Source organism: Streptomyces sp. NPDC031132 (assembly GCF_055570595.1).
In genome coordinates, this window is record NZ_JBVIGX010000001.1 from 594,877 (window position 1) to 640,471 (window position 45,595).

Genomic DNA, 45,595 nt, shown 5'->3' on the forward strand with positions numbered 1-45,595 from the left:
CTTTGTGGTTGGTGTTGTGGAGGCGTGAGAGGCGGAGGGGGGTGGTGTGTGGGGCGGCCAAAAAAACACGGCAGGAAGAACGACAACCCCCCCCCCCCCCCCCCCCCCCCCCCCCCCCCCCCCCCCCCCCCCCCCCCCCCCCTGTGCCGTCCGGCCGCCGGTCCTCCGTCGGCCGCCCGTACCGGGCGCCTACGCCACCCACGGCCAGTCGGCGTCCCGGCCGCCCTCGATCAGCGACACCATGCGGAAGGCCGCATCGGTGAGCCCGCCGAAGGTGTGCCGGTTCCCGGATCCGGAGGGCGCGTGGCCCGCCCGGTACCCGGCCAAGTTCCAGGTGTACACCGGGACCTCGTCCGGGACGAGGGCCGTCGGGTCACCGCCGTACTGGTACGTCGCCTGCTCGTCCGTGACGATGAGGACCCGGTCGTGCCCCTTGTAGTAACGCCGCACCGCCTCGGCGGTGTAGGTGCCGCCGAGGTCCTCGAACCGCTCCAGCACCTTCAGCACGGACTCGCCCCGGTCGTACGGGACCTGCTTGCTGTCCGTCCCGAACTGCACCAGGTCCGCGTCCTCGGCGCGCAGCGCCAGCGCCGTGCCGAAGACGGCCGCCGCGTCCGCCCGGTTGAGCTGCGAACGGTCCGACAGCGGCGCCCACATCGACCCCGATCGGTCGACGAGGACCAGCGTCCGGCCGGGCAGGGCCGGTACGTTGGCCAGCGAGTGGCCGAGCGCCTGCTCGAGCGGGTACGCCCAGCGCAGCGAGGGCGCGTGCTGGTAGGCGGCCAGGTAGCGGAACGGGAACTGCCGGGACCGGGCGACGACCTCCGGGTCGGAGACGTTCGCCGCGACCTGCGCGGCCACCGCGTCCGAGACGCCGGCCTGGTCGAAGTTGCGCAGGTTCCGCAGCAGCGCCATCGCGCCCATGGACGGGATGACCGCCTCCCAGGCGGCCGCGTCCATCGGCCCCTGGAGCCAGCCGGCCAGCGCCTCCCAGGTCATGCCCGCGGCGGCGAGCCGCTCGGCCCCGTCCGGCGCGGTGACGACGGCCCGGCGCTCCTCCACCGGCAGCTCCATGAGCTCCCGGTGGGCGAGCAGGGTGCGGTTGCCGGCCGGGACCTGCGCCGTCTCCGGGTGGTGCCGCCGGTCGAGGGCGTGGCGGAACAGCTCGCCCTGCCAGGCCTTGGCGGGATCGGGGGAGGCGTGGACGAGGTTCAGCACGTCGCCGAAGCGGAAGCCCTTGGACGCGGTGTCGTACTTCAGCAGCGAGCTGCCGGAGTAGAGCCTGCGTACGGCATCCGCGACACCGCGCTTGACCGGCTTGGGCACGTTCCGCCCGTACGTCGCCGTCCAGTAGGCCAGCAGCTCACCGGGCTCGTCCGCGCGCCGCAGTACGGAGTCCACGACCTGGCGGTTCGAAGGCCCTTGCGTGGCTCCGGCGTCGAGCCGCGCCTTGACGTACTTGGCCGCTCCGACCAGCGATGCGGTCCGCATGTTCGCGTCGGTGCGCAGCCAGCCGAGCAGGCCGGCGGTCCACGCGGGGTCCTCGACGGCGAGGCGGCGCACGAGTGCGGAGAACCGGTCGTCGCGGGCCTCGCCGCTCTCGTAGAACGTCCGCTGCGTCACGAAGTTGGCGACGGCGAGCAGGAACAGCTCGGAGCGCGGATCGCGTTCGAAACCGCGGCTGCCGTGGTGGTTGGCGGTGCGGCCGACGGAGCGCACGGGCGAGGTGGGCGCGGTGGCCGCGGGTGCGGCCTTGGACGTGCGGCGCAGGTTGAAGCGAGCCATGGTGAATCCCCCCGAATTCAGTGGAACGTGGGGGAGGCGTGACGTGCGGGATGCCCGAGATCAGGATCGGCGACGGACTTATTACCAGGCGAGCTGCCAAGCTGCTCCACCGGCCGGAGCCGGGCGGGATTCGAACCCGCGACCTCCTGGTCCCCGAAGTAACCGTCGCCTGCGCACCCGGCATCCCGCACGCGTGCCTCCCGAGATCAAGGTGGCGGCGGCGTGGGATTCTCTGCAAAAGAAGGAGCCGCAGCCCGCGCACCGGGAGGTGCGTGACGTAGGTGTCCAGAGATCGAGGTCGGCGAAACCAACGTGCTGCTCTCACCAACTGAGCTACACCGGCCCGAAAGCCGGTGGCGGGACTCGAACCCGCGACCTGCCCATTAAGAGTGGAAGTAGGTCTCGCCTGCGCACCTGGACGAGTCCTACGTTAGGCGGCCCGCTCGCCCGGCCGCCACGCATTTAGGATCGCGCCCGGCCGAGGTCAGACGGCGTTCGTGCGCAGCCGGTCGCGGGCCTCCATCAGCGCGAAGCCCAACAGGTTCAGGCCGCGCCAGCGGGACGGGTCCAGGGCGCGCTCGTCGTCCGCCGCCAGTCCGATGCCCCAGATGCGGTCCATCGGGCTCGCCTCCACCAGCACCCGGTTCCCCGTGGACAGCAGGTACGCGCGCAGCTGGGGGGTGGAGGCGAACTTGTGCACGCTGCCCTCCACCACGAGCGCGAACCGCTCCCGTTCCCATATCTCCGCGTCGAAGCCGCGCACCAGCCGGCCGATCTTCTTGGCCTGCGCCGGGGTCTTCGCCTCCAGCGCCGCGCGCTCCGCCTCGGCGTCTGCGAACAGCCGGGCCTTGCCGGCCATCATCCAGTGCTCGGCCGTGGCATACCGGACATCACCCACGGTGAACTCCGAGGGCCACCACTGGCTCATGCAGCTGGGCCCGAGGGTCCCGTCCGGACGCGGCCGGTGCCCCCAGAACGGCAGGTACTTCACCCGCTCACCGCGGCTGACCTGCTCGATCAACTTGTCGATCATCTCCATGCACGCGAGTGTGGCAGTCGCCACTGACACTTCGTACGGGATTTGGGACGCGCCTCGACACATGGTCGACCGATTCCGTCGCGTAATCAAAAGGCAACAACGGAATCACTTGGCGGTGGGGAACACCTCTGCCAGGATCGGCACTCAATTCGAGCTGAAGCTACGGAGAGCGTGAGAGCGTCATGGGTAATCGCTTCCAGGTCAAGGACCGCTTCGCAGACGGCGCGCAGTACATCGACGGGCAGCTCAGGTCCGGTACCTCCGGCCGGTCGCACACCATCGTGAACCCTGCGACGGGCGAGGACGTGCTCACGTACGAGCTCGCCTCCACCGCCGACGTCGACGCGGCCGTGGCCGCCGCCAAGCGGGCCTTCCCGGCCTGGGCCGCGGCCACTCCGGGTGAGCGTTCGGACGCCCTGCACCGGCTGGCCGCCGTGCTGGCCGAGCAGGCGGAGGACTTCGCGTACGCCGAGTCCCTGCAGTGCGGCAAGCCGATCAAGCTGTCCACCGAGTTCGACGTACCGGGGACCATCGACAACACCGCCTTCTTCGCGGGCGCCGCCCGGCATCTTCAGGGACAGGCGGCAGCTGAGTACTCAGGGGACCACACCTCCTACGTGCGCCGCGAGGCCATCGGGGTGGTCGGTTCCATCGCACCCTGGAACTATCCGCTCCAGATGGCCGCCTGGAAGATCCTCCCGGCGATCGCCGCGGGCAACACGATCGTCCTGAAGCCCGCCGAGCTGACCCCGCTCACCTCCCTGATGTTCGCCCAGGCGGCCAGGGACGCGGGCCTGCCCGACGGCGTGGTCAACATCGTCACCGGCGCCGGCCGCGACGCGGGCGAGCACCTGGTCGGCCACCCGGACGTGGTCATGACCTCCTTCACCGGCTCCACCGCCGTCGGCAAGCGGGTCGCCGAGATCGCCACCGCCACCGTCAAGCGGCTCCACCTGGAGCTCGGCGGCAAGGCGCCCTTCCTGGTCTTCGACGACGCCGACCTGGAGGCCGCCGCGCACGGCGCCGTCGCCGCGTCCCTGATCAACACCGGCCAGGACTGCACCGCCGCCACCCGCGCGTACGTCCAGCGCCCCCTGGACGACGCCTTCGTCGCCCGCGTGGCCGAGCTGATGGAGACCGTCCGCCTCGGCGACCCGTTCGACCCGGCCACCGACCTCGGCCCGCTGGTCTCGCACGCCCAGCGCGACCGGGTCGCCGGCTTCGTGGAGCGCGCCCGCGGCTACGCCTCCGTCGTCACCGGCGGCGAGATCCCGGGCGGCGAGCTCGCCGAGGGCGCGTACTACCGGCCCACCCTCGTCTCCGGCGCCGCCCAGGACAGCGAGGTCGTCCAGTCCGAGATCTTCGGGCCGGTCCTCGTCGTCCTGCCCTTCGACACCGACGACGAGGGCATCGAGCTGGCCAACGACACCCCGTACGGCCTCGCCGCCTCCGCCTGGAGCCGCGACGTCTACCGGGCCGGCCGGGCCACCCGCGAGATCAAGGCGGGCTGCGTCTGGATCAACGACCACATCCCGATCATCAGCGAGATGCCGCACGGCGGCTACAAGGCGAGTGGCTTCGGAAAGGACATGAGCGCCTACTCCTTCGAGGAGTACACGCAGGTCAAGCACGTGATGTACGACAACACGGCGGTGGCTGCCAAGGACTGGCACCGCACCGTCTTCGGGGACCGCTAACCGTTCACGGCTTTCGCCGAGTGGCAGCCGGCCGCCTGACCAGCGGCGCCACCCCTTCCGAAAGGGCAGCTCATGGAGCAGTACGAGCCCGACCGCCTCTCGGCGGCGCAACTCGCCGCGATGCGGCGCAGCCTCACCAGTGGGCGGGGAGCCCTCACCCGCCGCTCACTGCTGCGCGCCTCCGGGATCGGCGCGCTCACCCTCGGCGGCCTGGCCTCCCTGTCCGCCTGCGGCATCCCGCCCGCGAAACGTGCGGGCGACACGGCCGTGGCCTCCGACGACCACTCGGACCAGGAGAAGGAGATCAACTTCTCCAACTGGACCGAATACATGGACACCAGCGAGGACGAGAAGGCCCACCCCACGCTGGAGGAGTTCACCAAGCGCACCGGGATCAAGGTCAAGTACACCGAGGACATCAACGACAACGTCGAGTTCTTCGGCAAGGTCCGCCCGCAGCTGGCGGCCGGCCAGGACACCGGCCGCGACCTGATCGTCGTCACCGACTGGCTCGCCGCCCGCATCATCCGGCTCGGCTGGGCGCAGAAGCTGGACCCCTCCCACCTCCCGCACGCCTACGCCAACCTGATCCCGCAGTTCCGCACCCCCGACTGGGACCCGGGCCGCTCGTACAGCTACCCCTGGACCGGCATCGACACCGTCATCGCCTACAACGCGAAGGCGACCGGCGGCAAGAAGGTCGACTCCGTCACGCAGCTGCTCGACGACCCCTCCCTCAAGGGCCGCGTCGGCTTCCTCACCGAGATGCGCGACACCGTCGGCATGACCCTGCTCGACCAGGGCAAGGACCCGGCGAACTTCACCACCGCCGACTACGACGCGGCCATCGGTCGGCTCCAGAAGGGCGTGGACACCAAGCAGATCCGCCGCTTCACCGGCAACGACTACACGTCGGACCTCGACAAGGGCGACCTCGCCGCCTGCCTGGCCTGGGCCGGCGACATCATCCAGCTCCAGGCCGGCAACCCGGACATCAAGTACGCGATCCCGGCGCCCGGTTACATCACCTCCAGCGACAACCTTCTGGTCCCCGCGCACGCCCGGCACAAGGCCAACGCCGAGAAGCTCATCGACTTCTACTACGAGCCGCCGATCGCCGCCCAACTGGCGGCGTTCATCAGCTACGTCTGCCCGGTCGAAGGCGTCAGGGAAGACCTTGCGAAGATCGACCCCGAGCTCGCGGACAACCCCTTGATCATTCCGGACAAGGCGATGGCGGCCAAGGCCCACGCCTTCCGCTCCCTCAGCAGTGAGGAAGAAACCGCGTACGAAGAGAAGTTCGCCAAGCTCATCGGAGCCTGACGAACCCCCTCCCGTGCCGGCACCCGCGCCCCGCACCCTTCCGACGACACCACCACCGAAGGCCGCGACCCATGACTGACAAGACCGCGGGCGGCGACGTCCGCCTCGCCGGGATCAGCAAGCACTACGGCTCGTTCACCGCCGTGCACCCGCTGGATCTCACCATCCCCCAGGGCTCCTTCTTCGCCCTGCTCGGCGCATCGGGCTGCGGGAAGACCACCACCCTGCGCATGATCGCCGGTCTGGAGGAGCCCTCCACCGGTACGGTCCACCTCGGGGACCGGGAGGTCACCCAGCTGCCGCCGTACAAGCGCCCCGTCAACACGGTGTTCCAGAGCTATGCGCTGTTCCCGCACCTGAACATCTACGAGAACGTGGCCTTCGGGCTGCGCCGCCGCGGCATCAAGTCCGTCAAGAAGCAGGTCGAGGACATGCTCGAGCTGGTCGAGCTGGGCCAGTTCGCCCAGCGCAAGCCGCACCAGCTCTCCGGCGGCCAGCAGCAGCGCGTGGCCGTCGCCCGCGCGCTCATCAACCACCCGCAGGTGCTGCTCCTCGACGAGCCCCTCGGCGCCCTCGACCTCAAGCTGCGCCGCCAGATGCAGCTGGAGCTGAAGAGGATCCAGACCGAGGTCGGCATCACCTTCGTGCACGTCACGCACGACCAGGAGGAGGCCATGACCATGGCCGACACGGTCGCCGTGATGAACGGCGGCCGCGTCGAGCAGCTGGGCGCCCCCGCCGAGCTCTACGAGAACCCGAAGACCACCTTCGTCGCCAACTTCCTCGGCACCTCGAACCTCATCGAGGCCAAGGTGCTGGAAGCCGGCGGCTCCGATGTCGTGGTCAGCTCGGCGGGCACCACGCTGCGGCTGCCCGCGGCCCGGTGTTCGACGACCCCCAAGGCCGGCGGAAAGCTGCTGGTCGGGGTACGTCCCGAGAAGATCTCCCTGGTCCACGCGGACGAGGAGGACACCGTCGCGGCCGGCCGCAACACGGTCCGCGGCACGATAGCCGCCTCCTCCTTCATCGGCGTCTCCACCCAGTACGTCATCGACAGCCAGGTCTGCCCCGAGCTGGAGGTGTACGTCCAGAACATCGAGCGGGACGCCCGCCTCGCCCCCGGCGCCGAGGTCGTCCTGCACTGGAACCCGGAGCACTCCTTCGGCCTCGACGCGGCGCAAGACATCGACGCGGGCATCGAGACGGTCGAGGAGAGCGCATGACCGCCACCGCCGCGCCGCCACAGGCCCAGGCCCCCGCCGAACCCCCGGTCCACAAGCCGTCCCTGCGCAAGCGGCTGGTCCCGTACTGGCTGCTGCTCCCCGGCATCCTGTGGCTGCTGGTCTTCTTCGTCCTGCCGATGATCTACCAGGCCTCCACCTCGGTGCAGACCGGCTCCCTCGAGGAGGGCTTCCAGGTCACCTGGCACTTCCAGACCTACTGGGACGCCCTCACCGAGTACTACCCGCAGTTCCTGCGCTCCCTGCTGTACGCCGGCACCGCGACCGTGCTGTGCCTGCTGCTCGGGTACCCGCTGGCCTACCTGATCGCCTTCAAGGCGGGCCGCTGGCGCAACCTGCTGCTGGTGCTGGTCATCGCGCCGTTCTTCACCAGCTTCCTGATCCGCACGCTGGCCTGGAAGACGATCCTGGCCGACGGCGGCCCGGTGGTGGAGGTCCTCAACACCCTGCACGTCCTGGACGTCACCAGCTGGCTCGGGATGACCGAGGGGGAGCGGGTGCTCGCCACGCCGCTCGCCGTCGTCTGCGGTCTGACGTACAACTTCCTGCCCTTCATGATCCTGCCGCTCTACACCTCCCTGGAGCGGATCGACACCCGCCTCCACGAGGCGGCCGGGGACCTGTACGCCCGCCCCGCCACGACCTTCCGGAAGGTGACCTTCCCGCTGTCCATGCCGGGCGTGGTCTCCGGAACCCTGCTCACCTTCATCCCGGCGAGCGGCGACTACGTGAACGCCGAGCTGCTCGGCTCCACGGACACCCGGATGATCGGCAACGTCATCCAGTCGCAGTACCTGCGCATCCTCGACTACCCGACGGCCGCCGCGCTGTCCTTCATCCTCATGGCCATCGTGCTGATCATGGTCACCATCTACATCCGCCGAGCGGGGACGGAGGACCTGGTCTGATGCGTTGGCTCCGGCGCAATCTCGTCGTCATCTTCGGACTCGGCACGCTCGCGTACCTGATCCTGCCGAACGTCGTCGTGACGGTCTTCTCCTTCAACAACCCCACCGGGCGGTTCAACTACGCCTGGCAGGAGTTCTCGCTCGACGCCTGGAAGGACCCCTGCGGGGTCGCCGACCTGTGCGGCTCCCTGTCCCTGTCGCTCCAGATCGCCGTGTGGGCCACCATCGGCGCCACCGTCCTCGGCACGGCCATCGCCTTCGCGCTCGTCCGCTACCGCTTCCGGGCGCGCGGCGCGGTCAACTCGCTGATCTTCCTGCCGATGGCCATGCCCGAGATCGTGATGGCGGCCTCGCTGCTCGCCCTCTTCCTCAACATGGGCATCCAGCTGGGCTTCTGGACGATCCTGATCGCCCACATCATGTTCTGCCTCAGCTTCGTCGTCGCCGCCGTCAAGGCACGCGTCCTGTCGATGGACCCGCGGCTGGAGGAGGCCGCCCGCGACCTCTACGCGGGCCCGGTGCAGACCTTCGTACGGGTCACCCTGCCGATCGCGGCACCCGGTATCGCCGCGGGCGCGCTGCTGTCGTTCGCGCTCTCGTTCGACGACTTCATCATCACCAACTTCAACTCGGGCAACACCGTCACCTTCCCCATGTTCGTGTGGGGATCGGCCCAGCGCGGTACGCCTGTCCAGATCAACGTCATCGGTACGGCGATGTTCGTCATCGCGGTGCTGGTGGTGCTCGCCGGCCAGATGGTCGGCAACCGCCGCAAGAACGCACAGCCCAAGTAGCTCTGTAGGGAGTTGGAAGCCATGGCCCCAGTCGCCATGCGAAGTGTTGCTCAATCTCTTTCCGAAGCACTGCCGGTCTCGTACTGGCTGGACGACCCCGGCAAGCCCGCCGCACAGCCGGCGCTGACCTCGGACGAGGCCTGCGACCTGCTCGTCATCGGCGGCGGGTACAGCGGACTGTGGACCGCGCTGATCGCCAAGGAGCGCGACCCCGCCCGGGACGTCGTCCTGATCGAGTCCAAGGAGGCGGGCTGGGCCGCCTCCGGACGCAACGGCGGCTTCTGCGCCGCCTCCCTCACGCACGGCCTCGCCAACGGCATGGCCCGCTGGCCGGGCGAGCTCGCCCGGCTGGAGGAGCTGGGCGCCCGCAACCTCGACGAGATCGAGGCGGCCATCGCCCGCTACGGCATCGACTGCGACTTCGAGCGCACCGGCGAGATCGACGTGGCCACCGAGCCCCACCAGGTCGAGGAGCTGCGCGAGCTGTACGAGGAGGCCGAGAAGCTGGGCCTCGCGGGCGGCTCGCGCTGGCTGGACCGCGAGGAGCTGCGCGCCGAGGTCGACTCGCCGACGTTCCTCGCGGGCCTGTGGGACACCGACGGCGTCGCCATGCTCAACCCCGCCAAGCTCGCCTGGGGCCTGAAGGAGGCCTGCCTGTCGCTGGGCGTGCGGATCTACGAGAACACCCGCGGGCTGTCCCTGACCTCCTCGGGCGCCGGGATGGCCGTACGCACCCCGTACGGGCGGATCTTCGCCCGGCGGGTGGCGCTGGGCACGAACATCTTCCCGTCGCTGGTCAAGCGGATCCGCCCGTTCACGGTCCCGGTCTACGACTACGCGCTGATGACCGAGCCGCTGACCGCCGAACAGCTCAAGGCCCTCGGCTGGCAGAACCGCCAGGGCCTGGGCGACAGCGCCAACCAGTTCCACTACTTCCGCATCACCCCGGAGAACCGCATCCTGTGGGGCGGCTACGACGCCATCTACCCCTACCGCGGCAAGCTCGACTCCGAGTACGACCACCGCCCCGAGACGTACCTGAAGCTCGCGCAGCACTTCTTCAGCGCGTTCCCGCAGCTGGAGGGCATCAAGTTCAGCCACGCCTGGGGCGGGGCCATCGACACCTGCTCGCGCTTCTCGGCCTTCTTCGGCACCGCGCACGGCGGGAAGGTCGCCTACGCTGCCGGATACACCGGGCTCGGGGTCGGCGCCACCCGCTTCGGCGCCGACGTGATGCTGGACCTGCTGGACGGGGCCCGCACCGAGCGGACCGAGCTGGAGATGGTGAAGTCCCGGCCGATGCCGTTCCCGCCGGAGCCCTTCGCCTGGACCGGGATCACCCTCACCAAGTGGTCCCTGGCCCGGGCGGACGCCCGCGGCGGGCGCCGCAACCTGTGGCTGAAGGCCCTGGACAAGCTCGGCCTGGGCTTCGACAGCTGACCGGCCCGTGACTGCACGCCTTCCCGTACGCCCCCGGCGCGCGCCGGGCTTCATGGCGTGAGCCGTTTCACCGCCACGGGGTGACGAAACCCGCGTCATCGCAGGGCCCGGACCCGCTCTCTTCCGGTGAGGACACCTCACCCCAGAGAACGGAGGCCGGGCGATGCAGGGCTCGGAGATCAGGACCGCGGTGGAATGGCTCGTGTCGGGGGCGCCGGACCCCGACGCCTGCCGGTGGGAGTGGGAGCGCAACCCCCTCGGGGTCGCCCTGCTGCCGGCCGGCCGGCACTGGGACGTGCTGATCCTGCCCGGGGAGCTGGGGCAGGCCGCCCTCGACGTCCTGACGCAGTTCCTCCACCGGCCCGGCCCCGTGCTCGCCGACTTCGCCGACTCGCGCCTGGGCTTCTTCGTGCCCCCGGGCACGGCGTCCCGCTGGATCGGCACCGGCGTACGGGGAGCCGGGCGCGGGACCTGGATCGTGGTGCCGTACCCCGGCCGGGACACGGGCGGGGTGCGCTGGCTGGTGGTCCCGGACGGCCGCGGGACGCTCACCGATCCGGTGCTGCTGGAGCTCGCGATGCACGAGGCCGCGGCCCTGGCGGTGGGGGAGGAGAGCCGGAAGCCTTGACAAGGGGATTGGTCTGGACCATGTTGGGCGCCGCTGCCGCCTCACCGGCGGCCTGGCTCCATCCCCCCATGTTCCGGAGGCAGTTGTGCGCAGACCTGTGTCCCTCTTCACCGCGACCGCCCTCGCGGTGGCCGGCTTCCTCGCCGCGGGCCGGCCCGCCGCCGCGGCCGATGCGGACCTCGCCCGCAACGGCGGCTTCGAAGCCGGACTCGACGGCTGGAGCTGCTCGGCCGGCAGCGGAGCCGTCGTCACCGCCCCCGTCCACGGCGGCAGTTCCGCCCTCAGGGCCACCCCGGCCGGCCAGGACAACGCCCGCTGCTCCCAGACCGTCGCCGTCAAGCCCGATTCGACGTACACGCTCGGCGCCTGGGTGCAGGGCGCGTACGTCTACCTCGGCGCGGCCGGGACCGGCACCACCGACGTGTCCACCTGGACGCAGACCCCGGGCGCCTGGAAGCAGCTGAGCACGACCTTCCGTACGGGCGCCGCCACCACCTCCGTGACGATCTACACGCACGGCTGGTACGGCCAGCCCGCCCACCTCACGGACGACGTCACGCTCGTCGGCCCCGACCCGGGCGGCTCCGGACCCGGCCAGCCCCAGCCCCCGGCCGCCCCCACCGGCCTGACGGCGTCCGGCGCCACCGCGAGCAGCCTGAACCTCTCCTGGTCGGCCGCCTCCGGCGCCACCTCGTACAAGCTCCACCGGGACGGCGCCGCGCCCGTGAGCGTCACCGGGACCTCGGCGACGGTCACCGGACTCGCCGCGTCCACCTCGTACACCTTCCAGGTCAGCGCGGTGAACGCGGCCGGCGAGTCCGCGAAGAGCGCCCCCGTCTCCGCCTCCACGACGAGCGGCGGCGGCAATCCGGGCAACCCGGGCCTGCCGGCCCACGCCCTGGTCGGCTACCTCCACGCGAGCTTCGCCAACGGCTCCGGCTACGTCCGGATGGCCGACGTACCCGCCTCCTGGGACGTCGTCAACCTCGCGTTCGGCGAACCGACTTCGGTGACCTCGGGGGACATCCGCTTCTCGCTCTGCCCGGTCAGCGAATGCCCGGGCGCGGAGTCCCCGGCCGAGTTCAAGGCCGCCATCAAGGCCAAGCAGGCCGCGGGCAAGAAGGTCCTGATCTCGATCGGCGGCCAGAACGGCCAGGTCCAGCTCGCCACCACGGCCGCCCGCGACACCTTCGTGTCCTCCGTCAGCAAGATCATCGACGAGTACGGGCTCAACGGGCTCGACATCGACTTCGAGGGCCACTCCCTCTCCCTCGCCACCGGTGACACCGACTTCCGCGCCCCCACCACCCCGGTGATCGTCAACCTGATCTCCGCCGTCAAGACGCTGAAGGCCAAGTACGGCCCGGACTTCGTCCTGACCATGGCCCCGGAGACCTTCTTCGTCCAGCTCGGCTACCAGTACTACGGCTCCGGCCCCTGGGGCGGCCAGGACCCGCGCGCCGGCGCCTACCTCCCGGTCATCCACGCCCTGCGCGAGGACCTCACCCTGCTCCACGTCCAGGACTACAACTCGGGCTCGATCATGGGCCTCGACAACCAGTACCACTCCATGGGCGGCGCGGACTTCCACATCGCCATGACGGACATGCTGCTCACCGGCTTCCCGGTCGCGGGCGACACCGCCCGCGTCTTCCCGCCGCTGCGCCCGGACCAGGTGGCGATCGGCCTCCCGGCCACGACCAACGCGGGCAACGGCCACACCTCGCCCGCCGAGGTGAACAAGGCGCTGGACTGCCTGACGAAAAAGACGAACTGCGGGAGCTACGCGACGCACGGCACCTGGCCCGCCCTGCGCGGCCTGATGACCTGGTCGATCAACTGGGACCGCTTCGGCGGCTGGGAGTTCTCGAAGAACTTCGACGCGTACTTCGGCGGCTAGTCGCCGGAGGAGCCGTGGAAGCCGATGTGGGTGGGCTGCCCGTCCGTGTACAGCAGGACGTACAGCCCGCTCCACCGCAGGTCGGCCTCGCCCAGCAGGCTTTCCGTGTACTCCTGGTGGCTCATCGCCCGCTCCGCCCGTGCGAGCGCCTCCTCGTACTGGGCCACGGTCGGCCGGTCCGTCCCGAAGTGGTGGAGCAGCCGGTCGGCCGCGAGGGGCCGGACCGCGCCGTCCTCCTCCTGCGGGCCGGGGGCGACCCGTACGACGTCGAGGACCGTGTGCGTGCCCTGTGTTCCCATGAACTCGTGGTCGGCCCACAGCGCCGCCAGGTCCGGGTAGTCGTCCATCTCGCCGAACTCCTGCGCGAACACCCGCTCCTGAAGGGCGGCCAGCGATGCCTCGACGCTGCCCTCGTACGCCGTCACGTAGTCCCACCCGCTGGCACCCATTGCGCCACCCCTCCCTCGCCGTTACGGAACGGGCTTCAGGCTAGGGGGAGGGTCTGACAGCGCGGCGCACTGCGTGGGCGACGGCCAGCAGCAGGGGCGTGCACAGGAAGCAGCTGGCCAGTACGTCCAGGGGCCAGTGCCAGCCGCGCAGGACCAGACCGGCGGCCGTGGCGGCGGTCAGGACGAGCGCGGCGGCCATCGGGCGTGTGCGGCGCGTGTACGGGCCGATCAGCAGGGCCGCGCCGATGTACGCGACGGCCGAAGTGGCCGTGTGCCCCGAGGGGTAGTAGCCGGCGGCCCAGGGCTCCAGGGGCCCCGGGCGGGCGGTCCACTCCTTCAGCGGCACGATCACGGCCGGGACCAGGGCCATCGCCAGCCCCGCGGTCAGCGCCGGGACCCAGGTGCGGGATCGCCGGACGGAGTACGCCATCGCCAGTACCAGGACGGGCAAGGCGACCGGGACGTTGCCGAGGTCGGACAGGCGCTCGGTGACGGAGTCGGGGACCGTACGGACCAGGGCGCGGCTGATGCTCTCGTCCGGCGTGAGCAGCGGACCCGAGACCAGGACCTGCCAGGTCGTCAGGGCGAGCCCCAGCAGGGAGAGAAGGAGGAGAATGGCCGGCCGTCCCGGAACAGGGGGGATGGTTCCGGGACGGCCGCCCGGATCGGGTTGCCGAGCGCCCCGGGGGGTTTGGGGCGAACGGCCGTCCGATCGGTGAGGAGTGTGCGCGAACGCAGGCCCAGTGCGGCGCTGGGGAAGCCCGGTACTGGTGTCGCCCCCGGTTTCCCGGGAGCGGGGTGTCTCACTCATCTGCAGAAACCGTACGGCAGCGGAAAGGGGACCGACAGCAGGATCGCGCTCCTGCCATCGGCCCCCCACATCTTCTTCACAGCGTCCGCCCGTTACCGGGGGTAGCGGCGGGCTCTCGTGTTCGGAAGGTCGCTCAGACGTCCGTGCCGATGGCCGCGAACGCCGCCTCGATGAGGTCCAGGCCCTCGTTCAGCAGGTCCTCGCCGATGACGATCGGGGGGAGGAAACGGAGCACGTTGCCGTAGGTGCCGCAGGTGAGGACGAGCAGGCCCTCGGCGTGGCAGGCCTTGGCGAGCGCGCCGGCCGCCTCCGGGAACGGGGTCTTGGACACCGGGTCCTTGACCAGCTCGATCGCGATCATGGCGCCGCGGCCGCGGATGTCACCGATGATCTCGTACTTCTCCTGCATGGCCGTCAGGCGGGTCTTCATGACGGACTCGATCTTCTTCGCCGCGGCGTTGAGGTCGAGCTCCTTCATGGTCTCGATGGAGCCCAGCGCACCGGCGCAGGCCACCGGGTTGCCGCCGTACGTGCCGCCCAGGCCGCCCGCGTGCGCGGCGTCCATGATCTCGGCGCGGCCGGTCACGGCGGCGAGCGGCAGACCGCCCGCGATGCCCTTGGCGGTGGTGATCAGGTCCGGGACGATGCCCTCGTCCTCGCACGCGAACCACTGGCCGGTGCGGCAGAAGCCGGACTGGATCTCGTCGGCGACGAAGACGATGCCGTTCTCGTTGGCGAACTTCACGATCGCCGGCAGGAAGCCCTTGGCCGGCTCGATGAAGCCGCCCTCGCCGAGGAGCGGCTCGATGATGATCGCGGCGACGTTGTCGGCGCCGATCTGCTTGGTGATCTGGTCGATCGCCTGGGCGGCGGCCTCGGGGCCGCAGTTCTCGGCGCCGGTGGGCCAGCGGTAGCCGTAGGCGACCGGGACGCGGTAGACCTCGGGGGCGAACGGGCCGAAGCCGTTCTTGTACGGCATGTTCTTCGAGGTCAGCGCCATCGTCAGGTTCGTACGGCCGTGGTAGCCGTGGTCGAAGACGACGACGGCCTGGCGCTTGGTGTACGCACGGGCGATCTTGACGGCGTTCTCGACGGCCTCGGCGCCGGAGTTGAACAGCGCCGACTTCTTCGCGTGGTCACCCGGGGTCAGCTCGGCGAGGGCTTCGCAGACCTCGACGTAGCCCTCGTACGGCGTGACCATGAAACAGGTGTGGGTGAAGTCCGCGAGCTGCGCGGAGGCGCGGCGCACGACGGCCTCGGCGGAGGCGCCGACGGAGGTCACGGCGATGCCGGAACCGAAGTCGATCAGGCGGTTGCCGTCGACGTCCTCGATGATGCCGCCGCCCGCGCGCGCCGTGAAGACGGGGAGCACGGAGCCCACGCCGCCGGCGACCGTCTCGAGACGGCGGGCCTGCAGCTCCTGCGACTTGGGGCCGGGGATCGCGGTGACGATGCGGCGCTCCTGCGGAACAGCGGTCATAGAGGGCTCCTGGGGGTGTTTTCGGACGCACTTGTGTCTTTGTCCGCAGGCTAGGCCCGGGGGAGGGGGTACGGCATGCTCCGTTCGGGAGTGGTGCCCGCGTGTCCTTGTCCGTGACGGCCATAGGAAGCGTCGGCCGCCTGTCTTGTGGACGCTGCGGAGACAGCGGCTCGTACGGGGCCCACGGCCGCCTCCGGGCAACTACATTGAGCGACGCAGCGCAGGCACGGGCAGGGGGCAGGGGTTTCATGGACACCGACGGCACGTACGGCACGGACGAGAAGCGGCCGCCGCGCGCCGGGCACGTCCCGCGCCCCGCCGGCCCGCCGCCCGCCCTCCCCCCGAAGCCCGCCCACGCCCCCACCGACCCCGGCCCGTCCCTCGCCGACTGGCTGCGCACCCCGCGGAGTTCCGACGGGCCCGGCGTGTGGACGTACGGGCACGTGCCGCGCGCCGCCGAGGAGCCCGAGCGGACCCCGACCCGGCAGCTGATCAGCGGTGCGCTGATCGCCCTGCTGGCCGGGCTGCTGCTGTGGTCCCTTCTGTGGAACGGCTACCTGGGCGGCTTCTGGCTCTGGCCGCTCTACATGTTCACGCCCGACTCCTGGGCCGGGAAGCTGCCCTCCGTGGTCGCCTCGTACATCTGGTACGGCATGGTCATCGCCATCCTCGCCGTCGGCTTCGGGCGGCTCGGCCGCTGGCCCGAACTGGCCCGCCGGATGCTCCGCAGCCGTGCCGTGCAGGCCGTGCAGGCCGCCGTCCCCGACCGCCCCGAGGAAGGCGGCCCCGATGATCCCGTTGCGTGGCCGCAGGTGCGGGGGGCCGGGCTGGGGGAGATCGCCGACCGGCTCGGGGCCGAGCTCGGGGCCGGACGGATGAACGACGTCGACTACGCGCGGATCCGGCGGGCCTGGGAGTCCGTACGGGCCGAGCCCGCGCGGGCCACGGCCTTCGCCGACGCCGTCCGCGACAAGGGCGCGGGCGCCTGCGTCCACCCCTCCGGGGCCCGCGACCTGCCCGTCCGGGCCGCGCGGCACGACCTGCTGGCCCGGCAGGTCCTGCTCGGCACGGTCGACGACAGCGGGCGCAACCCGTACGGCAGGCGCGGCACCCGCCTCGCCCTCGACCCCGCCGTGCTCGGCACCTCGCTGCTCGCCGTCGGCCCGTCCGGCGCGGGCAAGACCCGGCAGCTGGTGCGCCCCGTCGTCGAATCGCTCGCCCTCCAGGCGCTCGCCGGACAGGCCGCCGTCATCGCCGTCGCCTCGGCCGGCGCCCAGCTCGGGCCGGACACCGCGTACGACGTCGTCGTCCGCGTCGGCGATCCCGACTCCGTCTACGACCTCGACCTCTACGGCGGCACCACCGACGCCGACGAGGCGGCCACCCTGCTCGCCGAAGCCTTCGTCGGCGACGTCCCCGGCCTGGAGGTACGCCGGGCCGCGACGGCCCTCGCCCAGCTGCTCGGCCCGTTCCGGGCGGCGTACGGCCGCTTCCCCGCCGTGCCCGAGCTCCGCGAACTGCTCGACCGGGTACCCGAGGCCCTCGGCGGACTGCGCACCGCCCTCGAAGCCGCCGGGCAGCAGGTGATGCTCCGCGAACTCGACGCACGCGAACGGCAGTACGCGGCCCACGGCGACCCGGGACCCGCCCTCGCGGACCGGGTGGCCCTCCTCGACCGGCCCGCGTTCGCCGGCTTCTTCGACACCACCGGGCAGGGGCGCCCCTTCTCGCTGCGCGCCCTGGAACACCCGCTGCGCGTCCGCATCGACCTGCCCGAGCGCGGGCACGCCGACGCCTCCCGGATCCTGGCCCGTCTGCTCCTCGCACAGTTCAACGCCTCCGCCGCGGCCCGCGCCGACCGGTCCCTGTTCGCGTTCCTCGCCTTCGACGACGCCTCGCACACCCTGACCCCGCAGACCGTGCGGGGCCTGCAGCGGCTGCGCTCGGCGAACGCGGGCGTCCTGCTGACGCTGCGCACGCTGGACGACGTACCCGAAGCGCTGCGCACCCCGCTGCTCGGGGCGGTCGGCTGCCGGATGGCCTTCTCCGGGGTCACCACCTGGGACGGCAAGCGCTTCGCCGAGGCCTGGGGCACCGAGTGGGTGGAGACGCGCGACGTCACCCACCGGACCGTCTTCGCCGACCAGCCGCTGACCCGTGCCATCCACGCCTTCCGCAAGCTGGTCACCGGCAAGGCGGTGACCACGGACGCGGTGACCGTGCGCCAGGTGGAGCGGGAGCGCTGGTCGGCCTCCGAGCTGGCGCACGCCGTACCGCCCGGGTACGCGGTGCTGTCGCTGACCTCCGTCCGCGGCGAGCGGGCGGCTCCGCTGCTGGTCCGGCTGGCCGCGACGGGCTGAGCCGACCCGTACGAGGTGGCAGAATCGAGGGGAGTCGTTCATACGACAAGGCGAAATTCCGCGCCGCGCCCCTCCTTCCGCTAAGGCCCCTGGTACCCGATGCCGCTCACCCTCGCCTCGCTCGTCCAGCACTCGGCGCTCAAGCTCAGCGTCCGGGCGGGCGAGAGCCGCCTGGACACCCCCGTGCGCTGGGCCCACGTCAGCGAGCTCGCCGACCCCGTCCCCTATATGGAGGGCGGCGAGCTGCTCCTGATCACGGCGATGAAGCTGGACGCGGAGGATCCGCAGGAAATGCGCCGGTACGTACGCCGCCTCGCCGCGGCCGGGGTCGTCGGCATCGGCTTCGCCGTCGGCGTGAACTACGAGGCGGTCCCGGAGGCGCTGGTCGAGGCCGCGCGGGGCGAGGACCTGCCGCTCCTGGAGGTGCCGCGCAGGACCCCGTTCCTCGCGATCAGCAAGGCCGTCTCCGCGGCCCTCGCCGCGGACCAGTACCGCGCGGTGACCGCCGGCTTCGAGGCCCAGCGGGAGCTGACGCGGGCCGCGCTCTCCGCCGACGGCCCCGCCGAGCTGCTGGCGAAGCTGGCGGCGCACGTGCACGGCTGGGCCGCCCTGTACGACACCTCGGGTGCGGTGGTCGCGGCCGCCCCGGAGTGGGCCGCCCGGCGGGCCGCCCGGCTGACCCCCGACGTGGAGCGGCTGCGCGAGCGGCCGGCGCCGGCGAGCGCGGTGGTGGGCGGCTCGGAGGACCGGGTCGAGCTCCAGTCGCTGGGAACGGGCCGGCGGGCCCGCGGCGCGCTCGCCGTCGGCACCGGGGCCCCGCTGGGCACGGCCGAGCGGTACGCCGTGCACTCGGCGGTGGCGCTGCTGACCCTGACCACCGAGCGCTCGCGGTCCCTGCACGACGCGGAGTCCCGGCTCGGGGCGGCGGTGCTCCGGATGCTGCTGGACGGGGAGGCCGAGCACGCCCGGGCGGTGGCCGGGGACCTGTACGGGGCGCTGCTGGAGGCGCCGTTCCGGCTGATCGTGGCGGAGCCGGCGCTGCCGGGGACCGCGCAGCCGGAGGGCCTGGCGCTGCTGGCCGACGCGGTGGAATCGGCGGCGGCCCGGGCCGGGGAGGCACTGCTGGTGGTGCCGGAGCCGGGGCGGCTGGTGGTGCTGGCCACCGACGGGGGCTCGGCGGTGCAGGCCTGTGGGGACCACGCGGAGGCCCTGGAGTCGCGGCGCGGGCGGGAGGCGACGGGTCCGGAGCCGGACGAGCTGGTGATCGGCCTGTCCGCTGCCGCGGTGCCTGCGGGGGTGGCGGCGGCCTTCAAACAGGCCGACCAGGCGCTGGCCGTGGCCCGGCGGCGGGGGCGGCCGATGGTGGAACACGAGGACCTGGCGGCGGGATCCGTGCTCCCGCTGCTGGCGGACGAGGCGGTACGGGCCTTCGCGGACGGCACCCTGCGGGCGCTGCGCGAGCACGACGAGAAGGGGCGGGGGGATCTGGTGGCCTCGCTGCAGGCTTGGCTGTCGCGGCACGGGCAGTGGGATGCGGCCGCCGCCGACCTGGGCGTGCACCGGCACACCCTGCGGTACCGGATGAAGCGGGTCGAGGAGATCCTCGGCCGCTCCCTGGACGACCCGGACGTCCGCATGGAGCTGTGGCTCGCGCTCAAGGCCACCTCGCCTGCGGTGTAGCTGCGGGGCGCCGCTGCGCGGCAAAGTCCGGCCCCGTCGGCGTTCGAGGCGCGGGGTCCGGGGCGGAGCCGGAGCCGGAGCCCCAGGGAAACGGTGGAAGGGCGGGCGGGGAGAAGGCCCCGCGCGGCGGGACCGGGGCGCCGACACTGACAAAGCGGCGCGAGCAGCGCTCGGCATACTCCACCCCGGCTAAACGCCGAAACCCGGACCGAGTCCTACGGTGGAGGGGACAAGGACCCCGCACACACTCGAAGGGCCGGGATTCGCATGACTTCCACCCACGCCTTCTGGCTCGCCGGCCGCCAGGCCACCGGCGAGGACAGCTTCGACGTCCACTCCCCGTGGGACAACAGGCTCGTCGGCACCGTCAGCGTGCCCACCGACGCCCAGGTCGAAGAGGCCGTGGCCGCGGCGTACGCCGTGACGGCCGAGTTCTCCGCGACTCCCGCCCATGTGCGTGCCGCTGCCCTGGACCACGTGTCCAAGCGGCTCACCGAGCGCACCGAGGAGATCGCCCAGCTGATCTCCGCCGAGAACGGCAAGCCCATCAAGTGGGCCCGCGGTGAGGTCGGCCGTGCGGTGTCCGTGTTCCGTTTCGCCGCCGAAGAGGCCCGCCGCTTCAACGGCGGAGAGGCCCAGCGCCTCGACACCGACGCCGGTGGCGTCGGCCGTCTCGCCCTGACCCGCCGCTTCGTCAAGGGCCCGGTCCTCGGCATCGCGCCGTTCAACTTCCCGCTGAACCTGTGCGCCCACAAGGTGGCCCCGGCCATCGCCGTCGGCGCGCCCATCATCCTGAAGCCGGCCCCGGCGACCCCGCTCTCCGGCCTGATCCTGGGTGAGCTGCTCGCCGAGACCGACCTCCCGGCCGGTTCCTGGTCGGTCCTGCCGGTCGCCAACGACAAGATGCCGGCCCTGGTGAAGGACGAGCGCCTGCCCGTCATCTCCTTCACCGGCTCCGACAAGGTCGGCTACGCCATCCAGCAGTCGGTGCCCCACAAGCACTGCACCCTGGAGCTCGGCGGCAACGCCGCCGCCGTGGTCCTGGACGACTGGTCCTCCGAGGCCGACCTCGACTGGGCCGCGACCCGTATCGCGACCTTCTCGAACTACCAGGCCGGCCAGTCCTGCATCTCCGTGCAGCGCGTGATCGCCGACGCCTCCGTCTACGACCGCCTCGTCGAGAAGGTCGTCGCGAAGGTCCAGGCCCAGGTCACCGGCGACCCGTCCGACTCCGCCACCGACGTCGGCCCCCTCGTCTCCGAGGACGCCGCCAAGCGGGTCGAGTCCTGGGTCGACGAGGCGATCTCCGCCGGAGCCAAGCTGCTCACGGGTGGCAAGCGCGAGGGTGCCTCGTACGAGCCGACCGTCGTCGCCGACCTGCCCGCCGACACCACCCTCGCCGTCGAGGAGGTCTTCGGGCCGGTGCTGACGCTGACGAAGGTCGAGAACACCGACGAGGCCTTCGCCGCCGTCAACGACTCGAAGTTCGGCCTGCAGACCGGCGTCTTCACCCGGAACATCCAGACCGCGTTCCGTGCCCACCGCGAGCTCGAGGTCGGCGGTGTGATCGTCGGCGACGCGCCGTCCTACCGCGCCGACCAGATGCCGTACGGCGGCGTCAAGCAGTCGGGTGTGGGCCGCGAGGGCGTCCGCTACGCGATGGACGACTACACGTACGAGCGAGTCCTGGTCCTGACCGGCCTCGACATCTGATTCTCGTACGGTCCACAAGCCGACGGCCGGAGCCCACTGTGCGGGGGCTCCGGCCGTCCCCCTTTTCTTTTGCGTGCTCGGTTCGCCTCCGGGGCGCTGTTGCCGGCTCCAGGAGGGCGTGCGTCCTCGAAACCGCTCCTTCGTCGCGGTTTCTCCGGGCGCTCGCCCTCCTTCGCCGGCGCGCCCCTTCGGCTCACTCGCCCGGGTGGGGGCGGCGCGGCCCTTCGGTCCCCTCGCCACGGCTCGGCCGGCGCGGGCCCGTTCGGCTCACTCGCCAGGCGGTAGCCGGGCGCGCGGGCCGGTTTTCCCTCACTCGGACCGCCCCGGCTTTTCCCGGAGGGCCGGACCGGGTACGACTCACAGGTAGCACCGGCCAGTAGGCCGGTACCACCGACTCCGGCGGCGAGGTGAGTCCCCTCATGTCCGCAACACAGCCCGCACAGCCCAAGGTGACCGAGCGCGAGGCACGGCAGGTCGCGGAAGCGGCCCGGGAACAGGACTGGCGCAAGCCCAGCTTCGCCAAGGAACTCTTCCTGGGGCACTTCCGGCTCGACCTGATCCACCCGCACCCGATGCCGGCGGACGAAGACGTCCGGCGCGGCGAGGCCTTCCTGGCCCGGCTACGGGCGTTCTGCGAGACCGAGATCGACAGCGCGCGCATCGAGCGCGAGGCGAAGATCCCCGACGAGACCCTGCGCGGGCTCAAGGAGCTCGGCGCCCTCGGCATGAAGATCGACCCCAAGTACGGGGGCCTGGGCCTCACCCAGGTGTACTACAACAAGGCGCTGGCCCTCGTCGGCTCCGTCAGCCCCGCCATCGGGGCCCTGCTCTCCGCGCACCAGTCGATCGGCGTTCCCCAGCCGCTGAAGATGTTCGGCACGCAGGAGCAGAAGGAAACCTTCCTGCCGCGCTGCGCGACGACCGCCGTCAGCGCCTTCCTGCTCACCGAGCCGGACGTCGGCTCCGACCCGGCGCGCCTCGCCACCACCGCCGTCCCCGACGGCGAGGACGCGTACGTCCTCGACGGAGTGAAGCTCTGGACCACCAACGGGGTCGTCGCGGACCTGCTGGTGGTGATGGCCCGGGTGCCGAAGTCGGAGAACCACCGGGGCGGGATCACCGCCTTCGTCGTCGAGGCCGATTCCCCCGGGATCACCGTCGAGCACCGCAACGCCTTCATGGGCCTGCGCGGCCTGGAGAACGGCGTCACCCGCTTCCACCGGGTCAGGGTGCCCGCCTCGCAGCGCATCGGCGCCGAGGGCGCCGGGCTCAAGATCGCACTGACCACGCTGAACACCGGCCGGCTGTCCCTGCCCGCCATGTGCGTCGGCGCCGGGAAGTGGTGCCTCAAGATCGCCCGCGAATGGTCCGCCGTCCGCGAGCAGTGGGGCCGCCCGGTCGCCAACCACGAGGCCGTCGGCGCCAAGATCTCCTTCATCGCCGCCACCACCTTCGCCCTCGAAGCCGTCGTCGACCTCGCCTCCCAGATGGCCGACGAGGACCGCAACGACATCCGCATCGAGGCCGCCCTCGCCAAGCTCTACGGCAGCGAGATGGCCTGCCTGATGGCCGACGAGCTCGTCCAGATCCGCGGCGGGCGCGGCTTCGAGACCGCCGAGTCGCTGGCCGCCCGCGGCGAGCGCGCCGTCCCCGCCGAGCAGATGCTGCGCGACCTGCGCATCAACCGGATCTTCGAGGGCTCCACCGAGATCATGCACCTCCTGATCGCCCGCGAGGCCGTCGACGCCCACCTGTCGGTCGCCGGCGACCTCATCGACCCCGAGAAGGCGCTCGGCGACAAGGCCAAGGCCGGAGCCCGCGCCGCCGGGTTCTACGCCCGCTGGCTGCCCAAGCTCGCCACCGGCCCCGGCCAGGTCCCCGGCGCGTACCGCGCCTTCCACCCGGGCGGCCACCCCGACCTCTCCGCCCACCTGCGCTACGTCGAGCGCAGCGCCCGCAAACTCGCCCGGTCCACCTTCTACGCCATGTCCCGCTGGCAGGGCCGCATGGAGACCAAGCAGGGCTTCCTCGGCCGGATCGTCGACATCGGCGCCGAGCTCTTCGCGATGAGCGCCGCCTGCGTGCGCGCCGAGCACCTGCGCGCCTCCGGGGAACACGGCCGCGAGGCCTACCAGCTGGCCGACGCCTTCTGCCGGCAGTCCCGGATCCGCGTCGAGGAGCTCTTCGGCCGGCTCTGGTCCAACACCGACGACCTGGACCGCAAGGTCGTCGCCGGGGTGCTCTCCGGCACCTACACCTGGCTCGAGGAGGGCGTGCTCGACCCCTCCGGCGACGGCCCCTGGATCGCGGACGCCACCCCCGGCCCCTCGACTCAGAAGAACGTCCACCGCCCCATCCGCTGACCTGCGATCATCGCCGGGTGCCCGTCAGGCGTACGACACTGGCGACAGGGAACCCGGGGAAGCGGATGCATGTGAACGTGGACAGGGAGAGCCGACGGCTCGCCTGGTGCGTGGCGCTCCTGCTGCGCCACGCACCGGACGCCGTCGCCTCCGACCTCCTCGGGCGGCTCGACGGGCCCACCCGCCGCTTCTTGTGCCGGGACGAGTACCTGCCGGCTTCCGCCGTCACCCTGCTGCTGCGCGAGGGCACCGACGAGGACCGCCGCACCATCGCCCGCAGCCCGCAGGTGCACGGCCGCCCCCTGCCCGGCCTGCCCGGCCCCGCGCGGTACGCGGCCCGCCCCGGCCCCTCGCCGGAACTGCTCGCCACCCTCGGCGCCGAGCTCGGCCGCCCGCTCGGGCCGCCGAGCGGCGCGGAGCCCGTCGGGCCGCCGCTGACCGGCCCCGAGCTCATCGGGCTGCTGCGCCGGCACGGCAGCCGCCGCCCGCGCATCCCGCTCGACGTGCTGGCCCTCCCGTACGAGCTCGACACCGAGACCCTGCTGCGCGAGCACGCCCGCGCCCCGCTGCCGCCCGGCTCCGTGGAGGCCCTGCTGCTGGTCGCCGATCTGGACCGGCGGGCCCGGCTCGCCCTGCTCGACACCCGCGCGCAGACCTCGTACGGCCCGGGATGGCACCGGCCGCCGGTCCGCGCCGTCCGGACCGGCACCCTGACCTTCGACGAGGTCGCGGCCGCCGTCGCACCGGCCCACCGGGCCCTGCTCCTCGGGCAGGCCCACGCCGTCGGCGGCCTCGGCTGGAACCTGGCCGAATGGGCCGGGATGCGCTCCGCCCTGCTGCGGGTGCTGCGCCCGGCGCTCGGCGACGACCCCCGGCTGTGGGCCGAGCTGCAGCGGCACGCCCCCGGGTTCACGGGCACCCTGCCCGAGCTGGCGGCCGCGGTCGCCGCCGGGGCCGCGCCGCCGCAGCAGCCGCCGCAGGCCGCGATACCCGGCCTCGCCGCGGCCGTGGACGCCCTCGCGCCGGGATCCCCGTGGGAGCCGGACGACAGCGTGAACCGCGAGCTGGCCCTCGCCAGCCTCGGGGTGCCCAACGCCATGGGCGATCTGCGCGAGGACATCCGGTGGGTCCGCGCCTGCCTCGACGCCGGGATCCTGGCGGGCACCGACGTGATCCGGTACAAGGCGCCCGCCGCGTGGGCCCTGGACGAGGGCCACTGGCTGGGGGAGGTGGACCACCCCGACCGCCACGACCACCACCCGGCCGTCCTCGCCGCCCGCGCCGAGGCGGACCGGCTGTTCGAAGCCGCCCTCGGCGACGACGCCGACGCCTGGTGGCGGGCCGCCCGCGCGCTCCCGGACTTCGCCGGGACGCTGCCCGAACTGCTCGCCGGGGCCGTTCACGGGGACTCCGTGTCCAACCGCTCCTGAGTTGCGGCAACAATGGGGGCATGAGCGACCGCCCAGCCCCCCTCGCCGATCCGCACCTCCTCTTCGACCCCGCGGCCGGCCGGCGGGACATCGTCATCCTCGGGTCCACCGGGTCCATCGGGACCCAGGCCATCGACCTCGCCCTGCGCAACCCCGACCGGTTCCGGGTGACCGCGCTGTCCGCCGCCGGCGGGCGCGTCGGGCTGCTGGCCGAGCAGGCCCGGCAGCTGCGCGTAAACACCGTGGCCGTCGCCCGCGAGGACGTCGTACCGGCCCTGAAGGAGGCGCTGAACGCCCAGTACGGCGCCTCCGAGCCGCTGCCCGAGATCCTGGCCGGGCCCGACGCGGCGACCGAGCTCGCCGCTTCCGAGTGCCACACCGTCCTCAACGGCATCACCGGTTCCATCGGCCTCGCGCCGACCCTCGCCGCGCTGCGGGCGGGCCGCACCCTGGCCCTGGCCAACAAGGAGTCGCTGATCGTCGGCGGACCGCTGGTCAAGGCCCTCGCGAAGCCCGGCCAGATCATCCCGGTCGACTCCGAGCACGCGGCCCTCTTCCAGGCCCTCGCCGCCGGCACCCGGGCCGATGTCCGCAAGCTCGTGGTCACCGCCTCCGGCGGGCCCTTCCGCGGCCGCACCCGCGCCGAGCTGGCCGGCGTCACCGTCGAGGACGCCCTCGCGCACCCCACCTGGGCCATGGGCCCGGTGATCACCATCAACTCGGCGACCCTGGTCAACAAGGGGCTGGAGGTCATCGAGGCGCACCTGCTCTACGACATCCCCTTCGACCGCATCGAGGTCGTGGTCCATCCGCAGTCGTACGTCCACTCGATGGTGGAGTTCTCCGACGGCTCCACGCTCGCCCAGGCCACGCCGCCGGACATGCGCGGACCCATCGCGATCGGCCTCGGCTGGCCCGAGCGCGTCCCGGACGCGGCCCCCGCCTTCGACTGGACCAAGGCGTCGACCTGGGAGTTCTTCCCGCTGGACACCGAGGCCTTCCCGTCGGTGGGACTGGCCCGGCACGTGGGCGGCCTTGGCTCCACCGCCCCCGCCGTGTTCAATGCGGCGAACGAGGAGTGCGTCGAGGCGTTCCTGGCCGGTCGGCTGCCGTTCACAGCAATCATGGATACGGTCTCTGCCGTGGTCGATGAGCACGGGACGCCGGACGCGGGAACTTCTCTCACCGTCGCAGACGTCCTCGAAGCGGAGACCTGGGCCAGGGCCCGGGCACAGGAGATGGCGGCCCGGGCCGCCGTGGAGGCGCGCGCATGACAGCACTCATGACGGTGCTCGGAATACTCATCTTCGTATTCGGGCTGCTCGTCTCCATCGCCTGGCACGAGCTCGGCCACCTCTCGACGGCCAAGCTCTTCGGCATCCGCGTGCCCCAGTACATGGTCGGCTTCGGCCCGACCATCTGGTCGCGCCACAAGGGCGAGACCGAGTACGGGATCAAGGCCATCCCGATGGGCGGCTACATCCGCATGATCGGGATGTTCCCGCCCGGCGAGGACGGCAAGGTGACCGCCCGGTCGACCTCGCCGTTCCGTTCGATGATCGAGGACGCGCGCTCGGCGGCGTACGAGGAGCTCCAGCCCGGCGACGAGACGCGGCTGTTCTACACGCGCAGGCCGTGGAAGCGCGTGATCGTGATGTTCGCCGGCCCGTTCATGAACCTGGTGCTGGCGCTGGCGATCTTCTTCGGCGTCTGGATGACCTTCGGGATCAACCAGACGACCACGCAGGTCGCGAACGTCTCGCCGTGCGTCATCCAGCAGAGCGAGAAGCGCGAGATCTGCAAGGCCGGAGACCCGGTCGCCCCGGCCAAGGCCGCCGGCCTGCTGGCCGGGGACCGGATCGTGGCGTTCAACGGCCACAAGGTGGTCGACTGGGCCGCCCTGCAGAAGCAGATCCGCGACACCGTCGGCCCCGCCACGGTCACGGTCGTCCGGGACGGGAAGCAGCAGACCCTCCCGGTCAACCTGATCGAGAACAAGGTCGCCAAGACGGACGGCCACGGCGGGTACGTCAAGGGCCAGTACGTGACGGCCGGCTGGCTCGGCTTCAGCCCGAAGAGCGAGATCGCCCCGCTGTCCTTCGGCCAGTCCGTGGACCACATGGGCGAGGTCGTCGACAACAGCGTCCAGGGGCTGCTCAAGCTGCCCGCCAAGATCCCGGCCCTGTGGGACGCGGCCTTCAGCGGAGCCGAGCGCGAGCCCGACTCCCCGATGGGCATCGTCGGCGCGGCCCGGATCAGCGGCGAGATCGCCACCCTGGACATCCCGGCCGAGCAGCGGCTGGTGTTCTTCCTTCAGCTCGTCGGGTTCTTCAACCTCTCGCTGTTCCTGTTCAACATGCTCCCGCTGCTCCCGCTCGACGGCGGGCACATCGCGGGCGCCCTGTGGGAGTCGGTCCGGCGCACCGTGGCCCGGGTCTTCCGGCGCCCCGACCCCGGCCCGTTCGACGTGGCGAAGCTGATGCCCGCCGCGTACGTGGTGGCAGGAGTGTTCGTCTGCTTCACGCTGCTCGTGCTCGTGGCCGACGTGGTGAACCCGATCAAGATCACCTAGTACGTCCGCATGTGCGTCAGCCTTACGGGGAGCCGGGCACGCTTCGTGCCCGGCTCCCTACGTTCGGGTGTTCCGGGCCCTCGGATGCAGGGGCCGCCCCGTGGTTGGCGTAATCTCGAAGCCTGGAGCCCGCCGATCTCGGGACCTTGATCCACACCTTGGGGTTGCACAGCAGATGACTGCCATCTCTCTCGGAATGCCGGCCGTGCCGACGAAGCTTGCCGACCGCAGGGTCAGCCGCAAGATCCAGGTCGGTTCGGTGGCCGTCGGTGGCGACGCACCCGTTTCGGTGCAGTCGATGACCACCACCCGTACCTCCGACATCGGCGCCACGCTCCAGCAGATCGCCGAGCTGACCGCCTCCGGCTGCGAGATCGTCCGCGTGGCCTGCCCGACCCAGGACGACGCCGACGCCCTCGCCGTCATCGCGAAGAAGTCGCAGATCCCGGTCATCGCCGACATCCACTTCCAGCCCAAGTACGTGTTCGCCGCGATCGACGCCGGCTGCGCCGCCGTCCGCGTGAACCCGGGCAACATCAAGCAGTTCGACGACAAGGTCAAGGAGATCGCGAAGGCCGCCAACGACGCGCGCACTCCGATCCGCATCGGCGTCAACGCCGGTTCCCTCGACGCCCGGCTGCTCAAGAAGTACGGCAAGGCCACCCCCGAGGCGCTCGTCGAGTCCGCGCTGTGGGAAGCCTCCCTCTTCGAGGAGCACGGCTTCAGCGACATCAAGATCTCGGTCAAGCACAACGACCCGGTCGTCATGGTCAACGCCTACCGCCAGCTCGCCGCCCAGTGCACGTACCCGCTGCACCTCGGCGTCACCGAGGCCGGCCCCGCCTTCCAGGGCACCATCAAGTCCGCCGTCGCCTTCGGCGCGCTGCTCTCCGAGGGCATCGGCGACACCATCCGCGTCTCCCTCTCGGCCCCGCCGGTCGAGGAGGTGAAGGTCGGCATCCAGATCCTGGAGTCGCTGAACCTCAAGCCGCGGCGCCTGGAGATCGTCTCCTGCCCGTCCTGCGGCCGCGCCCAGGTGGACGTCTACAAGCTGGCCGAGGAGGTCACGGCGGGCCTGGAGGGCATGGAGGTCCCGCTGCGCGTCGCGGTCATGGGCTGCGTCGTCAACGGCCCGGGCGAGGCCCGCGAGGCCGACCTCGGTGTCGCCTCCGGCAACGGCAAGGGCCAGATCTTCGTGAAGGGCGAGGTCATCAAGACCGTCCCCGAGTCGAAGATCGTGGAGACCCTCATCGAAGAGGCGATGAAGATCGCCGAGCAGATGGAGAAGGACGGCGTGATGTCCGGCGAGCCTACCGTCGCCATCGGCGTCTGAGCACCCCGGGCGCCCCGGCGGCGCCCCGCACGCATCGGCCCCGGCCCCGTTCCCGCAGCTCGCGGGCGGGGCCGGGGCTTTTTCGTGACCCGTGGGACCAGGCATCCTCCGGTGGCGGCGGGTACAGTTCGGAGATCAGCAGACTTGTATGGTGAGGCCCCAGTGTTGACGCAGACCACCACCCGGGTCCTTGAGCCCAGTGATCTCGACGCCGCCCTCGAAGTCCTCGGACGCGAGCCGGTCGAGAACGCCTTCGTCACCTCCCGGGTCCAGGTCGCCGGACTCGACCCCTGGCGGCTGGGCGGCGAAATGTGGGGCTACTACGCCGACGGGGAACTGCGCTCCCTCTGCTACGCGGGCGCCAACCTGGTCCCCGTCTGCGCCGACTCCGACGCCGTACGCGCCTTCGCCGACCGGGCCCGCCGCACCGGCCGCCGCTGCTCCTCCATCGTCGGCCCCGCCGACGCCACCCGGCTGCTGTGGCGGCTCCTGGAGCCCAGCTGGGGACCCGCCCGCGACGTCCGCTCCCACCAGCCGCTCATGGTCACCGAACAGGCGGCCGCGGACGTGCGCCCCGACCCGCTGGTGCGGCGGATCCGCAAGGACGAGATGGACCTGATCATGCCCGCCTGCGTGGCCATGTTCACCGAGGAGGTCGGCGTCTCGCCGATGGCCGGCGACGGCGGGCTGCTCTACCAGGCCCGGGTCGCCGAGCTGGTCGCCACCGGCCGCTCCTTCGCCCGCATCGAGGACGGCAAGGTCGTCTTCAAGGCGGAGATCGGCGCCGCGACCGCCAGGGCCTGCCAGATCCAGGGCGTGTGGGTGGACCCCGAGTTCCGCGGCCGCGGGCATTCCGAGACGGGGATGGCGGCCGTCGTCGAGTACGCGCTGCGCGATGTCGCGCCCGTGGTGAGCCTGTACGTCAACGACTTCAACACCGCGGCCCGTGCCGCGTACCGCCGCGTCGGCTTCCGCGAGGTGGGCGCGTTCATGAGCGTGCTGTTCTGACGCGCCGCTCCGTTCGGTGCACCGTCGTCGTCGGGGGCGCCGCCCCCGAACCCCCGCGCCTCGAACGCCGGCGGGGCTGAGCGCGGTAGGGGTGGGGGCCGTACGGACGGGGTGGGGGAACGCCCAGTAAGGTCGCGGCATGCTGCCTACCCCCGGGGGCGACGACCCCGACCGGCCCGCCGGACTCCGCATCGGCTCCCTGGACCTCGCCGACCGCGTGGACGAGGCGCTGCGCGTGCAGGCCGTGGCCTTCGGGCTCAGCGAGGAGGAGGTCGGCATCCGGCGCTACATCGTGCAGCGCCACATGACCTGCCGCGGAGCCCGCGCCCTCGGCGCGTTCACCGAGGACGGCGCCCTCGCCGGGTTCGTGTACGGGATGCCGAACGACCGGGCGTACTGGTGGTCCTCGGTCGTCGAGCCGTACCTGCGGGCCGAGGGTCACGACGGCTGGCTCGACGGTGCCTTCGTGATCACCGAGCTGCACGTCCACCCCGGCTTCCAGGGCCACGGCGTCGGCCGCACCCTCATCACCCGGCTCACCGACGCCGCCGAGGAGCCCCGCTCCATCCTCTCCGCCATCGACACCGAGAGCCCGGCCCGCGGGCTCTACCGGTCCCTCGGCTACACGGACCTGGCCCGCCAGGTGCACTTCCCGAGCGCGAGCCTCCCGTACGCCGTGATGGGGGCCCCGCTGCCGCTGCGCCGTCCCTGAAACGGGTTTCCGGGGCGCCGGGTGCCCCGGGTAGCCTCCCGTCATGTCATCGCAACACGTGCAGCGCATGTCCCGCCTCATGGCCAAGACCCTCCGCGAGGACCCGGCCGACGCGGAGACCCTCAGCCACCGGCTCCTCGTCCGCGCCGGATACGTCCGCCGCAGCTCCGCGGGCGTGTGGACCTGGCTGCCGCTCGGCAAGAAGGTCCTCGACAACGTCTCGCGCATCGTCCGCGAGGAGATGGACGCCATCGGGGCCCAGGAGGTGCTGCTCCCGGCGCTGCTGCCGAAGGAGCCCTACGAGGTCAGCGGACGCTGGTCGGAGTACGGGGACCTGCTCTTCCGGCTCAAGGACCGCAAGGGCGCGGACTACCTGCTCGGCCCCACCCACGAGGAGATCTTCACCCTGGTGGTGAAGGACCAGTGCACGTCCTACAAGGACCTGCCGGTCATGCTCTACCAGATCCAGACCAAGTACCGCGACGAGGCCCGGCCGCGTTCCGGCGTGCTGCGCGGGCGCGAGTTCCAGATGAAGGACTCGTACTCCTTCGACGTGAGCGACGAGGGCCTCGCGGAGTCCTACGCCCTGCACCGGGCCGCGTACCAGCGGATCTTCGAGCGCCTCGGCCTGGACCACCGCATCGTGTCCGCGGTGTCGGGCGCGATGGGCGGCTCGGCGTCCGAGGAGTTCCTGGCACCCGCGCCGGCGGGCGAGGACACGTTCGTGGACTGCCCGTCGTGCGACTACGCGGCGAACACGGAGGCGGTCACCTTCGCGCTGACGCCGGTGGACGCCGAGCACCCCGCGCTCGAGGAGGTGGACACCCCCGACACCCCGACGATCGAGACGCTGGCGGCGCACCTGGGCGTGCCGGCGTCGGCGACGCTGAAGAACCTCCTGGTGAAGGTCGACGGCGAGATCGTCGCCGTGGGCGTTCCCGGTGACCGGGAGGTGGACCTCGGCAAGCTCGGCGAGCATCTGGCCCCGGCGGTGGTGGAGTTGGTGACGGCCGAGGACTTCGTCGACCGGCCGGACCTGGTACGCGGCTACGTGGGCCCGCAGGGCCTCGGCAAGGTCCGCTACCTGGCCGACCCCCGTGTCGCGCCCGGCACTTCGTGGGTGACGGGAGCCAACCGCGACAACACGCACGCCCGGAACGTGGTGTGCGGGCGCGACTTCGAGGTGGACCAGTACCTCGACGTGGTCGTCGTCGAGCCCGGCGACCCCTGCCCGCGCTGCGGGGCCGGCCTCCGGCTGGACCGCGCGATCGAGATCGGGCACATCTTCCAGCTGGGCCGCAAGTACGCGGACGCGTTCGGGCTGGACGTGCTCGGCCGGGAGGGCAAGCCGGTCAGGGTCACGATGGGTTCGTACGGCATCGGCGTCTCGCGGGCGGTGGCCGCGCTGGCCGAACAGACCGCGGACGAGAAGGGCCTGGCCTGGCCGGCGGCGGTGGCCCCGGCGGACGTCCACGTGGTGGCGGCGGGCAAGGCGGTGCCGTTGGCGCTGGCGGAGCGGGCCGCCGAGGCCCTGGCGGGGTCCGGGCTGCGGGTCCTGCTGGACGACCGGCCCGGTCTGTCGCCGGGCGTGAAGCTCACGGACGCGGAGCTGATCGGTGTCCCGTGGATCCTGGTCGCGGGCCGCCGCTCGGCGGACGAGGTGGTCGAACTCCAACACCGCGCCACGGGCACCCGCGAGGAACTCCCCCTGAGCGAAGCCCTGTCCCGCTTGACGGCTTGACGGCCGGCGTTTGAGGCGCGGGTCCGGACAGAGCCCGGGAAACGGAGAAAGGGCGGGGCGGCGAGAAGAGCCCCGCGCAGCGGCAACGATCAGCCGGCCTGCGGTTCGTCCGTGCCAGGTGCCCCGGAGCCCCGCCCGGCGGCGCCCGGGGCCGGGCCCGGCGAGCCGTCCACGCTCGGTCCCGCGTGCGGCAAGCCTTCCGGCACGGGGCCCGAATCCGGGCAGCCGTTCAACGTGGGCCCGGGGTCCGCGGAGCCGTCCAACGCGGGGCCCGGGCCCAGGGAGCCGTCCACTGCGGGGCCGGGGTCCAGGGAGCCGTCCACTGCGGGGCCATCGTCCGGGGAGCCGTTCAGCGCGGGGCCGGCGTCCGGCGAGGCGTTGAGTTCCGGGTCGGGAGTCGGCGAGGCCAGCGCGGGGCCGGCGTCCGGCGAGGCGTTCAGCGCGGGGTCGGGGGCCGACGAGGCGTTCAGCGTCGGGCCGGGGGGCGGCGTCGGGTCCGTCGGCGGCTGCGTCGGGGCCGCTCGTTCCAGGAAGCGGAGGAGTTCCACCGGGAACGGAAGGACCAGCGTGGAGTTCTTCTCCGCCGCCACTGCCACCACCGTCTGCAGCAGACGCAGCTGGAGCGCCGCCGGCTGCTCCGACATCACCGCCGCCGCCTCGGCCAGCTTCCTCGAAGCCTGAAGCTCCGCATCCGCGTTGATGACCCGCGCCCGCCGTTCGCGGTCCGCCTCCGCCTGCCGTGCCATCGACCGCTTCATCGTCTCCGGCAGCGAGACGTCCTTGATCTCGACCCGGTCGATCTGCACGCCCCACCCCACCGCCGGGCTGTCGATCATCAGCTCCAGGCCCTGGTTCAGCTTCTCGCGGTTGGACAGCAGATCGTCCAGGTCCGACTTGCCGATGATCGAGCGCAGCGAGGTCTGCGCCATCTGCGAGACCGCGAAGCGGTAGTCCTCCACCTCGATGATCGCGTTCGCCGGGTCCACGACCTTGAAGTACACGACCGCGTCCACCCGCACCGTGACGTTGTCCCGCGTGATGCCCTCCTGCGCAGGCACCGGCAGCGTCACGATCTGCATGTTCACCTTGTGCAGGCGGTCGACGAACGGGAGGATCATGGTGAAGCCCGGTGCACGGACCCCCTCCCGCAGGCGGCCGAAGCGGAAGACCAGGCCCCGCTCGTACTGCCGCACCACCCGTGCGGCCACGCCCGCGTACGCCGCGACTCCCACGGCCGCTGCGATTCCCGCTGTCAGCAGTTCCTGGACCATGACGGCCTCCTGCGGGGCACCTACCCGTATCTACGGTATGCCCTACAGCCAGGCCGCGAACTCCAGCAGCAGCTCCGCGTCCCGGCGCCGCCCCGCCGCCAGCGCCCGGTTCCCGGACTCCACCGCGCGGAACAGCGTCCAGCCCCGCAGTCGGTCCCGGTCCACCTCCAGGGAGTCGGCCAGCTTGTTCACCCGGCGCCGGGCGCCCGCCGCCCCCGCCGAGGACGCGACCTGGTCCTCCAGCCGGTCCCGGACCAGCCGGGCCAGGTCGTACGCGCGCTCCCCGACCAGCGGGTCCGGGCCGACCGCCAGCCACGGCGCCCGCTCGCCCGCCAGCACCTTGCCCTGCCGGAAGTTTCCGTGCAGCAGCAGCTCTTCGCCGGGCAGCGCCGTCAGCTCCTCGCGGACCGCGAGCGCGGCGGACGCCAGCGCCTCGGCCTCCGGCGGGGCCTTGCGCAGCACCTCGGCCTGCTGCGCGGTCCGCTCGGCCACCGTCTCGAACGGGTGCCCCGCCGCAGGGGCCACCCACAGCCTGCGCAGCGTCCCGCTCGCCTCCAGCAGGGCTTTCGCCTCCGGAAGCGACCGCAGCGACACCTCCGGGTGGAGCCGCTCCAGCAGCAGCGCCCCGTCCTCCTCGTGGTGCCGGGTGTCGAGGACCCGTACGGCGCCGAACCCGCCCCAGTGGGCCAGCGCGGCCAGCTCCCGGTCGGGCCGCGCGGACTGCGGAGCCAGCTTCACCGCGGCCGGGGTCCCGTCGGCGTAGTGGACGAGGACGACCAGACTGCTCCGGCCTCCCGGGGCCTGCACCCGCTGGGCCAGCACCCCACGCCGGGCCAGCGCCTCCTCGGCGAGCCGGGGCAACTGCCCCAGCCAGTCCGCGTTCTGCGCCGGTTCCGGCGTCTCGCCGAGCGCCCGTACAAGCCGCTGCGGCGGTTCGAAAGCCATGCGTGCGTGATCCCTTTCAGCTGGTCCGGGCTCGTTCTCCACGTTCCGTGAGCCCAGGGAAGGCTACGCCGACACCACGCCAGCGTGCCGCGCGCACGGCCGCGGCGCTCAGCGCGTCGGCCGCCTCGCGGCGCAGCCGGCCGTCCGCCGCCCGCACCAGATCGGAGTATGCGCCCGCCACCCGGTCCTCGATCTCGGCGGCCAGCCGCTCGGCATCGGCCGGCGTGCGCACCTCGAAGGGCAGCGCGTACGCCGCCTCCGCGGGCCGCGGCGAACCGCCCATCTCGCGCACCGTCCGGGCGAGCGCGTCCCGCCGGGACAGGTGGCCTCCGTGCGCCTCGCGGGCCTCGGCGGAGCGCGCGGAGGAGGCGCGCGCGCCGATGACCCCGTAGCCGTACGCGGCCGCGTGCTCGGCGGCGAGCGCGGACTGCGCGGCCTCGAGGGCGCGGTTCGCGGGGGAGGGATCGGGCTTCACGGCGTGGCTCCCTGGGGCGAGGTCAGCAGGTAGGCGTGTACGGCGCCGCACGCGGCCACCGAGGCCAGCAGCCGGGCCAGCTCCCCGGGCGCCCCGGCCAGGGCGATGGTCCGGGCCTCGGCGAGGCTCCGCTCGGCGTCCGCGAGGGCGGTCAGGGCCTCTTCGGGCTTCGGCGGCACGGGCTCGCCGCTCACCGCCGGGGCCCCGGCCGGCGCGGAGGCGGCTGCGGAGGGCGAGGCGGAGCCCGCGGGCTTGCCGGGCGCGGAGTCCGCGGAGGCCAGTGCGCCGGTGTGCGAGGCGACCGAGGCCCGCAGCGGTGCGAGGCGCGCGGCCAGGGCCGGATGGGCGGCGGCGGTGGCGTCGTAACGTTCCAGCAGCCGCTCGCTGTCCCGAACGGCCGTCTCGCGCATCCGCCGTTCGAGTGGAACCCCGGCCGCGGTGTCCGGCGAGCCGTCCCCGTCGGAGCACCCGGTGAGCAGCGCGGTGCCGGCCACGCCGGCGGCGCCGGCGAGCAGGCTCCTGCGGGAGAGCCGCAAAGGCGAAGTCCAGGGCACGGCGACGTCCTCGAAGGTGGTGACGGAGCAGGGTGTGATCACCGTACCCGGGGCCCTGTCCCCACGGAGGACGGCAACACCCTCCGCGACCGGATACCCTTTGACCTGACACGCGACGTAAACCACAACAGCACACGCGGCCGAGGAGTCACCCGGATGAGCACCACCCAGAGCGACAGGCTGCGCGGATTGCTGGAGCCGCTCGTCGCCGCCAAGGGCCTGGATCTCGAGGACATCGAGATGTCCAAGGCCGGCAAGCGCCGGATGCTGCGCATCATCGTGGACTCCGACGAGGGCGTGGAACTGGACGCGTGTGCCGAGCTGAGTCGCGAGGTCTCCGACAAGCTCGACGAATCCGATGTGATGGGCGAGGACGAGTACGTCCTCGAAGTGAGCTCGCCGGGCGCCGACCGCCCGCTGACCGAGCACCGTCACTACGTACGGGCGATCGGCCGCCTCGTGAAGTTCCAGCCGGTCGAGGGCGGGGAACTGATCGCCCGCATCCTCGACGTGGACGACGAGGGAATGGACCTCGAGGTTCCGGGCGTGAAGGGCCGCAAGGCGACCGCCCGTCGTATTGCTTTTGCCGACATCGCCAAGGCGCGGGTCGAGATCGAGTTCAACCGCAAGGACAAGAAGGAAGAGGAGGCGTAGCCGTGGACATCGACATGAGTGCCCTGCGGGGTCTGGTCCGGGAGAAGGAGATCTCCTTCGACCTGCTCGTCGAGGCGATCGAGTCGGCCCTCCTCATCGCGTACCACCGCACCGAGGGCAGCTTCCGGCGCGCGCGCGTGGAGCTGGACCGCACCAACGGCCACGTCGTCGTGTGGGCGACGGAGGACCCGCGGGACCTGGAGGAGGGGCAGGAGGCCAAGGAGTTCGACGACACCCCGTCGGACTTCGGCCGGATCGCCGCGACGACCGCCAAGCAGGTGATTCTGCAGCGTCTGCGCGACGCCGAGGACGACCTGACCTTCGGCGAGTTCGCCGGCCGTGAGGGCGACGTCATCACCGGTGTCGTCCAGCAGGGCAAGGACCCCAAGAACGTCCTCGTCGACATCGGCAAGCTCGAGGCCATCCTGCCGGTGCAGGAGCAGGTCCCCGGCGAGGAGTACACGCACGGTCTGCGGATCAAGGCGTACGTCGTACGGGTGGCGAAGGGTGTCCGCGGCCCGTCCGTGACCCTGTCGCGCACCCACCCCAACCTGGTGAAGAAGCTCTTCGCGCTGGAGGTCCCGGAGATCGCGGACGGCAGCGTCGAGATCTCGGCGATCGCCCGCGAGGCCGGCCACCGCACCAAGATCGCCGTACGGTCCACCCGCTCGGGCCTCAACCCGAAGGGCGCCTGCATCGGCCCGATGGGTGCCCGTGTGCGCAACGTCATGGCCGAGCTGCACGGCGAGAAGATCGACATCGTCGACTGGTCGGACGACCCGGCGGAGATGGTCGCGAACGCGCTGTCACCCGCCCGGGTGAGCAAGGTCGACGTCGTCGACTGGGACTCGCGCTCCGCCCGGGTGACCGTGCCCGACTACCAGCTGTCGCTGGCCATCGGCAAGGAGGGCCAGAACGCCCGCCTCGCCGCGCGGCTCACCGGCTGGCGCATCGACATCCGTCCCGACACCGAGGTGTCCCCGGACGCCGACCGGGGCCGGGACGGGGAATAAATCCGCTACCCGCCGGAGCTGTCCGGCGGGTAGACAGGATCAAGACAGCAGATCTCGACAACATCCGTTCGATTTTTCGCCCGAAGGGGTGAGGTCGGTGCGGGGAGGTAGACTTAGGCGTGTCTGGCCGGACGCAAGCCCGCGCATGCCCCGAACGCACCTGTGTGGGGTGTCGGGAGCGAGCGGCCAAGAGCGATCTGCTGCGCATCGTGGCGATCGGGGACGAATGCGTCCCTGATCCAAGCGGTACGCTGCCCGGCCGGGGCGCCTATGTGCACCCTGCCGTGGTCTGTCTGGACAAGGCGGTCCGTCGCAGAGCGTTCCCCCGGGCCCTTCGGTCCCCGGGAGCACTCGACACGACCGGACTGAGCAAAGCCGTGGCCGTCGTGGCCGAGGCGACACCGTAAGAAGTAGTACGGCACGGATACCCCGTGCGGTCAGGTACCTCGCGAGTTGGAAGTAGGTCGAGATTGCGATGAGCACTCGATGAGTACGCGATGAGTACGCCCATGAAGTAGCGACGGTCCGGCGTAACCCGGACCTAAAAGGAGCGAAGTGGCTAAGGTCCGGGTATACGAACTCGCCAAGGAGTTCGGAGTTGAGAGCAAGGTCGTCATGGCCAAGCTCCAGGAACTCGGTGAGTTCGTCCGTTCGGCGTCCTCGACGATCGAGGCGCCGGTTGTACGCAAGTTGACTGACGCACTGCAGGGGCCCGGCGGCAACGCCGGCAAGTCCGCTGCGAAGCCGGGTGCGCCCCGCAAGGCCGCGCCCGCCAAGCCCGGGGCTCCCACCCCGGGTGCTGTTGCACGTCCCGCTGCCCCCAAGCCCGGCGCACCGGCCCCCAAGCCGGCCGCTGCCGAGGCTCCGGCTCCCAGCGCGTCCGCCCCGGTGACTCCGGCCGCTTCCGGCCCGCGTCCCGGTCCCAAGGCTCCGGCCGCCCCGAAGCCCGCTCCGGCGGCTCCCGTGGCGACCGAGTTCTCCGCGCCTCCGGCGGCCCCGGCCGCTCCGGCGCGCACCGAGCGTCCCGCCGGTCCCGGCGCGACCCCCGGCCCGCGTCCGGCGCAGCAGCGTCCCGCGGCCCAGGGTGGCCAGGCCGGTGCCCGTCCCGGCGCTCCGCGTCCGGCCGGCTCCGCCCCCGGCGGCCAGGGACAGCGTCCCGCCGGTCCCGGTGGCCAGGCCCCGCGTCCGCAGGGCGCCCGTCCGGCCGGTCCCCGTCCGGGCAACAACCCGTTCACCTCTGGTGGCTCCACCGGCATGGCGCGCCCGCAGGCGCCCCGTCCGGCCGGCGCTCCCCGTCCCGGTGCCCCCGGCGCCGGTGGCGGCCAGGGTGCTCCCCGCCCGCAGGGTGGCCCCGGCGGCGCTCCGCGTCCGCAGGGTGCCGGTGCGGGTCGTCCGACCCCGGGCGGCATGCCCCGTCCGCAGGGCGGCGCCCCGCGTCCGGGTGGTGCTCCCGGTGGTAACCGTCCGAACCCGGGCATGATGCCGCAGCGTCCCGCTGCCGGTGGTCCCGGTCCCCGTCCCGGTGGCGGCCCCGGTGGCCGTGGTCCCGGTGCCGGCGGCCCGCGTCCCGGTGGTGGCGCCGGTCGTCCCGGTGGCGGCGGCTTCGCCGGCCGTCCGGCCGGTCCCGGCTCGCGTCCCGCGGGCGGCGGCGGCTTCGGCGGCCCGCGTCCGGGTGGCGGCGGCTTCGGCGGCGGCCCGGCCGGCGCCGGTGGCGGCGGTCGTCCCGGCTTCGGTGGCCGTCCCGGCGGTCCCGGTGCCCGTGGTGGCACGCAGGGTGCCTTCGGCCGTCCCGGCGGGCCCGCCCGTCGCGGTCGCAAGTCGAAGCGTCAGAGGCGCCAGGAGTACGAGGCCATGCAGGCCCCGTCGGTCGGCGGCGTGATGCTGCCCCGCGGCAACGGCGAGACCGTTCGCCTGTCGCGCGGTGCGTCCCTCACCGACTTCGCCGAGAAGATCAACGCCAACCCGGCGTCGCTGGTCGCGGTCATGATGAACCTCGGCGAGATGGTCACTGCCACGCAGTCCGTCTCCGACGAGACCCTCGAAATGCTGGCCGGCGAGATGAACTACCAGGTTCAGATCGTCAGCCCGGAGGAAGAGGACCGCGAGCTCCTCGAGGGCTTCGACATCGAGTTCGGCGAGGACGAGGGCGGCGAGGAATTCCTCATGCCGCGTCCGCCGGTCGTCACCGTCATGGGCCACGTCGACCACGGTAAGACCCGACTGCTCGACGCCATCCGCAAGACGAACGTCGTTGCGGGCGAGGCCGGCGGCATCACCCAGCACATCGGTGCCTACCAGGTCGGCACCGAGGTCAACGGTGAAGACCGCAAGATCACCTTCATCGACACCCCGGGTCACGAGGCGTTCACCGCCATGCGTGCCCGTGGTGCCAAGTCGACCGACATCGCGATCCTCGTGGTCGCGGCCAACGACGGCGTCATGCCGCAGACGATCGAGGCGCTGAACCACGCCAAGGCCGCCGGCGTCCCGATCGTCGTCGCGGTCAACAAGATCGACGTCGAGGGTGCCGACCCGGTCAAGGTGCGCGGTCAGCTCACCGAGTTCGGTCTGGTCGCCGAGGAGTACGGCGGCGACACGATGTTCGTCGACATCTCCGCCAAGCAGGGTCTGCACATCGACTCCCTGCTGGAGGCCGTCGTCCTCACCGCCGACGCCTCGCTCGACCTGCGTGCCAACCCCGAGCAGGACGCTCAGGGTATTGCGATCGAGTCCCACCTCGACCGCGGCCGCGGTGCCGTCGCCACCGTCCTCGTCCAGCGCGGTACCCTCCGCGTCGGCGACACGATGGTCGTGGGCGACGCCTACGGCCGAGTGCGCGCCATGCTCGACGACAAGGGCAACAACGTCGAGGAAGCGGGTCCGTCGACCCCCGTCCTGGTCCTGGGTCTCACCAACGTCCCCGGCGCCGGCGACAACTTCCTCGTCGTCGACGAGGATCGCACCGCCCGTCAGATCGCCGAGAAGCGTGCTGCGCGTGAGCGCAACGCCAACTTCGCCAAGCGCGTCCGCCGGGTGTCCCTGGAAGACCTCGACTCGGTCCTCAAGGCCGGTCTGGTCCAGGAACTCAACCTCATCATCAAGGGCGACGCGTCCGGTGCGGTCGAGGCTCTCGAGTCCTCGCTGCTCCAGCTCGACGTCGGCGAAGAGGTCGACATCCGCGTCCTGCACCGCGGTGTGGGTGCGGTCACCGAGTCCGACATCGCCCTGGCGATGGGCTCCGACGCCATCGTCATCGGTTACAACGTCCGTGCGGCCGGCCGTGCCGCGCAGATGGCGGACCGCGAGGGTGTCGACGTCCGCTACTACTCGGTGATCTACCAGGCCATCGAGGAGATCGAGGCGGCCCTCAAGGGTCTGCTCAAGCCGGAGTACGAAGAGGTCGAGCTCGGTACGGCGGAGGTCCGCGAGATCTTCCGCTCGTCCAAGCTGGGCAACATCGCGGGTGTCCTCATCCGCTCCGGCGAGGTCAAGCGCAACACCAAGGCGCGGCTCCTGCGCGATGGCAAGGTCATCGCCGAGAACCTCACCATCTCCGGTCTGCGCCGCTTCAAGGACGACGTCACCGAGATCCGCGAGGGCTTCGAGGGTGGTATCAACCTCGGTTCCTTCAACGACATCAAGATCGACGACGTCATCGCGACGTACGAGATGCGCGAGAAGCCCCGCGCGTAAGCGCGAGGCGGTTCGTACCGTGTCGTAACACCGGGGCCGGTCGACGGAATATCCGTCGATCGGCCCCGGCCGTTGCGTGTACGGTTCTGGTGACCCTGCCGCGCGACGGCCGGCAGGCCACCGAACCCGCACCGGCGGGATATCCGGAACTGAATGTACGTGGGGACTCTGTCCTTCGATCTGCTCCTCGGCGACGTCCACTCGCTGAAGGAGAAACGCTCCGTCGTCCGGCCCATCGTGGCCGAGCTCCAGCGCAAGTTCTCGGTCAGCGCGGCCGAGGTGGGGGACCAGGATCTGCACCGCAGGGCCCGTATCGGGGTCGCGCTGGTCAGTGGGGACACGGGGTTCCTCTCGGACGTACTGGACCGCTGCGAGCGGCTGGTCGCGGCACGTCCGGAAGTGGAGCTGCTGTCGGTGAGACGGCGGCTGCACGGTGATGAAGACTGATTGCAAGACAAAGAAGGAGACGGACCAGTGGCCGACAATGCGCGGGCGAAGAAGCTGGCGGACCTCATCCGGGAGGTGGTGGCCGAGAAGCTGCAGCGTGGTGTCAAGGACCCCCGCCTCGGTACGCACGTGACCATCACGGACACCCGGGTCACCGGCGACCTGCGGGAGGCCACGGTCTTCTACACGGTCTACGGTGACGACGAGGACCGCGCCAGCGCGGCAGCGGGTCTCGAAAGCGCCAAGGGCGTACTGCGCTCCGCGGTCGGCCGGGCGGCGGGCACCAAGTTCACGCCCACCCTGACCTTCGTCGCGGACGCCCTCCCGGAGAACGCCAAGACCATCGAGGACCTCCTCGAGAAGGCTCGGACCTCCGATGCCCAGGTGCGCGAGGTGTCCTCCGGCGCCCAGTACGCCGGCGACGCCGACCCGTACAAGAAGCCCGGTGAGGACGCCGACGACTCCGACGAGGACGCAGCCGCGGAATGAGCACCAACGCAGGGAAGACTCCGGACGGCCTTGTCATCGTCGACAAGCCGTCCGGCTTCACTTCGCACGACGTGGTCGCCAAGATGCGCGGGATCGCCAAGACCCGCCGCGTCGGCCACGCCGGCACGCTCGACCCGATGGCGACGGGCGTCCTCGTCCTGGGTGTGGAGAAGGCCACCAAGCTCCTCGGCCACCTCGCGCTCACCGAGAAGGAATACCTCGGGACGATCCGCCTTGGTCAGAACACCCTGACGGACGACGCGGAGGGTGAGATCACCTCCTCGACGGACGCCTCCGCGGTGACCCGAGAGGCCGTGGACAAGGGCATCGCCAAGCTGTCCGGCGAGATCATGCAGATCCCGTCGAAGGTCAGCGCCATCAAGATCAAGGGCGTGCGCTCCTACAAGCGCGCGCGGGACGGTGAGGACTTCGAGATCCCGGCCCGGCCGGTGACCATCTCCTCGTTCCAGGTGTACGACATGCGGGACGCGGAGGCCGAGGACGGCACCAAGGTCGTCGACCTGGTGGTCTCCGTGGTCTGCTCCAGCGGTACGTACATCCGTGCCCTGGCCCGTGACCTGGGCGCCGACCTCGGCGTCGGCGGGCACCTCACCGCGCTGCGGCGCACCCGGGTGGGCCCGTACAAGATCGACCGGGCGCGGACCCTGGACCAGCTCCAGGAGGAGCTGACCGTCATGCCGATCGGCGAAGCGGCAGCCGCCGCCTTCCCGCGCTGGGACCTGGACGCCCGGCGGGCCTCGCTGCTCGCCAACGGCGTGCGGATCGAGATGCCGGACGCGTACCCCGCCGGCAAGACGGTGGCGGTCTACGGGCCGGAGGGCCAGCTGCTCGGGCTCGTGGAGAGCAAGGGCGGCAAGGCGAAGTCACTGGCCGTCTTCGTCTGATCCGCTTTGACGTGGAGCGGTGAGCGCACATCGCCTGCTGCTCACCGCTCCACGACCCCCCTCGGGTAGGTGTCTATCCAGCCGGACCCCCGGATTCACCCGTCCGAGCAGGCGCGCGGAGTGACTGGAGGGAGCGTAAGGGGGCGCTTTTGCCACCCGTGCTCCTCCTCTTGGCGTGAAGGCGCCGGCCGCCCCCGCCGAAGCCCACTACCCTCCCGCGGCCCCACCAGGCTTTATGCCGCTGTCCGGCGCCGGGGGCGCGGGCGGGCCCGGGTACTCGGGGAGACAGGACGGCACCAGCGCCGTCTTGAGCGAGCCGAAGGACACCGCCTTGGGGTTGGCCCGCGACTGTCCGAGCACGAGCGTGCGCCCCGGCGGAAGCGTCGTCGAGTTGATCTTCAGTACGAATCCGCTGCCGTCGCTGCCGAGCAGACCCTCCGCGGAGTCGAAACCACCGGCCGGCCCTTGGGCGCATTGCGCCGCCGGGACCTTGGGAACCAGGGCGACGCTGACGCCCAGCGCGCGGAGCTCGCCCTCGAGCCCGGGCATCCCCTCTGGATGGAAGAGCCTGACCGTGATGGTCCCGTCGCTGCCCGTGGTCACGGCGTACGCGGCTGAAGAGCCCCCGTCGTCGCCGACCGCCGGCAGGGCGACCAAGAGGCCGGCGGCCGCCGCCGCTGCCACGCCTATGGCGAGCGGCATCCGGAACCGGCGGGCGGGGGAGCGGACGGCGAAGTCGGCCTGCTCCTCGAGCCTGCTCCGGTCGGCGGCGATCGCCAGGAGCTCCTCCTTGAGACGCTCCTCGAACCGGGTGGGCCTGCCGTTCATCGTGCTGCCTCCAACTGGTGTGCAGGGACGGTGTGTTCGGGCGGCGTGGGCGCGGTCCGCAGAATGCGCCGGGCGCGGTGCAGGCGGACCCGGACGGTGGCCTGGGTGACGCCGAGGGCCTGCGCGGCCTCGGCCGGGCTGAGCCCGTCGACGACGACCAGGTCGAGGACGGCTCGAAGCGGCTCGGAGAGGGCGGCATGTCTCTCCGCCAGCGCCCGGAACGCCCGCTGGGCGTCGATCCGCTCCTCCAGCGCGGCGACGTCCTCGTCGTCGAGCAGCCGGCGGCCGCTCAGCCGCTCCAGTGCGCCGCGCTCGCGAGCACGGCCGCGGGCATGACCCGCCAGGACACGCCGCGCGATGCCGTACAGCCAGGCGACCGGGACGCCCCGGTCGGACCGGTAGCCCGGAGCGGCCTTCAACGCCGCGAGGAAGATGTCGGCCGTCAGGTCCGCCGCCAGATGCGGGTCGGCGACGCGGCGCGTGACGAACCCCAGAACCGCGTCTATGTGCTCCTGGTAGAACGCCCCGAATCCTTCGGGCGTGGTCAGATCCGGCGGTCCGATCCCCGCCGGCACGGTCTCCTGCTCGGTGCTGCCCACCGGGCCCCCTCCCTGGTGTCCGGGACCCGTACCGGCCCCTCTACCCCTTACTTGGCCGCAGCCGCCCCCGCCGTTACATCCGCGAGCCGGGGCTCGGCCCTGCCGAGATGACACAGAGCGCCCCCAGCCAGATGCCGATGCGGGGCCCCGGGCACGGGCATGGCAGTCTTAGACCTGCAATCGGCAACCAGGACAGGGCCTACACGGTTCGGGCGAGGAGCGGTCACAGTGCAGCGCTGGCGTGGCTTGGAGGACATCCCCCAGGACTGGGGACGCAGCGTCGTCACCATCGGCTCGTACGACGGTGTGCACCGGGGCCATCAGCTGATCATCGGGCGGGCCGTGGCCAAGGCCCGCGCGCTCGGCGTCCCGTCGGTCGTCGTCACCTTCGACCCGCACCCCAGCGAGGTCGTGCGCCCGGGCAGCCACCCGCCGATCTTGGCCGCGTACGACCGCCGTGCCGAACTGATGGCCGGGCTGGGGGTGGACGCGCTGCTGATCCTGCCGTTCACGGCGGAGTTCTCGCAGCTCTCCCCGGCCGACTTCATCGTGAAGGTGCTCGTCGACAAGCTGCACGCGCGGGCCGTCATCGAGGGCCCGAACTTCCGCTTCGGCCACCGGGCCGCCGGAAACGTCGACTTCCTCCGCGAGCTGGGCGGCACGTACGACTACGAGGTCGACGTTGTGGACCTCGTCGAGCGGGGCGCGGCGGGCGGTGGCGTGCCGTTCTCCTCGACCCTGGCTCGAAGGCTGGTCGCAGAGGGAGACATGGCGGGTGCAGCCGAGATCCTCGGAAGGCCGCACCGGGTCGAGGGCGTCGTCGTGCGCGGTGCCCAGCGCGGGCGCGAGCTCGGTTTCCCGACGGCCAACGTCGAGACGGCCCCGCACACCGCCATCCCGGCGGACGGCGTGTACGCGGGCTGGCTCACGGCCAACGGCGAGCGGATGCCGGCGGCGATCTCGGTCGGCACGAACCTGCAGTTCGACGCCACCGAGCGGACCGTGGAGGCGTACGCGATCGACCGGATCGGCCTGGACCTGTACGGCCTGCACGTGAGCGTGGACTTCCTCGCGTACGTGCGCGGCATGGCGAAGTTCGAATCGCTGGACGGCCTGCTCGAGGCCATCGCCGACGACGTGAAGCGGGCGCGGACGCTGACCGAGACGTACGACGCGGAGCACTGAGCCGCGGGCGGCCGCCCCCGGCGCGGGGGGGGGGGGGGGGGGGGGCCCGGGGGGGGGGGGGGGGGGGGGTTTGTGGGTTGGGTGGGGGGGGGGGGGGGGGGAGGTGGGGGGGGGGGGGGGGGTGTTGGTG

Annotated in this window: 38 protein-coding genes; 27 read left to right on the top strand and 11 right to left on the bottom strand. The window is 71.9% G+C overall.

Translation table 11 applies throughout. The annotated features are described in order from the left end of the window. Window positions 1-189: 189 nt before the first annotated feature. Both ACZ49B_RS02720 and ACZ49B_RS02725 read right to left on the bottom strand, forming a co-directional pair. Window positions 190-1,785 carry a TROVE domain-containing protein gene (locus tag ACZ49B_RS02720; RefSeq protein ID WP_468299728.1) on the bottom strand — a complete coding sequence of 532 codons (1,596 nt, stop codon included), beginning with the start codon at window positions 1,783-1,785 and terminating at the stop codon, window positions 190-192. Between the two features lie 484 nt (window positions 1,786-2,269). Next, complete coding sequence (locus ACZ49B_RS02725; protein WP_468299730.1) at window positions 2,270-2,824, bottom strand: NADAR family protein; 555 nt, start codon at window positions 2,822-2,824, stop codon at window positions 2,270-2,272. A gap of 182 nt (window positions 2,825-3,006) precedes the next feature. On the opposite strand from ACZ49B_RS02725, the gene ACZ49B_RS02730 reads away from it, so the two are divergent. The 8 genes from ACZ49B_RS02730 to ACZ49B_RS02765 all read left to right on the top strand — a co-directional run bounded on the left by ACZ49B_RS02730 (window position 3,007) and on the right by ACZ49B_RS02765 (window position 12,755). Further along, window positions 3,007-4,521, top strand: a complete 1,515-nt coding sequence (locus ACZ49B_RS02730; protein WP_468299732.1) for a gamma-aminobutyraldehyde dehydrogenase — start codon at window positions 3,007-3,009, stop codon at window positions 4,519-4,521. Between the two features lie 72 nt (window positions 4,522-4,593). After that, a complete protein-coding gene (locus ACZ49B_RS02735; RefSeq protein WP_468299734.1) occupies window positions 4,594-5,844 on the top strand; it encodes a polyamine ABC transporter substrate-binding protein in 1,251 nt (416 codons plus the stop codon). A gap of 71 nt (window positions 5,845-5,915) precedes the next feature. Continuing rightward, the gene (locus ACZ49B_RS02740; RefSeq protein WP_468299736.1) at window positions 5,916-7,067 is read left to right on the top strand and encodes an ABC transporter ATP-binding protein; all 1,152 of its coding nucleotides are present in this window, start codon (window positions 5,916-5,918) and stop codon (window positions 7,065-7,067) included. Further along, entirely contained in the window at window positions 7,064-7,993 is a 930-nt protein-coding gene (locus tag ACZ49B_RS02745) for an ABC transporter permease (RefSeq protein ID WP_468299738.1), read from the top strand. The genes ACZ49B_RS02740 and ACZ49B_RS02745 overlap by 4 nt, the downstream gene beginning before the upstream one ends. Beyond that, entirely contained in the window at window positions 7,993-8,787 is a 795-nt protein-coding gene (locus ACZ49B_RS02750) for an ABC transporter permease (protein WP_053786159.1), read from the top strand. Before ACZ49B_RS02745 ends, ACZ49B_RS02750 begins: the two co-directional genes overlap by 1 nt. A gap of 21 nt (window positions 8,788-8,808) precedes the next feature. Further along, window positions 8,809-10,227, top strand: a complete 1,419-nt coding sequence (locus ACZ49B_RS02755; RefSeq protein WP_468299740.1) for an NAD(P)/FAD-dependent oxidoreductase — start codon at window positions 8,809-8,811, stop codon at window positions 10,225-10,227. 163 nt (window positions 10,228-10,390) lie between these two features. Beyond that, entirely contained in the window at window positions 10,391-10,855 is a 465-nt protein-coding gene (locus ACZ49B_RS02760) for a hypothetical protein (RefSeq protein ID WP_468299742.1), read from the top strand. 97 nt (window positions 10,856-10,952) lie between these two features. Beyond that, window positions 10,953-12,755: a chitinase gene (locus tag ACZ49B_RS02765; protein WP_468299874.1), complete on the top strand. Its 1,803-nt coding sequence runs from the start codon at window positions 10,953-10,955 to the stop codon at window positions 12,753-12,755. Here ACZ49B_RS02765 and ACZ49B_RS02770 read toward each other — a convergent pair. The 3 genes from ACZ49B_RS02770 to gabT form a co-directional block, all read right to left on the bottom strand. Then, window positions 12,752-13,204: a hypothetical protein gene (locus ACZ49B_RS02770; RefSeq protein WP_468299744.1), complete on the bottom strand. Its 453-nt coding sequence runs from the start codon at window positions 13,202-13,204 to the stop codon at window positions 12,752-12,754. The genes ACZ49B_RS02765 and ACZ49B_RS02770 overlap by 4 nt on opposite strands. A 40-nt stretch (window positions 13,205-13,244) precedes the next feature. After that, the gene (locus ACZ49B_RS02775; protein ID WP_468299746.1) at window positions 13,245-14,015 is read right to left on the bottom strand and encodes a phosphatase PAP2 family protein; all 771 of its coding nucleotides are present in this window, start codon (window positions 14,013-14,015) and stop codon (window positions 13,245-13,247) included. Window positions 14,016-14,148: 133 nt separating this feature from the next. Further along, window positions 14,149-15,495 carry a 4-aminobutyrate--2-oxoglutarate transaminase gene (gabT, locus tag ACZ49B_RS02780; protein WP_468299748.1) on the bottom strand — a complete coding sequence of 449 codons (1,347 nt, stop codon included), beginning with the start codon at window positions 15,493-15,495 and terminating at the stop codon, window positions 14,149-14,151. A gap of 248 nt (window positions 15,496-15,743) precedes the next feature. Between gabT and ACZ49B_RS02785 the strand changes: the two genes are divergently transcribed. From ACZ49B_RS02785 to ACZ49B_RS02835, 11 genes are all read left to right on the top strand, one after another. Continuing rightward, on the top strand, window positions 15,744-17,855 hold the full coding sequence (locus ACZ49B_RS02785) for an ATP-binding protein (protein WP_468299750.1): 2,112 nt from the start codon (window positions 15,744-15,746) through the stop codon (window positions 17,853-17,855). Window positions 17,856-17,954: 99 nt separating this feature from the next. Beyond that, window positions 17,955-19,535: a PucR family transcriptional regulator gene (locus tag ACZ49B_RS02790; RefSeq protein WP_468299752.1), complete on the top strand. Its 1,581-nt coding sequence runs from the start codon at window positions 17,955-17,957 to the stop codon at window positions 19,533-19,535. A gap of 267 nt (window positions 19,536-19,802) precedes the next feature. Continuing rightward, window positions 19,803-21,248: an aldehyde dehydrogenase family protein gene (locus ACZ49B_RS02795; protein ID WP_468299754.1), complete on the top strand. Its 1,446-nt coding sequence runs from the start codon at window positions 19,803-19,805 to the stop codon at window positions 21,246-21,248. A gap of 419 nt (window positions 21,249-21,667) precedes the next feature. After that, window positions 21,668-23,611, top strand: coding sequence for an acyl-CoA dehydrogenase family protein (locus ACZ49B_RS02800; protein WP_468299756.1), 1,944 nt, complete (start codon window positions 21,668-21,670; stop codon window positions 23,609-23,611). Between the two features lie 77 nt (window positions 23,612-23,688). Further along, window positions 23,689-25,041 (top strand): hypothetical protein, encoded by a 1,353-nt coding sequence (locus tag ACZ49B_RS02805; protein ID WP_468299758.1) that lies wholly within the window; start codon window positions 23,689-23,691, stop codon window positions 25,039-25,041. Between the two features lie 20 nt (window positions 25,042-25,061). Further along, the gene (gene dxr, locus ACZ49B_RS02810) at window positions 25,062-26,315 is read left to right on the top strand and encodes a 1-deoxy-D-xylulose-5-phosphate reductoisomerase (protein WP_468299760.1); all 1,254 of its coding nucleotides are present in this window, start codon (window positions 25,062-25,064) and stop codon (window positions 26,313-26,315) included. Beyond that, entirely contained in the window at window positions 26,312-27,613 is a 1,302-nt protein-coding gene (locus ACZ49B_RS02815; RefSeq protein WP_468299762.1) for a M50 family metallopeptidase, read from the top strand. Before dxr ends, ACZ49B_RS02815 begins: the two co-directional genes overlap by 4 nt. 175 nt (window positions 27,614-27,788) lie before the next feature. After that, the gene (gene ispG, locus ACZ49B_RS02820) at window positions 27,789-28,946 is read left to right on the top strand and encodes a flavodoxin-dependent (E)-4-hydroxy-3-methylbut-2-enyl-diphosphate synthase (protein ID WP_383515159.1); all 1,158 of its coding nucleotides are present in this window, start codon (window positions 27,789-27,791) and stop codon (window positions 28,944-28,946) included. 162 nt (window positions 28,947-29,108) lie between these two features. Continuing rightward, the gene (locus ACZ49B_RS02825) at window positions 29,109-29,954 is read left to right on the top strand and encodes a GNAT family N-acetyltransferase (protein ID WP_468299764.1); all 846 of its coding nucleotides are present in this window, start codon (window positions 29,109-29,111) and stop codon (window positions 29,952-29,954) included. Between the two features lie 139 nt (window positions 29,955-30,093). Next, the gene (locus tag ACZ49B_RS02830) at window positions 30,094-30,666 is read left to right on the top strand and encodes a GNAT family N-acetyltransferase (RefSeq protein WP_468299766.1); all 573 of its coding nucleotides are present in this window, start codon (window positions 30,094-30,096) and stop codon (window positions 30,664-30,666) included. Between the two features lie 43 nt (window positions 30,667-30,709). Continuing rightward, window positions 30,710-32,407 (top strand): proline--tRNA ligase, encoded by a 1,698-nt coding sequence (locus ACZ49B_RS02835; protein WP_468299768.1) that lies wholly within the window; start codon window positions 30,710-30,712, stop codon window positions 32,405-32,407. A gap of 89 nt (window positions 32,408-32,496) precedes the next feature. On the opposite strand, the gene ACZ49B_RS02840 is transcribed toward ACZ49B_RS02835, so the two are convergent. Genes ACZ49B_RS02840 through ACZ49B_RS02855 form a run of 4 tightly spaced genes read right to left on the bottom strand, consistent with a single transcriptional unit; the run spans window position 32,497 to window position 35,694 of the window. Continuing rightward, window positions 32,497-33,678: a slipin family protein gene (locus tag ACZ49B_RS02840; RefSeq protein WP_468299770.1), complete on the bottom strand. Its 1,182-nt coding sequence runs from the start codon at window positions 33,676-33,678 to the stop codon at window positions 32,497-32,499. Between the two features lie 42 nt (window positions 33,679-33,720). Continuing rightward, window positions 33,721-34,623 carry an aminoglycoside phosphotransferase family protein gene (locus tag ACZ49B_RS02845; RefSeq protein WP_468299772.1) on the bottom strand — a complete coding sequence of 301 codons (903 nt, stop codon included), beginning with the start codon at window positions 34,621-34,623 and terminating at the stop codon, window positions 33,721-33,723. Window positions 34,624-34,639: 16 nt separating this feature from the next. Then, the gene (locus ACZ49B_RS02850; protein ID WP_468299774.1) at window positions 34,640-35,098 is read right to left on the bottom strand and encodes a ferritin-like domain-containing protein; all 459 of its coding nucleotides are present in this window, start codon (window positions 35,096-35,098) and stop codon (window positions 34,640-34,642) included. Further along, window positions 35,095-35,694: a hypothetical protein gene (locus ACZ49B_RS02855; RefSeq protein WP_468299776.1), complete on the bottom strand. Its 600-nt coding sequence runs from the start codon at window positions 35,692-35,694 to the stop codon at window positions 35,095-35,097. Before ACZ49B_RS02855 ends, ACZ49B_RS02850 begins: the two co-directional genes overlap by 4 nt. A gap of 114 nt (window positions 35,695-35,808) precedes the next feature. On the opposite strand from ACZ49B_RS02855, the gene rimP reads away from it, so the two are divergent. The 7 genes from rimP (at window position 35,809) to truB (ending at window position 42,853) form a co-directional block, all read left to right on the top strand. Further along, on the top strand, window positions 35,809-36,306 hold the full coding sequence (gene rimP / locus ACZ49B_RS02860; protein ID WP_468299778.1) for a ribosome maturation factor RimP: 498 nt from the start codon (window positions 35,809-35,811) through the stop codon (window positions 36,304-36,306). 2 nt (window positions 36,307-36,308) lie between these two features. After that, window positions 36,309-37,319, top strand: a complete 1,011-nt coding sequence (nusA, locus tag ACZ49B_RS02865; protein WP_468299780.1) for a transcription termination factor NusA — start codon at window positions 36,309-36,311, stop codon at window positions 37,317-37,319. 119 nt (window positions 37,320-37,438) lie between these two features. Next, on the top strand, window positions 37,439-37,726 hold the full coding sequence (locus tag ACZ49B_RS02870; RefSeq protein ID WP_078622365.1) for a YlxR family protein: 288 nt from the start codon (window positions 37,439-37,441) through the stop codon (window positions 37,724-37,726). 148 nt (window positions 37,727-37,874) lie between these two features. Continuing rightward, window positions 37,875-41,012 carry a translation initiation factor IF-2 gene (gene infB, locus ACZ49B_RS02875; protein ID WP_468299782.1) on the top strand — a complete coding sequence of 1,046 codons (3,138 nt, stop codon included), beginning with the start codon at window positions 37,875-37,877 and terminating at the stop codon, window positions 41,010-41,012. A gap of 153 nt (window positions 41,013-41,165) precedes the next feature. Continuing rightward, complete coding sequence (locus tag ACZ49B_RS02880; RefSeq protein WP_030161467.1) at window positions 41,166-41,459, top strand: DUF503 domain-containing protein; 294 nt, start codon at window positions 41,166-41,168, stop codon at window positions 41,457-41,459. A gap of 27 nt (window positions 41,460-41,486) precedes the next feature. Next, window positions 41,487-41,948 (top strand): 30S ribosome-binding factor RbfA, encoded by a 462-nt coding sequence (rbfA, locus tag ACZ49B_RS02885; RefSeq protein WP_030708679.1) that lies wholly within the window; start codon window positions 41,487-41,489, stop codon window positions 41,946-41,948. Then, window positions 41,945-42,853, top strand: a complete 909-nt coding sequence (truB, locus tag ACZ49B_RS02890; RefSeq protein ID WP_468299784.1) for a tRNA pseudouridine(55) synthase TruB — start codon at window positions 41,945-41,947, stop codon at window positions 42,851-42,853. Before rbfA ends, truB begins: the two co-directional genes overlap by 4 nt. 207 nt (window positions 42,854-43,060) lie before the next feature. Here the strand turns inward: truB and ACZ49B_RS02895 are convergent, their stop codons facing one another. Both ACZ49B_RS02895 and ACZ49B_RS02900 read right to left on the bottom strand, forming a co-directional pair. Beyond that, window positions 43,061-43,681 carry a hypothetical protein gene (locus ACZ49B_RS02895; protein WP_468299786.1) on the bottom strand — a complete coding sequence of 207 codons (621 nt, stop codon included), beginning with the start codon at window positions 43,679-43,681 and terminating at the stop codon, window positions 43,061-43,063. Beyond that, window positions 43,678-44,280, bottom strand: coding sequence for an RNA polymerase sigma factor (locus ACZ49B_RS02900; RefSeq protein ID WP_468299788.1), 603 nt, complete (start codon window positions 44,278-44,280; stop codon window positions 43,678-43,680). The genes ACZ49B_RS02895 and ACZ49B_RS02900 overlap by 4 nt, the downstream gene beginning before the upstream one ends. A gap of 228 nt (window positions 44,281-44,508) precedes the next feature. Between ACZ49B_RS02900 and ACZ49B_RS02905 the strand changes: the two genes are divergently transcribed. Continuing rightward, window positions 44,509-45,465: a bifunctional riboflavin kinase/FAD synthetase gene (locus ACZ49B_RS02905; protein ID WP_468299790.1), complete on the top strand. Its 957-nt coding sequence runs from the start codon at window positions 44,509-44,511 to the stop codon at window positions 45,463-45,465. The last annotated feature ends 130 nt before the right edge of the window (window positions 45,466-45,595 follow it).

What these genes read in the sequence shown, in the direction of transcription:
- ACZ49B_RS02720 (WP_468299728.1), bottom strand. Translation starts at nt 1,785, where the DNA reads ATGGCTCGCTTCAACCTGCGCCGCACGTCCAAGGCCGCACCCGCGGCC.
- ACZ49B_RS02725 (WP_468299730.1), bottom strand. Translation starts at nt 2,824, where the DNA reads ATGGAGATGATCGACAAGTTGATCGAGCAGGTCAGCCGCGGTGAGCGG.
- ACZ49B_RS02730 (WP_468299732.1), top strand. Translation starts at nt 3,007, where the DNA reads ATGGGTAATCGCTTCCAGGTCAAGGACCGCTTCGCAGACGGCGCGCAG.
- ACZ49B_RS02735 (WP_468299734.1), top strand. Translation starts at nt 4,594, where the DNA reads ATGGAGCAGTACGAGCCCGACCGCCTCTCGGCGGCGCAACTCGCCGCG.
- ACZ49B_RS02740 (WP_468299736.1), top strand. Translation starts at nt 5,916, where the DNA reads ATGACTGACAAGACCGCGGGCGGCGACGTCCGCCTCGCCGGGATCAGC.
- ACZ49B_RS02745 (WP_468299738.1), top strand. Translation starts at nt 7,064, where the DNA reads ATGACCGCCACCGCCGCGCCGCCACAGGCCCAGGCCCCCGCCGAACCC.
- ACZ49B_RS02750 (WP_053786159.1), top strand. Translation starts at nt 7,993, where the DNA reads ATGCGTTGGCTCCGGCGCAATCTCGTCGTCATCTTCGGACTCGGCACG.
- ACZ49B_RS02755 (WP_468299740.1), top strand. Translation starts at nt 8,809, where the DNA reads ATGGCCCCAGTCGCCATGCGAAGTGTTGCTCAATCTCTTTCCGAAGCA.
- ACZ49B_RS02760 (WP_468299742.1), top strand. Translation starts at nt 10,391, where the DNA reads ATGCAGGGCTCGGAGATCAGGACCGCGGTGGAATGGCTCGTGTCGGGG.
- ACZ49B_RS02770 (WP_468299744.1), bottom strand. Translation starts at nt 13,204, where the DNA reads ATGGGTGCCAGCGGGTGGGACTACGTGACGGCGTACGAGGGCAGCGTC.
- ACZ49B_RS02775 (WP_468299746.1), bottom strand. Translation starts at nt 14,015, where the DNA reads ATGAGTGAGACACCCCGCTCCCGGGAAACCGGGGGCGACACCAGTACC.
- gabT (WP_468299748.1), bottom strand. Translation starts at nt 15,495, where the DNA reads ATGACCGCTGTTCCGCAGGAGCGCCGCATCGTCACCGCGATCCCCGGC.
- ACZ49B_RS02785 (WP_468299750.1), top strand. Translation starts at nt 15,744, where the DNA reads ATGGACACCGACGGCACGTACGGCACGGACGAGAAGCGGCCGCCGCGC.
- ACZ49B_RS02790 (WP_468299752.1), top strand. Translation starts at nt 17,955, where the DNA reads ATGCCGCTCACCCTCGCCTCGCTCGTCCAGCACTCGGCGCTCAAGCTC.
- ACZ49B_RS02795 (WP_468299754.1), top strand. Translation starts at nt 19,803, where the DNA reads ATGACTTCCACCCACGCCTTCTGGCTCGCCGGCCGCCAGGCCACCGGC.
- ACZ49B_RS02800 (WP_468299756.1), top strand. Translation starts at nt 21,668, where the DNA reads ATGTCCGCAACACAGCCCGCACAGCCCAAGGTGACCGAGCGCGAGGCA.
- dxr (WP_468299760.1), top strand. Translation starts at nt 25,062, where the DNA reads ATGAGCGACCGCCCAGCCCCCCTCGCCGATCCGCACCTCCTCTTCGAC.
- ACZ49B_RS02815 (WP_468299762.1), top strand. Translation starts at nt 26,312, where the DNA reads ATGACAGCACTCATGACGGTGCTCGGAATACTCATCTTCGTATTCGGG.
- ispG (WP_383515159.1), top strand. Translation starts at nt 27,789, where the DNA reads ATGACTGCCATCTCTCTCGGAATGCCGGCCGTGCCGACGAAGCTTGCC.
- ACZ49B_RS02830 (WP_468299766.1), top strand. Translation starts at nt 30,094, where the DNA reads ATGCTGCCTACCCCCGGGGGCGACGACCCCGACCGGCCCGCCGGACTC.
- ACZ49B_RS02835 (WP_468299768.1), top strand. Translation starts at nt 30,710, where the DNA reads ATGTCATCGCAACACGTGCAGCGCATGTCCCGCCTCATGGCCAAGACC.
- ACZ49B_RS02840 (WP_468299770.1), bottom strand. Translation starts at nt 33,678, where the DNA reads ATGGTCCAGGAACTGCTGACAGCGGGAATCGCAGCGGCCGTGGGAGTC.
- ACZ49B_RS02845 (WP_468299772.1), bottom strand. Translation starts at nt 34,623, where the DNA reads ATGGCTTTCGAACCGCCGCAGCGGCTTGTACGGGCGCTCGGCGAGACG.
- rimP (WP_468299778.1), top strand. Translation starts at nt 35,809, where the DNA reads ATGAGCACCACCCAGAGCGACAGGCTGCGCGGATTGCTGGAGCCGCTC.
- ACZ49B_RS02880 (WP_030161467.1), top strand. Translation starts at nt 41,166, where the DNA reads ATGTACGTGGGGACTCTGTCCTTCGATCTGCTCCTCGGCGACGTCCAC.
- truB (WP_468299784.1), top strand. Translation starts at nt 41,945, where the DNA reads ATGAGCACCAACGCAGGGAAGACTCCGGACGGCCTTGTCATCGTCGAC.
- ACZ49B_RS02895 (WP_468299786.1), bottom strand. Translation starts at nt 43,681, where the DNA reads ATGAACGGCAGGCCCACCCGGTTCGAGGAGCGTCTCAAGGAGGAGCTC.